The following is a 55309-nucleotide window of genomic DNA, read 5'->3' on the forward strand; positions in this document are numbered from 1 at the left end:
GGCGCCGTGCGCCTCGTCCAGGACGACCTTGAGGCCGTCGAGCCGGTTGGGCAGGACGCCGATGAGGTGGGCGACGTAACGGTCGAAGCCCTCCGAGTAGTCGGTGACCCGGCCCACGCCGGCGCCGGTCGGGCGGTTCCACGGCGCACCGGTGCGGTGCTGCTCGTAGACCGTCTCGATCCGGTCCTCCAGCTCGTCGGCGAGCTTGTGGCCGCCGCGCGCGAAGAACTTGACGCCGTTGTCGGGCATCGCGTTGTGACTGGCGGAGAGCATCACGCCGATGTCCGCGCCGAGCGAGCCGGTCAGATACGCGACGGCGGGCGTCGGCAGCACGCCGACGCGCAGCACGTTCACACCGGCGCTGGCCAGGCCCGCCACGACGGCGGCCTCCAGGAACTCTCCGGATGCCCGCGGATCACGTCCGACCACGGCGGTCGGGCGATGGCCCGCGGAGGTGCCCGCCTCGGCGATGACGTGCGCCGCCGCGACCGAGAGGCCGAGCGCGAGCTCGGCCGTCAGATCGGCGTTGGCGACACCGCGTACTCCGTCCGTACCGAAGAGTCGTCCCACTGGTGTCCTCCGAAGTGCTCCGAAACCACAAACCACTGCACAGCAAACGAACTGCAACCACACAACAAAAGCGACGAAAAACCGCAAAAAGGCACGTCGGGCGGCATGGCGCGCCCGACCTGCGGGATGCGCGACAGCGCTCACCGGGTCGCGGTCCCGTGCGGGCCGATGAACGTCTTATGCCGTTATACGCCCGCGAGCGCTGATAAACGAACGCCCCAGCAGCACAGAGCGTGCCGCCGGGGCGAACGTGACAGTCGAGCAGGCGATATTTAGCGCTTGCTGTACTGCGGGGCCTTACGGGCCTTCTTGAGACCGGCCTTCTTGCGCTCGACCGCACGGTCGTCGCGGGAGAGGAAGCCGGCCTTCTTCAGCGTGGCGCGGTTGTTGTCCACGTCCGCCTCGTTCAGCGAGCGGGCCACACCGAGACGCAGGGCGCCGGCCTGACCGGAGACGCCACCACCCGAGATGCGGGCCACGACGTCGTAGCGACCGTCGAGCTCGAGAACCTTGAAGGGCTCGTTGACTTCCTGCTGGTGCACCTTGTTGGGGAAGTAGTCCTCAAGGGTGCGACCGTTGATCTTCCACTTGCCGGTGCCCGGGATGATCCGGACGCGGGCGATGGCGTTCTTGCGACGGCCAAGGCCGGCCGCGGGCTGCGGGTCGCCGAAGCGGCCCGCGAGCGACTCGGAGGTGTACTCACCCTCGACGGGGACCTCGGACTCGAAGGTGGTCACCTCGGCGAAGGTCTCCTCGCCCTCGGTGCCCTCGACGGGGGTCTCAACAGTGGTCTCGGCCACGATTCTCCTCAGATCTTTCTGTATGTCTTAGGGGGTGGCCGGAACTACTGCGCGACCTGGGTGATCTCGAACGGGACCGGCTGCTGAGCAGCGTGCGGGTGCTGGTCGCCCGCGTAGACCTTGAGCTTCGAGAGCATCTGACGGCCCAGGGTGTTCTTGGGGATCATGCCCTTGATGGCCTTCTCGACGGCCTTCTCGGGGTTCTTCGAGAGGAGCTCGTCGTAGCGCACCGAACGGAGACCGCCCGGGAAGCCCGAGTGGCGGTAAGCCATCTTCTGGGTCTTCTTGTTGCCGGACAGGTGAACCTTGTCGGCGTTGATGATGATGACGAAGTCGCCCATGTCCATGTGGGGGGCGTAGATCGCCTTGTGCTTGCCTCGGAGGAGGTTCGCAGCCGTGGTGGCCAGACGGCCCAGGACGATGTCCTGAGCGTCAATGATGTGCCACTGGCGCGTGACATCGCCGGGCTTGGGGCTGTACGTACGCACTTCGCAGCCTTCGCTTCTTCAGTGGATGGGATCCAGACACACGGCACCTCTGAAGCGATCATGCAGCTGGGGCTCACAATGCCGGGGACGCTGCCCGTATGCGAGCCACTGGTAACTGCTCCAGGGAACCTACGTAAGGCCCTTCGCGTGAGAACGACGAAGCCAATACGTATAACAAACCTGAACCCTACCGGGGAGCCCCCGGCCGGGTCAAAACGACCCCGCCCTTCCAGCCCGGGGGCCGAAGTACGCGCCACCTTCCAGCCCCGCCGCACCCACCCAGCCCCGCCGGCGTTTGAGGCGACCGTTCTCAGCCCCGCCGGCGTTTGAGGCGCGGGGCCCGGGGGCAGCGCCCCCGCAACGGCGCCGCACGGCACCCCGCACCCGCACCACGCCCACACCCACCCGCACCCCACCCCGCCGACCACCAAGCTCACCGCACCCGCTGAACCCTCCGCTCATCCCACACCGGCTCCACCGTCTCCCGCACGACCCCGTCCGACCCGAACACCAGATACCGGTCGAAGCTCTTCGCGAACCACCGGTCGTGCGTGACGGCCAGCACCGTCCCGTCGTACACCTCCAGCCCGTCCTGCAGCGCCTCCGCCGACTCCAGGTCCAGGTTGTCCGTCGGCTCGTCCAGCAGCAGCGCCGTCGTACCGGCCAGCTCCAGCAGCAGGATCTGGAACCGCGCCTGCTGCCCACCCGACAGCCGCTCGAAGTCCTGGTCCCCCTGCCGCTCCAGCTCATAGCGCCGCAGCACCGACATCGCCCCGCCCCGGTCCTTGGCGTGCTCGGACCAGAGGATCTCCACCAGCGTCTTGCCGAGCAGCTCCGGATGCGCGTGCGTCTGGGCGAAGTGCCCCGGCACCACCCGCGCCCCGAGCTTCCACTCCCCCGTGTGCGCCACCGGCTCCCCCGCCAGCAGCCGCAGGAAGTGCGACTTGCCCGACCCGTTGGAGCCGAGGACCGCGACCCGCTCCCCGTAATAGATCTCCAGGTCGAACGGCTTCATCAGCCCGGTCAGCTCCAGGCCCTTGCAGGTCACCGCCCGCACCCCGGTCCGCCCGCCGCGCAGCCGCATCTTGATGTCCTGCTCACGCGGCGGCTCCGGCGGCGGGCCCGCCTCCTCGAACTTCTTGAAGCGGGTCTGCATCGCGTGGTAGCGGTTCGCCATGTCGGGGCTGTTCGCCGCCTGCTGCCGCATCCGCAGGACGAGCGCCTTCAGCCGGGCGTGCTCCTCCTGCCAGCGCCGCAGCAACTCCTCGAAGCGGGCGAACCGCTCCTTGCGCGCGTCGTGGTACGTGGCGAAGCCGCCGCCGTGCACCCACACATCACTGCCCGCCGGGCTCGGCTCGACGCTGACGATCTTCTCGGCGGCCCGGGAGAGCAGCTCCCGGTCGTGGGAGACGAAGAGGACCGTCTTACGGGTCTCCTTCAGCTTCTCCTCCAGCCACCGCTTGCCCGGCACGTCCAGATAGTTGTCCGGCTCGTCGAGCAGCAGGACCTCGTCGGGCCCGCGCAGCAGCGCCTCCAGCACCAGCCGCTTCTGCTCACCGCCGCTGAGCGTGCGCACCTCGCGCCACTGCGCCTTCTCGTACGGGACGCCCAGCGCGGCCATGGTGCACATGTCCCAGACGGTCTCGGCCTCGTACCCGCGCGCCTCCGCCCAGTCGCTGAGCGCCTGCGCGTACGCCATCTGCGCGGCCTCGTCGTCGACGGTGAGAATGCGTTCCTCAGCCGCGTCGACGGCCTTCGCGGCCTCCCTGATCCTCGGCTGCGACACCGACACCAGCAGGTCGCGCACGGTCCGCTCGTCCCGCACCGAGCCCACGAACTGCGGCATCACGCCGAGCCCACCGCTCACCGACACCGTGCCGCCGTGCGGCTGGAGCTCACCGGCCAGCAGGCGCAGCAGGGTCGTCTTGCCGGCGCCGTTCGCCCCGACGAGCGCGACGACGGCCCCGTCGGCCACCCGGAACGAGGCGTCACCGAGCAGCACCCGCCCGTCCGGTAGGTAGTACTCCAGGTGGCCCGCTTCGAGATGTCCCATACAGAGCATTGTCACGGTCCGCGAAGCTCTGACCCAACCGGTTTACCGATAGCCCTAAACTGCGCGCATGAGCTTTGGGCAAGGGGGGGCCTCCTGGGGGCCCGGGGGCGACGGGACTCCGGACTGGGCGGCGCTGGCGGACGAGTCCGCCGCGCGCGCCCGCCGGAAGAAACTGCTGATGATCGGCGGTGGCGTGCTGGCCACCGTGGCGATCGGCGCGATCGTGACCACGGCCGTGGTCACATCGAACGGCGGCGGCAACGGCAAGGCGGACAAGAACGCGAGCCAACTGCCCGCACCCGCCGAACTCCCCGAGGACACCTCGGCGCCCGAGCCCTCCTTCTCCTCGGTCGCACCGCCGCCCCCGCCGGACCCCAAGGACTTCATATCGAGCGCCAAGAAGGACAAGGCGCCGGTCACCGTCGACGGGTTCTTCCCCGGCAAGAAGCTCACGATGGGCGACCGCGTCCACCTCAAGGGCGCGACGAGCAGCGCCGCGAACTGCGCGACGGGCACCCAGGGCGCCCTCGGCTCGATCCTCACGAACAACGGCTGCACCCAGCTCATCCGGGCCACCTACCGCAAGGACGGGGTGGCCGTCACGGTCGGCATCGCCGTCTTCGAGACGGAGGCCCGCGCGAAGAAGACCGCCGACCAGGCCTCGGGCGGCCTCGCCTCCCTCAGCGGCGGAGGCGTCGACACCTTCTGCCGGGGCGGCACGGTCTGCCTGCGCACCGCCAACTCCTACGGCCGCTACGCCTACTTCAGCGTCGGCGGCTTCCTGAACGGCAAGCGGGTCACCACCGCCGACAAGGACGTCTACGCGGTCAGCAAGGACCTGACGAACTTCGCCTTCCGCCAGATCCACCGCCGCGGCCAGCTCCAGGCCTCCCAGGCCGTCGCAGAGCCCAACGACTGACGGAACACACCGGACTCCCGGGCCCCGCCCGGGAGTTCACCGCACACCAGCGGTCAGCAGCAGCCCGCCCCCGGCAACGTCCGTACGTTCCGGGCCTCTTCGGCCCGGGCCGCCAGCAAGTCGTCCGCCGGATACGCCACTTCCTCCAGCGTCAGCCCATGCGGCCGCACCACGTGCACCCCGGGGTCGCGCACCTTCGCGGCGAGCACCTCGGCGGGCCAGGAGGCAGGCCGCCGCCCGTCGCCGACGAACAACGCCGCCCCGATCAGGGCCCGCACCATGTTGTGGCAGAACGCGTCCGCCTGCACGGTCGCCGTGAGGACGCCCGACGCCGGGTCCCGTACCCAGCTCAGCTTCTGCAGCGTACGGATGGTCGTCGCGCCCTCGCGCTTCTTGCAGTACGCGGCGAAGTCGTGCTCGCCGACCATCAGCGCGGCCGCCTCGTTCATCGCGTCCACGTCCAACGGCCGGTCGTGCCACAGCACATGACCGCGCGTCAGCGGATCGACGCCACCGGGCCGGTCGCCGACGCGGTACGCGTACCGCCGCCACAGCGCGGAGAAACGGGCGTTGAACCCCGCCGGAGCGGAAGCCGCGCGCCAGATCCGTACATCCAGCGGCAGCCGCCCCGCCAGCCGCCTCAGCAGCTTCTCTTCATGCTCGCCCCAGACCGCCTCCGGCAGATCCACATGGGCCACCTGGCCGCGCGCGTGCACCCCGGCGTCCGTGCGGCCCGCCACCGTCAGGTCGTACGTCACCGCCGATCGGGTCACGGTCCGCAGCGCGTCCTCGATCTCGCCCTGCACCGTGCGCCGGCTGGTCTGCTTCGCCCAGCCGGAGAAGTCCTTGCCGTCGTAGGACAGGTCGAGTCGTACCCGTACGAACCCGGGCTCAGCCTCGTCACTCACCGCGTCTCCCTCTCCACACCCTGGTCAGCGAAACGGGCCCGCACCGCCCCGAAGGGTGATGCGGGCCCGTCCCGTGGTCGCTAGAACGCTCAGGCGTCCTTGGACTCCGCGTCGTCGGCCGGCTTGGCGTCCTCGACGGACTCGGCCGCGGGGGCCTCGTCCTTCTTGAGGGCGTCTTCCTTGACCGCACGCTTCGTCGCGGCCTCGGCCTCACCGGTGGCCTGCTGGGCCACGGTCAGCGCCTCGACCAGCTCGATGACCGCCATCGGGGCGTTGTCGCCACGACGGTTGCCGATCTTGGTGATACGGGTGTAACCACCGGGGCGGTTCTCGTACCGGGGAGCGATCTCGGTGAAGAGCGTGTGGACGATGCTCTTGTCCGTGATCGTCTGGAGCACCAGGCGACGGTTGTGGATGTCGCCCTTCTTCGCCTTGGTGACGAGGCGCTCGGCGACCGGACGCAGGCGACGGGCCTTGGCCTCGGTCGTCGTGATGCGGCCGTGCTCGAACAGCGACTTCGCCAGGTTGGCGAGAAGCAGACGCTCGTGCGCGGCGCTGCCGCCCAGACGGGCACCCTTTGCGGGACGCGGCATGGTGATTCTCCTTGTGTGCTGCACCGGCCGTATCAGGTACCGATGTCAGTTCCCGCGAGGCGGACGCCTCACGGAAGTCATACGTGCCGGGCGGCGTACAAGCCTGCCCGACGTTCGCGCCGGACATCAGCCAAATTCAGCCCGCCCGACCGTTCACGCCGGACATCAGCCAAATTCAAGCCCATCCGACGTTCACGCCGGACATCAGCCAAATTCAAGCCCATCCGACGTTCACGCCGGACATCAGCCAAATTCAAGCCCATCCGACGTTCACGCCGGACATCAGCCAAATTCAAGCCCGTCCGGCGATTGAGGACAAAGCCTCAGCCCCGGCCCGGGGGCACCCTCAAATCCAGGCACCCCCAGCCGGGAGGCGACTCAGTACTGCTCGGTCTCCACGAAACCCGCATCCGCGTCGTCGTCCGCCCCGAAGGCGTCCGCCGCGGCGGTCGGGTCGAAGCCGGGAGGCGAGTCCTTGAGCGCGAGGCCCATACCGGCCAGCTTCGCCTTGACCTCGTCGATCGACTTCGCACCGAAGTTGCGGATGTCGAGCAGGTCCGCCTCGGAACGGGCCACGAGCTCACCCACGGAGTGGATGCCCTCGCGCTTGAGGCAGTTGTACGACCGAACGGTGAGCTCCAGCTCCTCGATCGGCAGGGCGAGATCGGCGGCGAGCGCGGCGTCCGTCGGGGACGGGCCCATGTCGATGCCCTCGGCGTCGATGTTGAGCTCGCGCGCCAGACCGAACAGCTCGACCAGGGTCTTACCGGCCGACGCCATGGCGTCACGGGGACGCATGGCCTGCTTGGTCTCGACGTCGACGATCAGCTTGTCGAAGTCGGTGCGCTGCTCGACACGGGTCGCCTCGACCTTGTACGTGACCTTGAGCACCGGCGAGTAGATGGAGTCGACCGGGATACGGCCGATCTCCTGGCCGACCTGCTTGTTCTGGACGGCGGAGACGTAGCCGCGACCGCGCTCGACGGTCAGCTCCATCTCCAGCTTGCCCTTGCCGTTGAGCGTGGCGAGAACGAGGTCGGGGTTGTGCACCTCGACACCGGCCGGGGGCGCGATGTCGGCGGCGGTGACCAGACCCGGGCCCTGCTTGCGCAGGTACATCACGACGGGCTCGTCGTGCTCCGAGGAGACGACCAGCTGCTTGATGTTGAGGATGAGGTCGGTCACGTCCTCCTTGACGCCCGGCACGGTGGTGAACTCGTGCAGGACACCGTCGATCCGGATGCTGGTGACAGCGGCACCGGGGATCGAGGAGAGGAGGGTGCGGCGGAGGGAGTTGCCGAGGGTGTAACCGAAGCCCGGCTCCAGCGGCTCGATCACGAACCGGGAGCGGAACTCGTCGACGACCTCTTCGGTCAGCGACGGACGCTGAGCGATAAGCATGCGGTGATCCTTCAGTCGTGGGCACCCACTATTTGATGCCCGACAGATGTAACAAGGGTACGGGCGGTACGCCCCGTAAGAGGTGTACCGCCCGGACCCGGCGCTACTGACGCACGGCCGTCACCGGCCGTAGCGGGTCAGACGCGACGACGCTTCGGCGGACGGCAGCCGTTGTGCGGCGTCGGGGTGACGTCCTGGATCGAACCGACCTCCAGGCCGGTGGCCTGGAGCGAGCGGATCGCGGTCTCACGGCCGGAGCCGGGACCCTTGACGAAGACGTCGACCTTGCGCATGCCGTGCTCCTGCGCGCGGCGGGCGGCCGACTCGGCGGCCATCTGCGCGGCGAAGGGGGTGGACTTGCGCGAGCCCTTGAAGCCGACGTGGCCGGCGGAGGCCCAGGAGATCACGTTGCCCGAGGGGTCCGTGATCGAGACGATGGTGTTGTTGAACGTGCTCTTGATGTGCGCGTGGCCGTGAGCGACGTTCTTCTTTTCCTTGCGACGCACCTTCTTGGCTGCGCCCTGACGACCCTTGGGGGGCATGTCTTGACTCCAGATGGAGAGGGGAGGTGATCGGTCCTACAGCGAAGACCGCTGGTTGCTGCGGGTTCCGGAGAGCCGGAGGTCCGCAGTGCGTCCGCTGAGGACTACTTCTTGCCCGGCTTCTTCTTACCGGCGATGGCGCGACGCGGGCCCTTGCGGGTACGCGCGTTCGTGCTGGTGCGCTGACCGTGGACGGGCAGGCCACGACGGTGGCGGATGCCCTGGTAGCAGCCGATCTCGACCTTGCGGCGGATGTTCGCCTGGACCTCACGGCGGAGGTCACCCTCGGTGCGAAGGTTGGCGTCCACGTGCTCGCGGATCTTGACGAGGTCTTCCTCGGCCAGGTCGCGAACGCGGGTGTTCGGGTTCACGCCGGTGGAGGCGAGGATCTCCTTGGACCGGGTGCGCCCGATACCGAAGACGTAGGTGAGGGCAACCTCCACGCGCTTTTCGCGCGGGATGTCAACACCTGAAACGCGTGCCATTCAATGGCTCCAGTTGTTAGATCGGGGGTCTTCCGCAGTGCCACTCCCGACCGCCGACCGCTCCTGAGGAGCAGTGGTACGTCCGGGTCCCCGGCCCCCGCCGGAGGTGTCGTCAGCCGTGGCTTGGACGGGCTCTGCGTATGTACGTATTACGTGCGTCGCGCGAAGAACTGCGAGATGCAGGCGGTCGTGCGTCAGCCCTGGCGCTGCTTGTGGCGCAGGTTGTCGCAGATGACCATGACCCGACCGTGACGGCGGATCACCTTGCACTTGTCGCAGATCTTCTTGACGCTCGGCTTGACCTTCATGGGATGTCAGGTTCTCCGGGTCAGTGCCATCACCCGCCGAAACGGGGTGCGGGCAAGATCTACTTGTAGCGGTAGACGATCCGGCCACGCGTCAGGTCGTACGGAGAGAGCTCCACCACGACCCGGTCATCCGGGAGGATACGGATGTAGTGCATCCGCATCTTGCCGCTGATGTGCGCCAGGACCTTGTGACCGTTCTGGAGCTCCACCTTGAACATTGCGTTCGGGAGGGACTCGATCACGGTGCCCTCAATCTCGATGGCACCTTGCTTCTTGGCCACGCTTCGCCTTTCGAATCGGCTACCTTGATCGGCTCTTGCTTCATCCGTGCGCCATATGCGGACACACTGATGCACGAGAGCCGACGAGTCAGTCTACGTCAGCGGACTCCAAAAGACGAATCCGTCAAGTTTGCCCACTGCCGGTGATCCTTAGACCTGCCGGAAGGGTTGCATCACCCGAGGGGGTCGGGCGCCGCTTCCACGCCGTACTCCGCGAGCTTCGCCCGGCCGCAGTCCGGGGCGGTCAAGACCAGCGGCCCCTGCTCGGTCAGCGCGATGGAGTGCTCCCAGTGCGAGGACCAGGTGCCGTCCGTCGTGATGACCGTCCAGTCGTCGCTCAGGGTCTCCGTGTGCGCCGTGCCCAGCGAGACCATGGGCTCGATCGCCAGGCAGACGCCCGGGACCAGCTTGATGCCCTTGCCGCGCTTGCGGGAGACGTAGTTCAGCAGGTGCGGGTCCATGTGCATCTCGGTGCCGATGCCGTGGCCGCCGAAGTCCTCGATGATTCCGTACTTGCCGGTCGCCGGGCGGGGCTGGCGGCGGATGTAGGACTCGATCGCCTTGGAGATGTCGACGAGGCGGTTGTTCACCTTCATCGCGGCGATCCCGGCCCACATCGACTCCTCGGTCACCCGGGAGAGCTCGATCAGCTCCGGAGCGTGACCGGTGCCCACGAAGGCCGTGTAGGCCGCGTCACCGTGCCAGCCGTCCACGATCGCGCCGGCGTCGATCGAGATGATGTCGCCGTCCTTGAGGACGGTCTTCTCGTCCGGGATGCCGTGGACGACGACCTCGTTGACCGAGGTGCAGATGGTCGCGGGGAACCCGCCGTACCCGAGGAAGTTCGACTTCGCCCCGTGGTCGGCGATCACCTTGCGCGCGACCTGGTCCAGGTCCCGCGTGGTGGCCCCGGGCACGGCCGCCTCCCGGGTGGCGGCGTGAATGGCAGCGACCACCAGGCCCGCCTCGCGCATCTTCGCGATCTGCTCGGGGGTCTTGATCTGCACCATTGCTCGGCGCCTCTCTGCATCGACGGTGACGGATACGGCTCGGCGTGTTCAACGATACGGGCGCAAGCAGTCGGCCGCGGCGCCCTGAGGCGCCGCGGCCGGCTTGCACTACGCGTGTGGTACGGGGGTGAGGCTCAGGCCTTGTCGGAGGCCTTGAGCGCCTCCATGGCGCGGGCGGTCACATCCGCGACCTTGCCCAGCGCGGAGATGGTCACCACGAGGCCCTGGGCCCGGTAGTAGTCGATGATCGGCTCGGTCTGCGTGTGGTAGACCTCCAGCCGAGTGCGGACCGTCTCCTCGCTGTCGTCGTCCCGCTGGTACAGCTCGCCGCCGCAGACGTCGCAGACGCCCTCGGTCTTCGGCCGGTTGTACGTCAGGTGGAAGACGTGCGCGCTGTCGTTGCGGCAGACACGGCGACCCGCGATCCGCTTCACGACCTCGTCCTCGGGGACCTCCAGATCGAGGACCGCGTCCAGCTTCACGCCCTCGTCCTTGAGCATCACGTCAAGGGCTTCGGCCTGGCCCACGTTCCGCGGGAAGCCGTCCAGCAGGAAGCCGTTCGCGGCGTCCGGCTGGGCCATGCGGTCCTTGGCCATCCCGATGGTGACCTCGTCCGGCACCAGCTGCCCTGCGTCCATGTAGGCGCGGGCCTGCTTGCCAAGGTCGGTGCCCTGGCTGATGTTGGCGCGGAAGAGGTCGCCCGTGGCGATGTGCGGAATCGACAGGTTGTCGGCAAGGTACGCAGCCTGCGTTCCCTTGCCGGCGCCCGGAGGCCCGACGAGGACGATTCGCATCAGCGGAGGAACCCTTCGTAATTGCGCTGCTGGAGCTGACTCTCGATCTGCTTCACGGTTTCCAGACCCACACCCACGATGATGAGGATGCTCGTCCCGCCGAACGGGAAGTTCTGGTTCGCACCGCCGAAGCCTGCCAACGCCATCGTCGGCACCAGAGCGATCAGGCCCAGGTACAGCGAGCCCGGCCAAGTGATCCTGTTGAGCACGTAGCTCAGATACTCGGCAGTAGGTCGACCTGCCCGGATACCCGGGATGAAGCCACCATACTTCTTCATGTTGTCGGCGACTTCGTCGGGGTTGAACGAAATGGCCACGTAGAAGAAGGCGAAGAACACGATGAGTACGAAGTACGTCGCGATGTAGTACGGGTGGTCACCGGTCACGAAGTTGTCCGTGATCCAGGTCGCCCAGCCCGCCTGGGAGTTGGAGAACTGGACGATCAGCGCCGGGATGTAGAGCAGCGACGAGGCGAAGATGACCGGAATCACACCGGCCTGGTTCACCTTCAGCGGGATGTACGTGGACGTACCGCCGTAGGACCGGCGTCCGATCATGCGCTTCGCGTACTGCACCGGGATACGGCGCTGGGCCTGCTCGACGAAGACAACGAGGCCGACCATCACGAAGCCGATGAGGATGACGGTGCCGAACTCGATCCATCCGTCGGCCAGCTTGCCGCTCTCCTTGATGGCCCACAGGGCGCCGGGGAACGTGGCGGCGATCGAGATGAACATGAGGATCGACATGCCGTTGCCGATGCCGCGGTCGGTGATGAGCTCACCGAGCCACATCACGGCGGCCGTACCGGCGGTCATCGTGAGAACCATGATGACCGTGGTGAAGATCGACTTGTTCGCGACGATCTGGTCGCCCACGGAGCAGTTCTGGAAGAGCGCACCGCTACGGGCGGTGGCGACGAGGCCGGTGCCCTGGAGGATGGCCAGCGCGACCGTCAGATAACGCGTGTACTGCGTGATCTTCGCCGTGCCGGACTGCCCCTCCTTCTTCAGGGCTTCCAGGCGCGGGATCACGACGGTCAGCAGCTGGAGAATGATGCTGGCCGTGATGTACGGCATGATGCCGAGCGCGAAGATGGTGATCTGCAACAGGGCGCCACCGCTGAACATCTGCATCAGACCGAGGAGGCCACCCGAGTCGGCCTGGTCGATGCACTGCTGCACCTTCGCGTAGTCGACTCCGGGGGCCGGGACATGCGCCCCGAGCCGGTAGATCACGATGATGCCGAGCGTGAAGAGCAGCTTCTTGCGCAGGTCGGGCGTCTTGAACGCTCGGGCGAACGCGGTGAACACGGTGCCTCCTGCGACCCCCGCGCTATGCGTCAGAGGCGACGGGTCTGGATGGGACTGGATGGGATCGGATACAAGGCAGCCCTACATCGTAAGGAGGCCACAAAAGATTAACGGCGCCACCCTACCCGGCCCGGGACTGAGCAGGAAACACGCGCCGCACACCGGTGCAACGCCCGCTCCCCGCCCCGGGCCGTGAAAGACCGGCCAAGCCACACCATTTGGGACGTGAACGACCTCGGGCTCCCCCACCGCCGGTGCGGTGGACACCCGTTCAACCTTTCCCGAGCCTTTACGGTTCCCGTACAGCGCCGTAAAAGCGGAAAAGCCTGGCCGGCCACCTCCGAAGAGGCGGCCGGCCAGGCCCAGTTCTGTCCCGCGGCTCAGACGAGCTCGGTGACCGTACCGCCGGCGGCGGTGATCTTCTCCTTGGCGGAGCCGGAGACGGCGTCAACCGAAACCTGCAGCGCCACGGAGATCTCGCCCTGTCCGAGGACCTTGACGAGGTGGTTGTTGCGCACAGCGCCCTTGGCGACCAGGTCGGCCACCGTGACCTCTCCACCCTCGGGGTAGAGCGTCGCGAGCTTGTCCAGGTTCACGACCTGGTACTCCGTGCGGAACGGGTTCTTGAAGCCCTTGAGCTTCGGGAGACGCATGTGGAGGGGCATCTGGCCACCCTCGAAGCGCTCCGGAACCTGGTAACGGGCCTTCGTACCCTTGGTACCACGGCCTGCGGTCTTACCCTTGGACGCCTCACCACGACCCACACGGGTCTTGGCGGTCTTGGCGCCCGGGGCAGGCCGGAGGTTGTGGGCCTTCAGCGGGCTGTTCTCCGCCATGTCAGTCAACCTCCTCAACCGTCACGAGGTGGCGGACGGTGTGCACCATTCCGCGGAACTCGGGGCGGTCCTCCTTGACAACCGAGTCGTTCAGGCGCTTGAGCCCGAGCGAACGCAGGGTGTCGCGGTGGTTCTGCTTGCTGCCGATGTACGACTTCGTCTGCGTGATCTTGAGGCGAGCCATTACGCACCCGCTCCCGCACGTGCACGAAGCAGAGCCGCGGGGGCGACGTCCTCGAGGGGCAGACCGCGGCGGGCCGCGATCTCCTCGGGACGCTGCAGGCCCTGGAGGGCCGCCACGGTCGCGTGCACGATGTTGATCGCGTTGGACGAGCCAAGCGACTTCGACAGGATGTCGTGAACGCCGGCGCACTCGAGCACGGCACGCACCGGGCCACCGGCGATAACACCGGTACCGGGGGAAGCCGGCTTGAGCAGGACGACGCCCGCAGCCTTCTCGCCCGTGATCGGGTGAGGGATGGTGCCCTGGATGCGCGGGACCTTGAAGAAGTTCTTCTTGGCCTCTTCGACACCCTTGGCGATGGCCGCGGGAACTTCCTTGGCCTTGCCGTATCCGACACCGACGGTGCCGTCACCATCGCCCACCACGACCAGCGCGGTGAAGCTGAAGCGACGACCACCCTTCACAACCTTGGCGACGCGGTTGATCGCGACGACGCGCTCGACGTACGCGGTCTTCTCGGCGGCGCTGGCGCCACCGTCACGGCCCTTCCGGTCCCGCCGCTCGCCGCCACCGGCACCGCTTCCGCGGCGCTGGGGTCCAGCCATTGGATTTACCTCTCTCTGTTACGTCCGCTGTGCGTAGGAACCGGGGCTTAGAACTTCAGCCCGGCTTCACGGGCGGCGTCAGCCAGAGCGGCAATCCGCCCGGCGTACTGGTTACCACCGCGGTCAAACACGACGGCCTCGACGCCTGCGGCCTTGGCGCGCTCGGCGACCAGGGCGCCGACCTGCTGGGCCTGGGCGCTCTTGTCACCCTCGCCACCACGGATCGAGGTGTCCAGGGTCGACGCCGACGCGAGCGTGTGGCCCGCGATGTCGTCGATGACCTGGGCCACGATGTGGCGGTTGGAACGCGTCACGACCAAGCGAGGACGCTCCGGCGAACCGGAGATGTGCTTGCGGACGCGGATGTGGCGGCGCTTGAGGGCGGCACGCTTGTATGCGTCGCCCTTGGCGATCTTCACACCGTATGCCATGGCTACTTACCAGCCTTTCCGACCTTGCGGCGGATGACCTCGCCCGCGTACTTGACGCCCTTGGCCTTGTACGGGTCGGGCTTCCGCAGCTTGCGGATGTTGGCGGCTACCTCGCCGACCTTCTGCTTGTCGATGCCCTCGACGCTGAGCTTCGTGGGCGACTCGACCTTGAAGGTGATGCCTTCCGGAGCCTCGATGAGGATCGGGTGGCTGTAGCCCAGGGCGAACTCCAGGTTGGAGCCCTTCGCCTGGACGCGGTAACCGACACCGCTGATCTCGAGCGCCTTGGAGTAACCCGCGGTCACGCCGGTGATCATGTTCGCCACCAGCGTGCGGGACAGGCCGTGGAGGGCCTTGTTCTGACGCTCGTCGTTCGGGCGGGAGACGTTGAGCACGCCGTCCTCACCCTTGGAGACCTCGATCGGCGCGGCAACGGTGTGCGTGAGGGAACCCTTGGGGCCCTTCACGGCGACCGTACGGCCATCGATGGTGACGTCCACACCGGCGGGAACCTGGATGGGGAGCTTGCCGATTCGCGACATGAGCTTTCCTTCCTTTCCCGACTACCAGACGTAGGCGAGGACTTCCCCACCTACGCCCTTCTTGCCTGCCTGCTGGCCGGTCAGGAGACCGTGGGACGTGGAGATGATCGCCACGCCCAGGCCGCCGAGGACCTTCGGCAGGTTGGTGGACTTTGCGTATACACGCAGACCCGGCTTCGAAATCCGCTTGATGCCGGCGATCGAGCGCTCGCGGTTCGGGCCGAACTTCAGCTCGAGGACGAGGTTCTTGCCGACCTCGGCGTCCTCGACCTTCCAGCCGGTGATGAAGCCCTCCTGCTGGAGGATCTCCGCGATGTGCGACTTGATCTTGCTGTGCGGCATCGAGACATCGTCGTGATATGCCGAGTTCGCGTTACGCAGACGCGTGAGCATGTCTGCGATGGGATCAGTCATGGTCATGAGTTGGCCTTCGGCCTCTCTCGCCGGGGTTTCCTGTATGCGCCATCCCTCTCCCCACTCAGTGGCGGGACGGGTGCGGTGCGGGGACCTACGGCGTAGTAAGTCGGTCTTGGGCGGCAGGCGCCCAACCCTTCAAGCCTACGGCATGAAAGGACGGGCTCCTGCCGACCCAGATGCTTACCGAGAGTCTCCGGAACTTCCCTTGCCCGAGGGCAGAGGGGAGTTACCAGGAGCTCTTGGTCACGCCCGGCAGCTCGCCACGGTGAGCCATCTCACGAAGGCACACGCGGCACAGGCCGAACTTGCGGTAGACGGAGTGGGGCCGGCCGCAGCGCTGGCAGCGGGTGTACCCGCGAACGCCGAACTTCGGCTTACGGGCGGCCTTAGCGATCAGAGCCTTCTTCGCCACGGTCAGTTCTCCTTGAACGGGAAGCCGAGGTGACGAAGGAGGGCACGACCCTCGTCGTCGTTGGTCGCCGTGGTGACCACGGTGATGTCCATGCCCCGGACCCGGTCGATCTTGTCCTGGTCGATCTCGTGGAACATGACCTGCTCCGTGAGACCGAAGGTGTAGTTGCCACGGCCGTCGAACTGCTTCGGCGACAGGCCACGGAAGTCACGGATACGCGGAAGCGCGAGCGACAGCGTACGGTCCAGGAACTCCCACATCCGGTCACCGCGGAGGGTGACGTGGCAGCCGATCGGCTGGCCCTCGCGCAGCTTGAACTGCGCGATGGACTTGCGGGCCTTCGTGACGGCCGGCTTCTGGCCGGTGATCGTGGTGAGGTCCTTGACGGCACCGTCGATCAGCTTGGAGTCGCGGGCGGCGTCGCCCACACCCATGTTGACCACGATCTTGACCAGACCGGGAACCTGCATGACGTTCTCGTACGAGAACTCCTCACGCAGCTTGCCGGCGATTTCCTCGCGGTAGCGCGTCTTGAGACGCGGCGCAGTGGTGGCAGTCATCAGATGTCCTCACCGGTCCGCTTGGCAACGCGGATCTTGTTGCCCTCGTCGTCAAAGCGGTAGCCGACGCGGGTGACAACCTTGTTGCCGTCCTTCTCCACAACCAGCTGAACGTTGCTGACGTGGATCGGGGCCTCGGTGGTGACAATGCCACCCGTCTGCGAACCGCGAGCCGTCTGACCGGCCTTGGTGTGCTTCTTGACCCGGTTGACACCCTCGACGAGGACGCGGTCCTGAGCGGGGTAGGCCACGATGACCTTGCCCTGCTTGCCCTTGTCCTTACCGGTGATGACCTGAACCAGGTCGCCCTTCTTGATCTTCATGCTTACAGCACCTCCGGCGCGAGCGAGATGATCTTCATGAACTTCTTCTCGCGCAGCTCCCGGCCCACCGGGCCGAAGATGCGGGTGCCGCGGGGGTCGCCGTCGTTCTTCAGAATGACGGCGGCGTTCTCGTCGAAGCGGATGTACGAGCCATCCTGACGACGACGCTCCTTGACGGTGCGAACGATGACGGCCTTGACGACGTCACCCTTCTTCACGTTGCCACCGGGGATCGCGTCCTTGACGGTGGCGACGATGACGTCACCGATACCCGCGTAGCGGCGACCCGAGCCACCGAGAACACGAATGGTGAGAATTTCCTTCGCACCCGTGTTGTCGGCGACGCGCAGTCGCGACTCCTGCTGGATCACGTCTATCTCCTGATCGTCTGCCGGTTCCCGGCGGGTGCCTCTCCGTTACCGGGGAGGCACCCCACCGAGCCTGGCGGAACTGACCTGAGGGGAGAATCCCTCAGGAATTACTTGGCCTTCTCGAGGATCTCGACGATGCGCCAGCGCTTCGAGGCCGACAGCGGACGCGTCTCCATGATGATGACGCGGTCGCCGACGCCCGCAGAGTTCTGCTCGTCGTGGGCCTTGAGCTTGTTGGTACGGCGGATGACCTTGCCGTACAGCGCGTGCTTGACGCGGTCCTCGACAGCGACGACGACGGTCTTGTCCATCTTGTCGCTGACGACCAGACCCTCACGGGTCTTGCGGAAACCGCGGTCGGTGTTCGTCTCAGTCACAGTCTTCTCGCTCATCAGGCGCTCTCCACCGTCTCGATGCCCAGCTCGCGCTCACGCATCAGGGTGTAGATCCGGGCGATGTCCTTACGGACGGACTTGAGCCGGCCGTGGTTCTCGAGCTGGCCCGTCGCCGCCTGGAAGCGGAGGTTGAACAGCTCTTCCTTGGCTTCGCGGAGCTTGTTGAGGAGCTCCTCGTCGCCCAGCTCGCGCAGCTCGGACGCCTTGGTACCGGCCGACATCACGACTCACCTGCCTCGCGCCGAACGATCCGGCACTTCATCGGAAGCTTGTGAGCAGCGCGGGTGAGCGCCTCACGAGCAATCTTCTCGTTCGGGTAGGACAGCTCGAACATCACCCGACCCGGCTTGACGTTCGCGATCCACCACTCGGGAGAACCCTTACCGGAACCCATGCGGGTCTCGGCGGGCTTCTTCGTCAGGGGACGGTCCGGGTAGATGTTGATCCAGACCTTGCCGCCACGCTTGATGTGACGGGTCATCGCGATACGAGCGGACTCGATCTGACGGTTCGTCACGTACGCCGGGGTCAGCGCCTGGATGCCGTACTCGCCGAACGCAACCTGCGTGCCACCCTTGGACATACCGCTGCGCTTCGGGTGGTGCTGCTTGCGGTGCTTGACCCTACGGGGGATCAGCATTTCGGTCAGGCCTCCGTTCCGGTGCTCTCAGCAGCCGGAGCAGCGGCGGCGGGAGCGTCGGCCTTGGGGGCCTCGGCTGCCGGCGACTGCTGCGGCTTACGGCCGCGACCGCCACGCTCGCCACCACGGCCACCGCGGCCGGCCGGGCGGTCAGCGCCGCCACGAGCCGGACGGTTGCCGGCGCGGGCCGCGGCGTTCTCGGCGCGAACCTCGGCGATGTTCTTGACGTCGCCCTTGTAGATCCAGACCTTCACGCCGATGCGGCCGAAGGTCGTCTTGGCCTCGAAGAAGCCGTAGTCCACGTTCGCACGGAGGGTGTGCAGGGGCACGCGGCCCTCGCGGTAGAACTCCGAGCGGGACATCTCGGCGCCGCCGAGGCGACCGCCGCACTGGATCTTGATGCCCTTGGCGCCGGCCTTCATCGAGCTCTGCATGCTCTTACGCATGGCACGACGGAAGGAGACGCGGGAGGAGAGCTGCTCGGCGACGGCCTGGGCCACCAGCTGAGCGTCCACCTCGGGGTTCTTGACCTCGAGGATGTTCAGCTGGACCTGCTTGCCGGTCAGCTTCTCCAGCTCGCCGCGGATGCGATCGGCCTCGGCGCCACGGCGACCGATGACGATGCCCGGACGGGCGGTGTGGATGTCAACGCGGACGCGGTCGCGGGTGCGCTCGATCTCGACCTTCGAGATGCCGGCCCGCTCCATGCCCTTCGTCATCATGCGACGAATGGCGACGTCTTCCTTGACGTAGTCCTTGTACAGCTTGTCGGCGTACCAGCGGGACTTGAAGTCCGTGGTGATGCCGAGCCGGAACCCGTGCGGGTTTACCTTCTGGCCCATTACCGGGTTCCTTCCTTGCTGCTGACGACCACGGTGATGTGGCTGGTCCGCTTACGGATCCGGTAGGCACGGCCCTGAGCACGCGGACGGAACCGCTTCAGGGTCGGGCCCTCGTCCACGTACGCCTCGCTGATGACCAGCGAAGAGGCGTCGGTGTGGTCGTAGTTGTGTGCAGCGTTGGCGATGGCGCTGTCCAGCACCTTGCCAACCGGCACGCTCGCGGCCTGCGGGGCGAAACGCAGGACCGCCTGAGCCTCCGTGGCATCCATGCCACGGATGAGGTCCACCACTCGGCGGGCCTTCATGGGCGTGACGCGGATGTACCGCGCCTGGGCCCTGGCTTCCATGGTTGTCCCTTCGGTGTAAGTCATAGTCGTTTCCACCCCGCGCTAGCGGCGCTTCGACTTCCGGTCGTCCTTGACGTGGCCGCGGAAGGTGCGAGTCGGCGAGAACTCGCCGAGCTTGTGGCCGACCATCGACTCGGTGACGAACACCGGGACGTGGATCTTGCCGTTGTGCACCGCGATGGTGTGACCCAGCATGGCCGGGACGATCATCGAGCGACGGGACCAGGTCTTGATGACGTTCTTGGTGCCTGCCTCGTTCTGTACGTCCACCTTCTTGATGAGGTGGCCGTCGACGAAGGGCCCCTTCTTGAGACTGCGCGGCATCTAAACCCGCTCCTAGCGCTTCTTGTTCGTCTTGCGGCGGCGGACGATGTACTTGTTGCTCGCCTTCTTGGGAGAACGAGTACGACCCTCCTTCTGACCCCACGGCGAGACCGGGTGGCGTCCACCGGAGGTCTTGCCTTCACCACCACCGTGCGGGTGGTCAACCGGGTTCATCGCGACACCGCGGACGGTCGGGCGTACGCCCTTCCAGCGCATACGGCCGGCCTTGCCCCAGTTGATGTTCGACTGCTCGGCGTTGCCGACCTCACCGATCGTCGCGCGGCAGCGCGCGTCGACCAGGCGGATCTCACCCGACGGCATACGAAGGTGGGCCATGGTGCCCTCCTTCGCCAGCAGCTGCACGGAGGCACCCGCGGAACGGGCGAACTTCGCGCCGCCGCCGGGCCGCAGCTCGATGGCGTGGATGGTCGTACCGACCGGGATGTTGCGCAGCGCCAGGTTGTTGCCGGGCTTGATGTCGGCGGTCGGACCGTTCTCGACACGGTCACCCTGCGACAGGCCACGGGGAGCGACGATGTAACGCTTCTCGCCGTCCGCGTAGTGCAGCAGCGCGATGCGCGCGGTGCGGTTCGGGTCGTACTCGATGTGCGCGACCTTGGCCGGCACGCCGTCCTTGTCGTGACGACGGAAGTCGATCACGCGGTAGGCGCGCTTGTGGCCACCACCCTGGTGGCGAACGGTCACACGACCGGCGTTGTTACGGCCGCCCTTGCTGTGCAGGGGGCGGACCAGCGACTTCTCCGGCGTGGACCGCGTGATCTCGACAAAGTCGGCGACGCTGGAGCCACGACGGCCCGGGGTCGTCGGCTTGTACTTGCGGATACCCATTTCTCAGTCCTCGTCCGATTCCGGACGACTCGACCTCACTAGGAGGTCGGGCCGCCGAAGATGTCGATACGGTCGCCCTCGGCGAGGGTCACGATGGCGCGCTTCGTGTCGGCGCGCTTGCCGAAGCCGGTCTTGGTGCGCTTGCGCTTACCCTGCCGGTTGATCGTGTTGACCCCGGTGACCTTGACCGAGAAGACCGCTTCCACGGCCTGCTTGATCTGGGTCTTGTTGGAGCCGGGCGCGACGATGAACGTGTACTTGTTCTCGTCGAGCAGCGCGTAGCTCTTCTCGGAGACCACGGGCTTGACGAGAACGTCACGCGGGTCCGAGTACGTCTTGCTGGTAACGGTCGCCTCGCTCATCAGGCGTCGCTCCCTTCGGTCTCAGCGGTCTGGGGGCCAGACACGAAGGACTCGAAAGCGGCCTGGGTGAAGACCACGTCGTCAGAGACGATCACGTCGTACGTGTTGAGCTGGCCCGGCTCCAGGATGTGCACCTGGGGCAGGTTGCGCGCGGACAGCCACGCGGCCTCGTCGGCGCGGTCGACGACCAGGAGCAGGTTCTGGCGCTCCGAGATCTTGCCGAGCAGCGTCTTGGCGGCCTTCGTGGAGGCGGCACCCTCGACCACGCCGGTGACGACGTGGATACGGGAGTGACGGGCCCGGTCCGAGAGGGCACCGCGCAGGGCGGCGGCCTTCATCTTCTTCGGGGTCCGCTGCGAGTAGTCACGCGGCTGCGGGCCGTGGACGACGCCACCGCCGGCGAACTGCGGGGCGCGGGTCGAACCCTGACGGGCGCGGCCGGTGCCCTTCTGGCGGTAAGGCTTCTTGCCACCACCGCGGACTTCGCCGCGGCGCTTGGTCTTGTGCGTGCCCTGACGGGCAGCCGCCAGCTGAGCGACAACGACCTGGTGGATCAGCGGAACGCTGGTCTTCGCGTCGAAGATCTCCGCGGGGAGGTCGACGGTACCGGCCTTGTCGCCTGCCGGCGAAAGGATGTCAATGGTGCTCATTACCTCAAGCCCCCTTGGCCGCGGTACGGACCAGGACGAGGCCGCCGTTCGGACCGGGGACCGCGCCCTTGATGAGGAGCAGACCCTTCTCCGCGTCAACCGCGTGGATGGTCAGGTTCTGGGTGGTGACGCGCTCGTTACCCATGCGGCCCGCCATGCGCATGCCCTTGAAGACACGCCCAGGGGTGGCGCAGCCACCGATGGAACCGGGGGAACGGTGCTTGCGCTGGGTGCCGTGCCCGGCGCCGAGGCCCTTGAAGTTGTGACGCTTCATGACACCGGCGAAGCCCTTGCCCTTGCTCTTGCCCGTGACGTCGACCTTGACGCCGGACTCGAACACCTCGGCAGTGACCTCCTGGCCCAGCGTGTACTCGCTGGCGTCAGGGGTGCGGAGCTCCACCAGGTGGCGGCGCGGGGTGACGTCGGCCTTGGCGAAGTGACCCTTGAGGGGCTTGTTCACCTTGCGCGGGTCGATCTCGCCGAAGGCGATCTGGACCGCTTCGTAGCCGTCGCTGTCGTTGGTGCGAACCTGCGTCACGACGCACGGACCGGCCTTGACGACGGTCACCGGGACAACCCGGTTGTTCTCGTCCCAGACCTGGGTCATGCCGAGCTTCTCGCCCAGGACGCCCTTGATGTTCTTGCTCATCTCGGCCCGTCCCCTCAGAGCTTGATCTCGATGTCGACGCCAGCCGGCAGGTCGAGGCGCATCAGCGAGTCAACCGTCTTCGGCGTGGGGTCGAGAATGTCGATGAGGCGCTTGTGCGTGCGCATCTCGAAGTGCTCGCGAGAGTCCTTGTACTTGTGCGGCGACTTGATGACGCAGTACACGTTCTTCTCAGTGGGCAGCGGCACCGGGCCCGCGACCGACGCACCAGTGCGGGTCACCGTCTCGACGATCTTCTTCGCCGAGGAGTCGATGACCTCGTGGTCGTAGGCCTTGAGCCGGATGCGGATCTTCTGTCCCGCCATGGCTACTAGTAGTCCTGTCTCTCGTAACGCTCTGGAACCCGGGGGTTCTCTGGACTCCTCCTCCGACCCACGCGGTCGGGCGTGTCGCATCCCCTCTACGAAAATCTCCCGAAGGAGATCCCAACCAAGGGGGTGCGGACCCTGAGACCGCGGAACCGGGGGTGGAACACCCACCGGGTGCCTGGCCGGCGCCCTGCATTGCTTCCCGGAAGATTCCCGTACGTCCGGCCCTGGGGGCCGACGAGTACTGTGGGACTCGCTTCCGGTCCTCCCGGCGGGAGGCGCGCAGCATTGACACTCAACCGAGCAACCTGGTCAGTGTGCCATACGGGGCGCGGGCCTGGCCAATCGAGTCGGGAATCCTACCCCGAGCCGACGCGGACTCAAACGCGGGCGCGCATCCGGCGGCGTCCGGCCCACCTCGATCCCGGCGCCTGACGCCCGCCGACAGGACGCCGAGGTGGCACACGGCTCACCTCCGACCACGCAACCTGTCGGCCCCGCCCACCGTCTATCCCCTCGCAGGCGCGGCCCGACCGGCCGCTGACCTGCGCGGAGAGTCAGGGAGTACGCAGGACAGGGCGGCCGTTCGCCCGCTGCGGGGGAAGCGGGACGGACGGGGTGCGTGGCGTGGTGGATCGATCTGTGCTGTCCCGGATACGGATGCCCCGGCGCACCCTCCTCCTCGCGGCCACCGCGGCCGCCGCCACCGCCGGATGCACCGTACCGGCCCCCAGGCGTCGGGGCCCGGTGCCGGACCCGGCCCCCGGTCTGGCCATAGCGAGCAGTCGGCGGGCGCTGCTGATGCAGGTCCTGGCCCACCCCGACGACGACCTCTACCTCATGAACCCGGATACCCGCGAGGCCCTCGACGCCGGGACCTCCGTGGTCTGCGTCTACCTCACCGCAGGCGACGCCGACGGCCTCAACAAGGTCCCGGGAGCCCCGAAGCCGAAGCCCGACCATGCCGCGTACGTCTCGGCCCGTCAGCAGGGCCTGCGCCAGGCGTACGCCGAGTTGCTCGGGCTCGACCGGTTCACGCCCTGGCAGAAGACCGTGCTCGCCCTGCACGGCGGCCACCGGGCCGAGTTGAACATCCTGGCCGACGGGGTGCGCCGGGTCGAGCTGGTCTTCCTCAACACCTCGATGCACACCGCGCGCCACCGGCTCGGGCTGCCCAGTCTCTGGCAGGACCGCCGGCTCGTGCTGCGTACCGTCGTCGCCGACGGCTCACCGCTGGACCGGGCCGGTTCGTATACGTACGAGTCGATGATCGACGTCCTCGTCGGGCTGCTGGACCGCTACCGGCCGACCGTCGTGCACACCCTCGACCCGGACCCCGACCTGCGGTTCAGCAGCGAGTACGAACGCCTCCGGGACAGCGAGCAGCCCGGGTATTCCGACCACGCCGACCACACCCCGGCCGGGTGCTTCGCCTGGGCGGCCCTCATCCGCTGGGTGGCGGCCACGACCGGGCGCGGTGAGCCCGTGCCCGGGTTCGTCGTCGCATCGTTCCGGGGCTACTACAACCAGCACTGGCCCAAGAACCTGCCGCCCGCGGTGCTGGAGCGGAAGGCCGCCCACCTCGTCCCGTACGGCGGCGCGCCCGACTGGGAGTGCGGCAACCCCTCGGGCTGCGGCGACTACAACATCGGCGGCGACCGGCCGCTGACCAGCCGGAAGGGCTGGGTCCGCTCCACCCAGCACCGCTACCCGGGCCCCCGGGCCGTCGTCGCCGCCGACCCGGACGGGCGGCTGACCGTGTACGGGGTGCTGGGGCTGCGGGCCGTGCGGTGGAGCGAGAGCGCGCCCGGCAGCGGGCTCCGGGACGCGCCGGACGACCTCGGCGGCGGCCCGCTCGCCCCGGTGCTGGGCTCCGCGACGACGGCGGACGGGCGGCGGTTGCTGTTCGGCCTGCGGTTCGCGGCGCTCGGCGGGCAGGGCACGCCCAACGAGCGCGAGATCGTGCTCCTGGAACAGCGCTCCCCCGGCGGCCCCTTCCTGGCCTGGCGGGGGCTCGGCAACCCCGCGGCGGACCGCGACCACGGCCGACGCATAGGGATACCGGTCGCCGTCACCGCGCCGGACGGCCGCGTCCACCTCTTCGTACGCAACGCGGAGAAGGGGCTCAGCACCCGGGTGCGCGACGCCGTCAGCGGTCGCTGGAGCGCCTGGCGCGATATGGGCGGCGGCGAGGTGCAGGACGGGGTGACCGCGGTCGTGGACGCGGCGGGGCGCGTCCACGCGTACGCGGCCGGGCACCATGCCGTGCACCACTGGACCCAGGACGCCCCGGGGACCGATGTCACCGCCCGTACCCAGCTCACGGACTACCCCGTGCCCGCGCACGCGCCCGGCGCACTCCCGGCGCCCGACGGGTCCGTGGAGCTGTACTACCGGCCGGCCGCGCGGGAACGACTCGCCGTCGTCCGGGCCGACCCGACCCCCGCACCCCGCTTCGGCGGGTACGGTCCGGTGACCGCCGCCGCCGCGCCGAGCGGCGGCCCGGTCCTGCTCGGCCGGTCCGCGGAGGGCCGGATGCAGCTGCGTACCGCCGAGGGCACCGCCGTACGGTCGCAGGGCCCGGTCGCCCTGGACGGCGCCGCCCTCCACCTCGGGGCGGGCGGGCGGCCCGTCGTCGTGGGGTTCGGGCCGGACGGCGCGCCTTGGACGTGGCGGCCGTAGAAGCGCCCGCGCTCGGCCCAACCGCCGCCCCATAACGCCGTGTTATGCCCAAACGTTAGTACCCCGGCCTCGTCGCGCTCCGGCACCCTGTTGCCCACCATCCCCCACGGACACGCCCACCCAGCGTGTCGCGCGAAACGAGGAATCATGCGTATATCCAGACTCGTGCCCGCTGCCGCCGCCGCAGCGGCCTGCGTCCTCGCCCTCTTCGCACCGTCCGCCTCGGCCGCCCCCGAGGCCCCTCTGCGGGACGCCCCGCCCCCGACCACCCAGATCATCGGCGGCGGCCAGGCGACCAACGCCCCCTGGGCCGCGCGCCTCTTCTCGAACGGCCGGGAGACCTGTTCGGCGACGATCATCGCGCCGACCTGGATCCTCACCGCCAAGCACTGCGTCACCGGCGGCGGGCTGTCGTTCCGTATCGGCAGCCTCGACCAGCACAGCGGCGGTGTGGTCGCCAACGGCGCCCAGACGTACACCCACAGCTCGGACCTGGCCCTCGTCCGGCTCGACCGCTCGGTGCAGGCCACCTACTCCCGCCTCGGCCAGCCGGGCTCGGTCAGCGTCGGGCAGAGCGTGCAGGTCTGGGGCTGGGGCGCGACCTCGCAGTGCGGCTCGGAGGCGAACTGCCAGTCGCGCTACCTGAAGGTGGCCAACGTGACGGTCACCGGCGGCTGCGGTGACGCGTACGGCGGCTCTGCGATCTGCGCCCGCCGGGGCAACGGCATCACCGCCGGCGGCGACTCCGGCGGCCCGATGACGGCCAACGGCATCCAGGTCGGCGTCGCGTCCACCAGCGACCGCCAGACCACGACGGCGTACACCAACGTCACCGCCTACCGCTCCTGGATCCAGTCGATCGCGGGCGTCTGACCGGACGCCCCACCCGGGACGGCGGGCACCTGACCGGTCCGCCGTCCCCCTGAACCGTAGGGCCCCCGTACCTCTCCGCCCTGAGGTACCGGGGCCCTACAACCATGTCCGGCGCGCCGACCCCGTACGTACGCGAAGGGCCCCGCACCTCTTTCGAGGTGCGGGGCCCTTCTGTGCGACTCGATGAGCCACCAGGTCCAAGGACCAAGCAGAAACTACTTGATGATCTTGGTGACCTGGCCGGCGCCCACGGTCCGGCCACCCTCACGGATGGCGAACTTCAGGCCCTCTTCCATGGCGACCGGCTGGATCAGCGCGACGTCCATGAGGGTGTTGTCGCCCGGCATGACCATCTCGGTGCCCTCGGGAAGGGTCACAACGCCCGTCACGTCCGTGGTACGGAAGTAGAACTGCGGGCGGTAGTTGTTGAAGAACGGGGTGTGACGGCCACCCTCGTCCTTCGACAGGATGTAGGACTGCGCCTGGAACTCGGTGTGCGGCGTGACCGAGCCGGGCTTGATGATGACCTGGCCGCGCTCGACGTCCTCGCGCTTGATGCCACGGAGGAGCAGACCGACGTTCTCACCGGCCTGGCCCTCGTCGAGCAGCTTGCGGAACATCTCGATGCCGGTGACCGTGGTGGTGGTCTTCTCGGTCTTGATACCGACGATGTCGACGGTCTCGTTGACCTTCAGGACACCACGCTCGATGCGGCCGGTGACGACCGTACCGCGACCGGTGATCGTGAAGACGTCCTCGATGGGCATGAGGAACGGCTTCTCGACGTCACGCTCGGGCTGCGGGATGGACTCGTCGACAGCCTTCATCAGGTTGAGGACGGACTCACCCCACTCCTTGTCGCCCTCGAGCGCCTTGAGCGCCGAGACCTTGACGACCGGAACGTCGTCGCCCGGGAACTCGTACTCGGAGAGGAGCTCACGGACCTCGAGCTCGACGAGCTCCAGGATCTCCTCGTCGTCCACCATGTCGGCCTTGTTCAGGGCGACGACGATGTAGGGGACGCCGACCTGGCGGGCCAGGAGCACGTGCTCCTTGGTCTGCGGCATCGGGCCGTCGGTGGCGGCGACCACGAGGATGGCGCCGTCCATCTGCGCCGCACCCGTGATCATGTTCTTGATGTAGTCCGCGTGACCGGGGCAGTCGACGTGCGCGTAGTGACGCGACTCCGTCTGGTACTCGACGTGCGCGATGGAGATGGTGATACCGCGCTGGCGCTCTTCGGGAGCCTTGTCGATCTGGTCGAAGGCCGAGGCCTCGTTCAGGTCCGGGTACGCGTCGTGCAGCACCTTGGTAATGGCGGCCGTGAGGGTCGTCTTACCGTGGTCGATGTGACCGATGGTGCCGATGTTGACGTGCGGCTTAGTCCGCTCGAACTTTGCCTTCGCCACTGGGGTCCTCCTGAGTGGATCTGTACGCCTTGCTTCATCGGCGCCAGGTGATCTTTGCTGGGGTGCCGGCGCCGGGGGCATTCCGCACAGTGCTGACGCGCTGTGCGGAATGCCCGCCCGGCTCCGGTGACAAGCCTAAAGCGTGAGCTCGGGAGAGTTACTCGCCCTTGGCCTTCGCGATGATCTCCTCGGCGACGTTCCGCGGAACCTCGGCGTAGGAGTCGAACTGCATCGAGTAGCTTGCGCGACCCGAGGTCTTGCTGCGGAGGTCTCCGACGTAGCCGAACATCTCCGAGAGGGGCACGAGGCCCTTCACGACGCGAGCGCCGCTGCGCTCCTCCATGGCCTGGATCTGGCCACGGCGGGAGTTGAGGTCGCCGATGACATCGCCCATGTAGTCCTCGGGCGTGGTGACCTCGACGGCCATCATCGGCTCCAGGAGCACGGGAGAGGCCTTGCGGGCACCCTCCTTGAACGCCTGCGAACCGGCGATCTTGAAGGCGAGCTCCGAGGAGTCGACCTCGTGGTAACCACCGTCGAGAAGGGTGACGCGGACGCCGACCATCTCGTAACCGGCCAGGATGCCGAACTGCATGGCTTCCTGAGCACCCGCGTCCACCGAGGGAATGTACTCACGGGGGATGCGGCCACCGGTGACCTTGTTGACGAACTCGTAGGAGGCGTCGCCACCCTCGATGGGCTCGAGGGCGATCTGCACCTTCGCGAACTGGCCGGTACCACCAGTCTGCTTCTTGTGCGTGAAGTCGATGCGCTCGACGGCCTTGCGGATCGTCTCGCGGTACGCGACCTGCGGCTTGCCGACGTTCGCCTCGACGCGGAACTCGCGCTTCATGCGGTCGACGAGCACCTCGAGGTGAAGCTCGCCCATACCACCGATGATGGTCTGGCCGGTCTCCTCGTCGGAGTGCACCTGGAAGGAGGGGTCCTCCTCCGAGAGGCGCTGGATGGCGACACCCAGCTTCTCCTGGTCGCCCTTGGACTTCGGCTCGATGGCGACCTGAATGACCGGCGCCGGGAAGTCCATGGACTCCAGGATGACCGGGTTCTTGTCGTCGCACAGCGTCTCACCGGTGGTGGTCTGCTTGAGACCCATGACGGCGATGATGTCGCCGGCGCCCACCGATGCGATCTCCTCACGCTTGTTCGCGTGCATGCGGTAGATCTTGCCGATGCGCTCCTTCTTGCCCTTGACGGAGTTCAGCACCGCGGTGCCGGCCTCCAGGCGACCGGAGTAGATCCGGACGAAGGTGAGCTTGCCCAGGTGCGGGTCGCTCGCGATCTTGAACGCCAGGCCGGAGAACGGCTCGTCGTCCGAGGGCTTGCGCGCGATGACCTTCTCCGGGTCCTTCACGTCGTGGCCCTCGATGGCCTCGACGTCCAGGGGGGAAGGCAGGTAGCGCACGACCGCGTCGAGCAGGGGCTGGACGCCCTTGTTCTTGAACGCGGTGCCACAGAACACCGGGGTGACGGTGACGGAGTCGGCACTGCCCTTAGATGCCAGCGTGATGCGGCGGATCGCCTCGTGCAGCTGCTCCTGGGTGGGCTCGTTGCCCTCCAGGTACAGCTCCATCATGGCGTCGTCGTTCTCGGCCACGGCCTCGAGGAGCTTGCCGCGCCATTCGGCGGCGGACTCCTTGAGGTTGTCCGGGATCTCGACGACGTTGTACATCTCGCCCTTGGCGGCCTCTTCGGGGTACACGAAGGCCTTCATCGACACGAGGTCGACGACACCCGTGAAGTCGGCCTCGGCCCCGATGGGGAGCTGCATGACGATCGGGGTCGCGCCGAGGCGGTCGATGATCATCTGGACGCAACGGAAGAAGTCCGCGCCGGTGCGGTCGAGCTTGTTGACGAAGCAGATACGCGGCACGCCGTAGCGGTCCGCCTGACGCCAAACGGTCTCGGACTGCGGCTCGACGCCGGCGACGCCGTCGAACACGGTGACGGCGCCGTCGAGGACGCGGAGCGAACGCTCCACCTCGACGGTGAAGTCGACGTGACCCGGGGTGTCGATGATGTTGATGGTGTGGTCAACATCGTTGAGCGGCCAGTGACAGGTCGTCGCGGCGGACGTGATCGTGATGCCGCGCTCCTGCTCCTGCTCCATCCAGTCCATCGTGGCAGCGCCGTCGTGGACTTCACCGATCTTGTAGCTCACACCGGTGTAGAAGAGGATCCGCTCAGTGGTGGTCGTCTTCCCCGCGTCGATGTGGGCCATGATCCCAATGTTGCGGACCTTGGCCAGGTCAAGCGAAGTGGTGGCCATAAGGCTCAATCTTCTCTCGGTCTCGATGGGGGTAGCGACTACCAGCGGTAGTGCGCGAAGGCCTTGTTGGACTCGGCCATCTTGTGGGTGTCCTCACGCTTCTTGACCGAAGCGCCGAGGCCGTTGGAGGCGTCGAGCAGTTCGTTCATGAGGCGCTCGGTCATGGTCTTCTCGCGGCGGGCGCGGGAGTAACCGACGAGCCAGCGCAGAGCGAGGGTGGAGGCGCGACCGGGCTTGACCTCGATCGGCACCTGGTAGGTGGCGCCACCGACACGGCGGGACTTGACCTCGAGCGAGGGCTTGACGTTCTCAAGCGCGCGCTTCAGCGTGATGACCGGGTCGTTGCCGGTCTTCTCGCGGAGGCCTTCCATGGCGCCGTACACGATCCGCTCGGCGGTGGAACGCTTGCCGTCGAGGAGGATCTTGTTGATCAGCGAGGTGACAAGAGGAGAGCTGTAGACCGGGTCGATGATGACCGGGCGCTTCGGGGCGGGGCCCTTACGAGGCATTCTTACTTCTCCTTCTTGGCGCCGTAGCGGCTGCGGGCCTGCTTGCGGTTCTTGACACCCTGGGTGTCAAGGGAGCCGCGGATGATCTTGTAACGAACACCCGGCAGGTCCTTCACACGGCCACCACGCACGAGCACGATGGAGTGCTCCTGCAGGTTGTGTCCCTCACCCGGGATGTAGGCCGTGACCTCGATGCCGGAGGTCAGACGCACACGCGCGACCTTACGGAGCGCCGAGTTCGGCTTCTTCGGGGTGGTCGTGAACACACGCGTGCAGACACCGCGACGCTGGGGCGAACCCTCGAGCGCGGGCGTCTTGTTCTTCTCGACCTTGTCCTGCCGGCCCTTCCGGACCAGCTGCTGGATCGTAGGCACTACTTCTCCGGTTTCTGTGTGCCGTTCGTGAAACTAACCTGGAACATCGCCGACCCACGCGGTCGGGTGTGTCGAATACCGCGGACTTCCGCCCTGAGGACGGAGAGGCGCAGATTGCGGTGGCTACTGACGGACTCGCGATGCGGCTGATGACACGCACACGAGCCCAGGCACACCCCAGGCACAAGGCTTGAGCGTACCTACCTCACGGAGCTGGGTCAAAACAAATGCTGTCCACGCCCGGCCGCACAGCTCCCACCCCATGGCATCGGGTTGTTCCACGCCCCGGGCATGGCCGGAATAGAGCTGTTTCCGGACGCCCCTCCGCGCGCCTCAGTACATTGAGCCCCGCGCCGGGAGATCGGGGGATGGCATGCCGGTAGCTGCAGCCTGGTCAGGTGGCGGGGGGGCTGGACGACCGAGTACCCTTCCTTGCCCGATTGGAGAGCCAGGACCGGGCAGCTCTCCTCGGTCTCGGCAGAGAGCTGTCGTTCCCCGCCCGCTCCACGCTCATGCACCAGCACGAACCTTCCTCTCACGTCCTGCTGATTCTCCACGGCTGGACGAAGGTCACCGCGTCCGCCGAGAACGGCTATGAGGCATTACTCGCTCTGCGCGGTCCCGGCGACATCGTCGGCGAGTCCGCGGCATTGACCGGGCGGCCTCGTTCGGCGACGGTGACCGCTCTGGCACCGGTTCGGGCCTCAGTGATCGAGCGCGGCAGTTTCCGGGAGTTCGTCGCCCACTCCCCCGCTGTCTCCCTCAAACTGCTCGGGCTGACGTCCGACCGCACCCGCGCGGCCGACCAGCGCCGGCTGGAGTTCGCGTCCATGAGCGTCCGGGAGCGGTTCGCAGTCCTGTTGCTCGACCTCCTGCACACTCACGGACGCCGCACCGAAGCCGGCATCGAGATCGACGTGCCGCTCAGCAAGCAGGAACTGGCCGGTGCGGTCGGGGCTTCCCGGGAGATGGTGCAACGCCTGCTCAAAGACCTGAGGGCGCGCGGCATTGTGGTCACCGGGCGCAGGACGCTGATCATCGTGCGGCCGGGGATCCTCCGCCGCATCGCCGGCACCACGTTCCCGGAGCCGTTCGACCCCCGGGTCGAACCGGCGGCGCCCACCTCCCCGCGGGGCACATCAGCACTCTGAAGTCTGTGCACGTGGTCACAGTAGGACTGCGTCTTTCGCACTCACCGCCGCCGGCCGGCCGGCGGCACCCTCTCGTCAGTACCCGCCCCCTGACGAGAGGCAGCCATGTCCGACCCTGTGAACAGCACGATCCTCCTGCTCGACATCGAGAAGTACAGCGCCCGCGACGATGTCGAGCAGTCCTACCTGCGCCGCATGCTGTTCGGACTCACCGACCGCGTGCTGCTGGCCGCCGGTGTCGAGGAGACCCTGCGCCGCCGCGCCGACCGCGGCGACAGCGTCATGGAACTGATCGACGCCAATGCGTCACTGACCGCCCTCCTTCGATCGCTCCTCACCGTGGTACCCGCGGAGCTGTATGCGATCAACCGCCTGGCTTCGAGCTCCGCGAGGATGCGGCTCCGCTGTGTGGTCGCGTCCGGCTATGTGGCCGTCGACCCCGACGGCGGCTGGGTGGGTTCCGACCTCAACCACGCCTGCCGGCTGCTCGACGCGGATGTGCTGCGGAACGAGCTGAAGAAGAGCCCCGGAGACTTCTCCCTCTGCGTCTCCGAGCCGGTGTACCGCGGCGTCGTGCGGCACAACCACCTCGGTGTCGTGGCGGAGGAATTCCACGCCGTCACGGTGGAGAGCAAGAACGGCGACCTCCCGGCCCGAGTGCACCGCCCGTACGCCCGGGCCGAACCGTCCGGGCCGATGACCGAACCCAGGGCCGCCGACCACCCCGCCGGTCCCGTTCCCCCGGGAGCCGCCGACTTCCCGGGCGCCACCGTCCAGGGCGGCGTCTTCGGCGGCACCAACCACGGCATCGGCGGGGGCGTCTTCCACGGCAACGTCCAGGTGGGCGGCGCACCCGGAGACCGCGCATGAGCCCCGACGCGAAGGAACGGTCCGGGGAAGGCAGCGCCGGCGCAGCGGACACGGACGCCGCGGCGCCCTCCGATGCCGACGATCTTCATCGGCCGGACCAGGCTGCGGCCGAGGGAGCCGGGGACCGCCCACAGGACGCCTGGGCGGCCCGGCGCGACCTCTGGGACCACACTCCTCGCGCGATGGGGTTCGGCAACGGGTCACGCATCGACGGTGGCGTGCTGGGTGGTATCAACCACGGCATCGGTGGCGGCATCTTCCACGGTGCCGTTCACGTCGGCGCGACCCACGTCCACTACCGGCTCGGAGGCCGTGCGAATGCTCCGTCCGGTGAGATCCCGGCAGCAACACTGAACGCGATGGCGGAGAGCTTCGCCGATCCCGGCCACGCCTTCTCCGCACTTCTCGATCGGCTGCGCGAGGAGAGAGTCATCGTCCTGGAGGGACCGCGATCCGCAGGTCGACGCACCGCCGCCCTCATGTTGTTGCACCGGCTCGGTGCGGCCCCGGTGCACGTCATCGCCCGGGACACCTCATTCGGCGAGCTCGTTCCGGAGCCTGAGGGTGATCGGCCCGGGGAGGGCCGGGGCTATCTGCTGTGCGATCCGGTGACTCGAGCGGACCGGCCGCTGCGTGAAGCGGAGTTGCTGGCCCTGCGGGACCGGCTCACCGACCAGGACGCGTACGCCGTGATCACCGTCGGGCTGAAAGCGCACATGGAGGACGTGGAAGCCTGCGGCTGGCTGCCTCCCCCGCCGTCGGAGGTCCTGCACGCCCATCTACGGGCGCTGCTCGGGCGCCCTGACACCGCAGAGGTGCTGGCCCTCCCTCTGGTCACGGAGTTCCTCTCCCGCGAACATCAACCCCGGGAGACCGCGGAGTTCGCCGCCATCCTCGTGCAGTACCTGGCCGGCGAGACCGAACACCGGCAGGTGCAGGGGTTCTCCCTGCTCAAGCTGGAGGAGCAGGTTCGCGAGTGGTTCGAGGAGGACGATGCGGCGCTGCATCTGCGGGAGAAGGCCTTCCTCATCGCGCTGGCCGTGTTCGACGAGGGACCGTACGCGCTGACAGCCGAGGTGAGCGACGGCCTCTACGCCCACCTCCAACGGACCGCCGATTCCAAACTCCAGGCGGCCGTGCCGGTCTTCGGCACGCACATCGAAAAGCGCATCCGGCTGGCCCGTGCACATCGCTACGAGGACGAGGAACCCACCGAATGGGGGCCGGTGCTGCAGTCCAAGGCGGCCTACCGGGACAAGCGGGCGGCATTCGTCCTCCTGCGCGAGGTGTGGACCGGCCATCCGTCCGCGCGCCCCGCGTTGGTTCGGTGGCTGCAAGACCTGTCGAAGGACGGCCGGCCCCTGGTACGGACCCGTGCGGCATCCTCCGCCGCCGTGTTCGCCCTCACCGACCTGCCCTCGGCCATGGCCCTGGTCATCGAGCCCTGGGCCTCGTCCGTCCTCTTCGGCCCGCGTAACGTCGCGGTGAGCGCACTCGCGCTCGCACACTCCATCGGAACACCGAACGTCCCGCGCATCCTGGATTCCTGGTGTGACACCGCCACACCGCATCTGCGGTGGGTGGCGATCCGTACGCACGGGCTGATCGGGCCGGAGCGACCGGTGGAGACGCTGGCCGCGCTGCGAGCGGCAGCCCGCCACGAAGAACACGGCGCCGCGTCCGTACCGGACGACCGGCCGGAGGAGGACGACGCCGGGCTGGCCACGGTGCTGGCGGAGTCCGTCGAGCTCCTGCTGCTCTCATCGGCCCAGGACCAGGTTCTCGCGGAACTGCTGCGCACCCTGCACCACGGTCGCTACGCGTTCGATCTGGCCGTCGGAGGCTTCCTCGGGGCCTGCCGGCGGACCGGGAGCGACGAACCGGACGGGCGGCCGCTCCTCCTCGACCGATACGGACAGCCCGCCCACCTCGGCAACGCCGCCGCCCACATGACAGAGCTCTGGCGCCGGGCCCTCGGCGACCGTTTCCATCGCGCCAAGGCGCTGGAGACCCTGCGCAGGTGGGTGCTGTCGGCAGATCGCGACGCACAGGCCGAACGCTGTCTTGCCCTGCTGCTGCCCGCTCTCGCCGAAGGCGCACAGGAGTGGCGGCGCATCGACCATCTGCTGCGAACAGTGCCCGGCGAGGACCCCACATCACCGCCCGCGGTGGCAGGGCGACTGCGCGCCGCTCTGGCACATCCCTGACGCTTCGGCTCAACCCACCCAGGAGATCTGCGCCATGACTCACTTCCGCCGCTCACCCGATTGGGACCAACAAGCCAACCGGCACTCGACGTTGAAGGATCCGGTGCTGACCGTACGGCAGCTTCCCCGCCTCGGCTTCGTCCCGCGTCGGCTCACCCGTATCGACCACGCTCTGGTCTTCTCCACACCCTCCGGCTCGTACGTCACCTGCCTGCCCCCGCTGCGGCCGTCGCGCAGGGAGGTCATCAGCAGGCGCTACACCTCGGTCTACGAGGTGGACATGGGCCTTCATCCTCTTCGCCTGAAGCTCTCCCTGCCGAGCTCCAACGATGCCCTGCAGTTCGAAGCGATGGTGGACCTGACCTGGCAGGTGAGCGACCCGGCGGTGTTCGTCGCCTCCGGTCTCCGCGACGTGCCACGTCTGTTGCTGAGTGAGCTGGAACGGACGGCACGATCGCTGACACGCTCCTTCCTGGTGACAGAGAGCTCGAAGGCCGAAGCCGAAGTGGGCCGGTCCCTACGAGCCCGCTTGCGGCTCGGTGCCTCTGTGGGCCTCCTCGTGACCTGGACGCTCAAGCTGAACCGGGATCAGGCCGGCATCGAGCATCAGCGTCGTCTGCAGACCATCGAGCACACGGCCACCGAGCGCATCCGAGGTCATCTGCGCGGCATGGCCGAGGATGAAGAGATCGACCGCCGCGAGAGGCGGCGCGACGAGCTGGCGATCGAGCGTGAACTGGCCTACGCCCAGCGTCGGCATGAACTCCTCCTGCGCCAGCAGCAGTGGCAGACAGAGCTCCGCGACGGGGACCTGGCGAAAGTCGAGTTCTACCGGCGGCAGCTGGAGCAGGGCGGGGTCCGCGCGTGGGCCTTGCACCTGGCCGAGCATCCGGAGGACTCACGCCTGGTCGTGCAAAGCCTGCGAGAGGACCAGGTGAACATGATCCGCGCCAAGGCGGACATGGTGGCCAAGTTGCTGGAGGGGGACGAGGCCGAGGGCCACGAACTGGAGGGGCCGAAGGAACTGGCGCTCCGGGCCCTGCACGACATCCTCAACCAGCAATTGCCGGGAGCGGCCCCGGAACAGGGGCCCGGGCTGCCGAGGCTGCCCCTGGCGGCCGCGGGGCCCGTCGGAACGGAACACTCCACAGCCCCTGTCGGTGAAGGTGCGGCACTGGATGTCAACGATGCCTACGAAGAGACAGTGCCGGTCGAGTCCCCCAGCATGTTCCCCGGCTGGCAGCCTCCCCGCGGTCGCACGTCCGGCAGCGGGTGGCCCTCCCTCCCGAAGGAGGATCCCCACACACCACCGCCCCGCGGGGCCCCGAAGCCCGAACCGGTCGGCGACGAGACGGTACGGAGGGACGACGGACGATGAACTCCTCATCCCCGCCCTCGTTCCCGCCGGAGCTGGGGCCCGCCCCAGGGCTCGAAACCGCGACCCGTCTTCTGGCCGACCTTCGGGCGGAGATCGCCCGCGCCGACAGCAAAGCGGCCGTCGTGGTCGCCGCCCTGGGCATGAGCGGCGGCGTCCTCAGCGGTGTCCTGGTCGGCCGCGACTGGACGCCGGACCATCTGTCACGCACCGGCACATGCCTGTGGTGGGTCGGCACAGCCGTCCTCACCGTCGCTCTGCTGTTCCTGCTGATGGCGGTGCTGCCCCGCTATCGCGTGAGCACCTGGACTCCGGGTTCGCCGCTCACGTACTTCGGCGATATCCAACGAGCCGTACGTCAGGGCCGGTTGCCGGAGGCGCTGGCAGTCACGGAGCGTCTGCCGATGGCCTCGCTCCTGACCGCGCTCACGGAGACGAGCCGGATCGCGACACGCAAGCACCAGTGGATACGGGCGGGGCTCCTGGCCTTCTGCTTGGGCGCCCTGCTGCTTCCCGCCTCCGTGGTCATCGGCTGACCTCCCCACACCCGAGGATGGACATGTACGAGCAGCCTCGCGAACCGTCGCACCACGAAGAACGGCCATCGTGCGCACCCGACTTCGGCCTGCCACACCACGAATCCGACGACCTCGACTACCGCCACACCGCCGGCGACCGGTTGCACTTCTCCGCACGGCAACGACGGATGGACGCCGCCGCACTGGGGCAGCTGGCCCTGTACCTGCCGAGCTTTCTCCTCAGCTTCGTGACCGTGACCCTGACGGCCTGGCTCCTGGAGTTCGGGTGGGGAGTCCCTCTGTGGGCCCTCGTTCTCCTGTGGCTCGCCTCAGGAGCTCTGGTGTTCCACGGCCCCTCGGAGAGTCTCTTCGCCCGGCGGGTGCTGAGACTGCGCTACCCGCTTCCTGGCGAACTCCTGCGCCTTGAACCGGTCTGGCGTGAAGTGACCGGGCGGGCGGGTGTCGACGGGACGCGCTACCGCCTGTGGGTCGAGGACAGCCACGAACTCAACGCCTACGCAGCGGCGGGCCACATCGTCGGAGTCACCAAGCACGCGGTGGATCATCTGCCGAGTGGCCAGCTCGCTGCCGTCCTGGCCCACGAACTCGGTCACCACACGGGGGGCCACAGCTGGGCCGGACTGCTGGGGTATTGGTACGCCCTGCCCGGCCGGGCCGTGTGCCGCGCGGTGCGGTCGATGCTCGTGCGTGCCGCCGCCACCCGACGGGCCGCCTTCCTGATCACGCTCGCCCTCACCGCTGCATTCGCGGTCATGATGTTCGGCTCCGCCACCGCCCTGCTTGCCGCCCCTCTGTCGCTCCTCGCTCTGCCCTACGCCATGGCGGCCGTGGGCCGACGCGCAGAGCTGCGGGCGGATCGGCATGCGGCGTCGCTGGGCTTCGCCCCGATGTTGATAGAAGCCTTGCAGTCAGGCGAGGACCTCGGAACGTCCCGCCCTGACGTACCTGTTCGAGCGGCCTCGGTGCCCAAGCGTGCTCGAAGGGGGAGGCGGACACATCTGCTGGACTCCCACCCCGATCTCGCGACTCGTCTCCACCATCTTCAGCGCTTTCTGGAGCCGCCACGCTGATCCGCCCGGCTCCCCCGCACACGCCGGAGGGCGGCCACCCCGTTACGTACGGGGTGACCGCCCTCCGGTCGTTCAAGCGACTCGCTTACTGGTTGTACGGACCGTAGTCGTAGTCCTCCAGCGGAACGGCCTGGCCGGAGCCGGTGCCGAACGGCGAGTAGTCGATGTCGTCGTAGCCGACGGCCGAGTACATCGCGGCCTTGGCTTCCTCGGTCGGCTCGACCCGGATGTTGCGGTAGCGGGACAGACCCGTACCGGCCGGGATGAGCTTACCGATGATGACGTTCTCCTTGAGGCCGATCAGGGAGTCCGACTTGGCGTTGATCGCCGCGTCGGTCAGGACCCTGGTCGTCTCCTGGAAGGACGCCGCCGACAGCCACGACTCGGTGGCGAGCGAGGCCTTGGTGATACCCATCAGCTGCGGACGGCCGGAGGCGGGGTGACCGCCCTCGGTGACCACACGACGGTTCTCGGTCTCGAACTTCGACCGCTCGACCAGCTCGCCCGGAAGCAGCTCCGCGTCGCCGGACTCGATGATCGTCACGCGGCGGAGCATCTGCCGGATGATGATCTCGATGTGCTTGTCGTGGATCGACACGCCCTGCGAGTTGTAGACCTTCTGGACTTCGCCGACCAGGTGGACCTGGACCGCACGCTGGCCGAGGATGCGCAGCACGTCGTGCGGGTTGGTCGCACCGACGGTGAGCTTCTGGCCCACCTCGACCGGGTCGCCCTCGCCCACGAGCAGACGGGCACGCTTCGAGATCGGGAACGCCGTCTCGTCGCTGCCGTCGTCCGGGGTGACGACGAGCTTCTTGGTCTTCTCGGTCTCCTCGATCCGCACGCGGCCCTTGGCCTCGGAGATCGGGGCGACACCCTTGGGCGTACGGGCTTCGAAGAGCTCGACGACTCGGGGCAGACCCTGGGTGATGTCGTCACCGGCCACACCACCGGTGTGGAAGGTACGCATCGTCAGCTGGGTACCGGGCTCACCGATGGACTGGGCGGCGATGATGCCGACCGCCTCACCGATGTCGACCAGCTTGCCGGTGGCGAGCGAGCGTCCGTAGCAGAAGGCACAGGTGCCGACCGCGGACTCACAGGTCAGGACCGAGCGGGTCTTGACCTCCTCGACGCCGGCGCCCACCAGGGCGTCGATCAGGACGTCACCGAGGTCGACGTTGGCAGGCGCGATGACCTTGCCGTCCACCACGACGTCCTCGGCGAGCATGCGGGCGTAGACCGAGGTCTCGACGTCCTCCGTCTTGCGGAGCACGCCGTCGGCGCCCTTGACCGCGATCTTCAGCTTGAGGCCGCGGTCGGTGCCGCAGTCCTCCTCGCGAATGATCACGTCCTGCGAGACGTCCACCAGACGACGGGTCAGGTAACCCGAGTCGGCGGTACGCAGAGCGGTGTCCGCCAGACCCTTACGGGCACCGTGCGTGGAGATGAAGTACTCCAGAACGGTGAGGCCCTCGCGGAAGGACGCCTTGATGGGACGAGGAATCGTCTCGTTCTTGGCGTTCGACACCAGACCACGCATACCCGCGATCTGACGCATCTGCATCATGTTTCCTCGGGCGCCCGAGTCGACCATCATGAAGATGGGGTTCGTCTTCGGGAAGTTCGCGTTCATCGCCTCGGCGACCTCGTTGGTCGCCTTGGTCCAGATCGCGATGAGCTCCTGCGTGCGCTCGTCCTTGGTGATCAGACCGCGCTCGTACTGCTTCTGGACCTTCTCGTCCTGGTCCTCGTAGCCCTTGACGATGGCCTTCTTGGCCTCGGGCACGACGACGTCGGAGATGGCCACGGTGACGCCCGAACGGGTCGCCCAGTGGAAGCCCGCCGCCTTCAGGTTGTCGAGCGTCGCCGCCACGATGACCTTGGGGTAGCGCTCGGCCAGGTCGTTGACGATCTCGGAGAGCTGCTTCTTGCCCACCGAGTAGTCGACGAACGGGTAGTCCTCGGGCAGCAGCTCGTTGAAGAGCGCGCGGCCCAGGCTGGTCCGCAGCCGGAAGGTGTCGCCGGGCTGGTACTCCGGCTCGCCCTCCTCGGCGACCGGCGGCACCCAGCCACGCGGCGGCATGGTGCCGACCGGGAAGCGGATGTCGACCTTCGCCTGGAGCGACAGCTCGCGGGCGTCGAAGGCCATGGTGGCCTCGGCCGTGGAGCCGAACGCGCGGTCCGTGCCCTTGACGTTGCGGCCCTCTTCATCCGTGGTGAGGAAGAAGAGACCCAGCACCATGTCCTGGGTCGGCATGGTGACGGGACGACCGTCGGCCGGCTTCAGGATGTTGTTCGAGGACAGCATCAGGATGCGGGCCTCGGCCTGCGCCTCCGCGGAGAGCGGCAGGTGCACGGCCATCTGGTCACCGTCGAAGTCCGCGTTGAACGCGGTGCAGACGAGCGGGTGGATCTGGATGGCCTTGCCCTCGACCAGCTGCGGCTCGAAGGCCTGGATGCCGAGGCGGTGCAGGGTGGGCGCACGGTTCAGCAGCACCGGGTGCTCGGCGATGACCTCTTCGAGGACGTCGTACACGACGGTGCGGCCACGCTCGACCATGCGCTTGGCCGACTTGATGTTCTGCGCGTGGTTCAGGTCCACCAGGCGCTTCATCACGAACGGCTTGAAGAGCTCCAGCGCCATCGCCTTCGGCAGACCGCACTGGTGCAGCTTGAGCTGCGGACCGACGACGATCACGGAACGCGCGGAGTAGTCCACACGCTTGCCGAGGAGGTTCTGACGGAAACGACCCTGCTTGCCCTTGAGCATGTCGCTCAGGGACTTCAGGGGGCGGTTACCGGGACCGGTGACCGGGCGACCGCGGCGGCCGTTGTCGAACAGCGCGTCGACGGCCTCCTGCAGCATCCGCTTCTCGTTGTTCACGATGATCTCGGGGGCGCCGAGGTCGAGGAGACGCTTGAGGCGGTTGTTGCGGTTGATCACACGGCGGTACAGGTCGTTCAGGTCGGAGGTCGCGAAGCGGCCACCGTCCAGCTGCACCATCGGACGCAGGTCCGGCGGGATGACCGGCACGCAGTCGAGCACCATGCCCTTGGGCTTGTTGCTGGTCTGCAGGAACGCGGAGACGACCTTGAGGCGCTTGAGCGCACGGGTCTTCTTCTGGCCCTTGCCGGTACGGATGATCTCGCGGAGGCGCTCGGCCTCCTCGTCGAGGTCGAAGGACTCCAGGCGCTTCTGCAGCGCGGCGGCGCCCATGCAGCCGTCGAAGTACGTGCCGAAGCGGTCACGCAGCTCGCGGTAGAGCAGCTCGTCGCCCTCCAGGTCCTGGACCTTGAGGTTCTTGAAGCGGCTCCACACCTCGTCGAGGCGGTCGATCTCGCGCTGCGCACGGTCGCGCAGCTGCTTCATCTCACGCTCGGCGCCTTCGCGCACCTTGCGGCGTACGTCGGCCTTGGCGCCCTCGGCCTCCAGCTCGGCCAGGTCGGTCTCGAGCTTCTTGGCGCGGGCCTCCAGGTCGGAGTCGCGGCGGTTCTCGGTCTGCTGGCGCTCGACGGAGACGTGGGCCTCCAGGGACGGCAGGTCGCGGGTACGACGCTCCTCGTCCACGAACGTGATCATGTACGCGGCGAAGTAGATGACCTTCTCGAGGTCCTTCGGCGCGAGGTCCAGCAGGTATCCGAGGCGCGAGGGAACGCCCTTGAAGTACCAGATGTGGGTGACGGGAGCGGCAAGCTCGATGTGGCCCATCCGCTCACGACGCACCTTGGCGCGAGTGACCTCGACGCCGCAGCGCTCGCAGATGATGCCCTTGAAGCGGACACGCTTGTACTTGCCGCAGTAGCACTCCCAGTCCCGGGTCGGACCGAAGATCTTCTCGCAGAAGAGTCCGTCCTTTTCGGGCTTGAGCGTGCGGTAGTTGATGGTCTCCGGCTTCTTCACTTCGCCGTGCGACCAGGTCCGGATGTCGTCCGCGGTGGCAAGGCCGATCCGCAGCTCGTCGAAGAAGTTGACGTCGAGCACTTGTCGTCAATCCCTCTTTCGGGGTCTCGTCTCAATCAATGGTCTGAACGGGTCCGGGGAGGGCCGGCCGCCTCGGGATGAGGCGGCCGGCCGGCCCGTCAGACCTCTTCGACGCTGCTCGGCTCGCGCCGGGACAGGTCGATACCGAGTTCCTCCGCCGCGCGGAAGACGTCCTCGTCCGTGTCGCGCATCTCGATGGACATGCCGTCCGAGGACAGCACCTCCACGTTGAGGCAGAGCGACTGCATTTCCTTGATGAGCACCTTGAAGGACTCGGGAATGCCGGGCTCGGGGATGTTCTCGCCCTTGACGATGGCCTCGTAGACCTTCACGCGGCCGGTCACGTCGTCGGACTTGATCGTCAGGAGCTCCTGGAGGGCGTATGCGGCGCCGTAAGCCTCAAGGGCCCACACCTCCATCTCACCGAAGCGCTGACCACCGAACTGTGCCTTACCACCCAGCGGCTGCTGGGTGATCATGGAGTACGGGCCGGTCGAACGCGCGTGCAGCTTGTCGTCGACCAGGTGGTGCAGCTTGAGGATGTACATGAACCCGACCGAGACCGGGTCCGGGAACGGCTCGCCGGAGCGGCCGTCGTAGAGCTGGGCCTTGCCGGAGGGCTGGACCAGCCGGTCGCCGTCGCGGTTGGGGATCGTGGCCTGGAAGAGGCCGGTGATCTCGTCCTCGCGCGCACCGTCGAAGACGGGCGTGGCGACGTTGGTGCCGGGGGCGACCTGGTCGGCGCCGATGGCCTGCAGGCGCTGGGCCCACTCGTCACCGAGGCCGGAGACGTCCCAGCCGCGGCTGGCGAGCCAGCCGAGGTGGATCTCCAGGACCTGTCCCGGGTTCATTCGGGACGGGACACCCAGCGGGTTGAGGATGATGTCGACCGGGGTGCCGTCCTCCAGGAACGGCATGTCCTCGATCGGCAGGATCTTGGAGATGACGCCCTTGTTGCCGTGACGGCCGGCGAGCTTGTCACCATCGGTGATCTTGCGCTTCTGCGCGACGTAGACGCGGACCAGCTGGTTCACGCCCGGCGGCAGCTCGTCGCCCTCTTCGCGGTCGAAGACGCGGACGCCGATGACCTTGCCGATCTCACCGTGCGGCACCTTCAGCGAGGTGTCGCGCACCTCGCGCGCCTTCTCACCGAAGATCGCGCGGAGCAGGCGCTCCTCGGGGGTCAGCTCGGTCTCGCCCTTGGGCGTGACCTTGCCGACGAGGATGTCGCCGGCGACGACCTCGGCGCCGATCCGGATGATGCCGCGCTCGTCGAGGTCGGCGAGGACCTCTTCGGAGACGTTCGGGATGTCCCGGGTGATCTCCTCCGGGCCGAGCTTGGTGTCACGGGCGTCGACCTCGTGCTCCTCGATGTGGATCGAGGAGAGGACGTCGTCCTGCACGAGGCGCTGCGACAGGATGATCGCGTCCTCGTAGTTGTGACCCTCCCACGGCATGAACGCCACGAGTAGGTTCTTGCCGAGGGCCATCTCACCGTTCTCGGTGGCCGGTCCGTCGGCGAGCACCTGGTCGGCGATGATCCGGTCGCCTTCGGAGACGACGACCTTCTGGTTGACCGAGGTGCCCTGGTTGGAGCGCATGAACTTGGCGATGCGGTACGTGGTGTACGTGCCGTCGTCGTTCGTGACGGTGATGTAGTCCGCGGAGACCTCCTGGACCACACCGTCCTTCTCCGCCTTGAGGACGTCACCGGCGTCGGTGGCGCAGCGGTACTCCATGCCGGTGCCGACCAGCGGGGCCTCCGACTTAATCAGCGGCACCGCCTGACGCATCATGTTCGCGCCCATGAGGGCACGGTTGGCGTCGTCGTGCTCCAGGAAGGGGATCATCGCGGTCGCGACGGACACCATCTGGCGCGGCGAGACGTCCATGTAGTCGACGTCCGTGCCGGGCACGTAGTCGACCTCTCCGCCACGACGGCGGACCAGGACGCGGGGCTCGGTGAAGCGCAGCTCGTCGGAGAGCGTCGCGTTCGCCTGGGCGATGACGAAGCGGTCCTCCTCGTCGGCCGTGATGTAGTCGACGTCGTCGGTGACCTGACCGTCGACGACCTTGCGGTACGGCGTCTCGATGAAGCCGAACGCGTTGACGCGACCGTACGAGGCGAGCGAACCGATCAGACCGATGTTCGGGCCTTCGGGGGTCTCGATCGGGCACATGCGTCCGTAGTGGGACGGGTGCACGTCTCGGACCTCGAAGCCGGCCCGCTCACGGGAGAGACCACCCGGGCCAAGAGCCGACAGACGGCGCTTGTGGGTGAGACCCGACAGCGGGTTGTTCTGGTCCATGAACTGCGACAGCTGGCTGGTGCCGAAGAACTCCTTGATGGAGGCGACGACCGGCCGGATGTTGATCAGGGTCTGCGGCGTGATCGCCTCGACGTCCTGCGTGGTCATGCGCTCACGCACGACGCGCTCCATCCGCGCCAGGCCCGTACGGACCTGGTTCTGGATGAGCTCGCCGACGTTACGCAGACGACGGTTGCCGAAGTGGTCGATGTCGTCGGTCTCGACGACGATCTCCCGGCCCGACTCGCCGGTCGTCTCGGTCTCGCCGGCGTGCAGCTTGACCAGGTACTTGATGGTCGCGATGACGTCGTCGGTGGTGAGCACCCCGGCGTCCAGCGGCTCATCGGCGCCGAGCTTCTTGTTCACCTTGTAGCGGCCGACCTTCGCGAGGTCGTAGCGCTTCGGGTTGAAGTAGAGGTTCTCGAGCAGCGTCTGAGCGGCCTCGCGGGTCGGCGGCTCGCCCGGACGCAGCTTGCGGTAGATGTCGAGCAGTGCGTCGTCCTGGCCCTGGGTGTGGTCCTTCTCCAGGGTGGCGCGCATCGACTCGTACTCGCCGAACTCCTCCAGGATCTGCTCGGTGCTCCAGCCGAGCGCCTTGAGGAGGACGGTGACCGACTGCTTGCGCTTGCGGTCGATGCGGACACCGACCATGTCGCGCTTGTCGATCTCCATCTCCAGCCAGGCACCCCGGGAGGGGATGATCTTGGCGGAGAAGATGTCCTTGTCGGACGTCTTGTCGATGGAGGAGTCGAAGTAGACACCCGGCGAGCGGACCAGCTGCGACACGACGACACGCTCGGTGCCGTTGATGACGAAGGTGCCCTTGTTGGTCATGAGCGGGAAATCGCCCATGAAGACCGTCTGGGACTTGATCTCGCCGGTCTCGTTGTTGGTGAACTCGGCCGTGACGAAGAGCGGCGCGGCGAACGTGAAGTCGCGCTCCTTGCACTCGTCGATCGAGTTCTTGGGGGGCTCGAAGCGGTGGTCGCGGAACGTAAGCGACATCGACCCGGAGAAGTCCTCGATCGGTGAGATCTCCTCGAAGATCTCCTCCAGGCCGGACTTGGTGGGGACGTCTTGTCCACTGTCCAGAGCAGCCTCGACGCGAGCCTTCCAGGCGGCGTTGCCGAGGAGCCAGTCAAAGCTCTCGGTCTGCAGCGCGAGGAGGTTCGGAACCTCGAGGGGCTCCTTGATCTTTGCAAAAGAGATGCGCAGCGGGGCGGTGCTGGCACCGTTGTTCGTATTCGCGGTCGAGGCGTTGCGCGAGGCGGCCAAGAGGGGGTCCTTCCGAGGGCTCGGACTCACTACGCGCGTACCGGTCCCACCCTGGACACATAGACAGGCCGTTCCGAATCGGTCGCAATACGACCAGGTCGGAGGGGGTCGGTCATCGGTGCTTCAGCGTGGGCATGCCCCTGGTGACGGGCAGGAGGCAGCTAACAGGCAGCGCAAAGGGTCAGTGTAGCCAAGCGGCACACTGATGTCCAGTCGGGGTTCTCAGAGACCCACGTTGCTCTCAACAGCTGTTCTCAACACCTATGTCTAGCCCTAGCCCTCGCGCGGGGTGCGCTCTTCTTTACTGCCCTCTTCACTCTCGATCCATGCCTCGGATACGGATCGAAGTGATGACGCGTCCTGAGAATTGCGCGCCGCGTCCGGTTCGTCAAGGCCCGCCGGTCCGATCGGACCTCCAGGAGCCTTCACCGGCCACCCCCGGGATACCCGCAGGACGCCCCTGAGGGCCCCGCGAGAGGCGCACGGCGAAGATCACCCTACTCGTCGTCGGCGGAAGAGCAAGGCACCCGCCACGGGCACGCCGAAGGGCGACCACCCGAATGGGTGATCGCCCTTGGCTCGGGCGCCTGACGGCGCCCAGGGAGTCCGGAGGACTCCCGAGGTGTTACTTGACCTCGACGGAAGCGCCGGCGGCCTTGAGGGACTCGGCAGCCTTCTCGGCGGCCTCCTTGGCGACCTTCTCGAGGACCGGCTTCGGGGTGCCGTCGACGAGGTCCTTGGCCTCCTTCAGACCCAGCGAGGTCAGCTCACGCACGACCTTGATGACCTGGATCTTCTTCTCGCCGGCACCGGTGAGGATGACGTCGAACTCGTCCTGCTCGGCCTCGGCCTCGGCCGGGGCGCCGCCCGCGGCGGGACCGGCGACGGCGACGGCCGCAGCGGCGGTGACGTCGAACTTCTCCTCGAAGGCCTTCACGAACTCGGAGAGCTCGATGAGGGTCATCTCTTCGAACTGCGCGAGCAGGTCGTCCTGGGACAGCTTCGCCATGATAGGCGTCCTTCCACTATTCGGCAGGTGCCGGATGTATATGTCGGCGGGCGTACGTGGAGCCCGCTGGACCGCTGAGCGAAATTACTCGGCGGCCTCGGCGGGAGCCGGAGTACCGGCACCGCCCTGCTCTTCCTTCTTGGCGCGAAGAGCTTCCGCGGTGCGGACGAACTTGGAGGGCAGGGCCTGGAAGACCTGCGCCGCCTGCGTCTGCTTGCCCTTGAAAGCACCGGCCAGCTTGGAGAGCAGAACCTCGCGGGACTCGAGGTCCGCGAGCTTCTTGATCTCATCGGCGGACAGCGCCTTACCGTCAAGGACACCGCCCTTGATGATGAGGTTGGGGTTGTCCTTGGCGAAGTCACGAAGACCCTTCGCCGACTCCACCGGGTCACCGGTGACGAAGGCAACCGCCGTCGGACCCGAGAACAGGTCGTCCAGCGTGTCGATCCCGGCCTCGTTGGCCGCAATCTTGGTCAGCGTGTTCTTCACCACGGCGTACTGGGCGTTCTCACCGAGCGAACGGCGCAGCTCCTTGAGCTGTGCCACGGTGAGACCCCGGTACTCGGTCAGCACGGCGGCGTTCGAGCTGCGGAACTGGTCCGTCAGCTCGGCTACCGCGGCAGCCTTGTCGGGCCTTGCCATGAGCGTCGGCCTCCTTCCGGGTGATGAGGACCGCTCAGAAGGGGCCGGGAAAGACGAAACGCCCCAGCACAAGTGCCAGGGCGCGGCTCGACCGAACAGAGTCCGGGAGCGTTCCACAGTCACCTGCGCAGGTCGTCCGATCTAGCGGAACCTTCGGTCACCGTCCCTCTGACGAGGCACAGCGACGACCAGCGGTCTTTGGCTTCTTGGTGAGAGTACGCGACCGGATGCGGGAGGAGCAAATCCGTCCCCGTTCGTCCCTTGCGGGAGGTGTCAGGAGGCGCCGCCCGGGGTACCGCCCTGCTTCAGCATCTCCTTGAAGTCCACGGTGTCCGAGGTCGCCGGCTTCTCGGAGGGGACCTCGGTGCCGTAGTCGCTGTAGAAGAGCGTCGAGTTGAACGAGCCGGTCTTCATCTCACCGCGCTCGGTCTTCTTCACCAGCAGATCGTTCTTGTCGACCCAGATGTCGACGGTCTGCGTGGTCACCCCGGCCAGCGCCAGCTGCTCCTTGAACGCGGCCAGCTGCTTCGCGTCCAGGTCGCTGTTCTTCGCGGTCAGGTCGGCCACGTCGACCGTGCCGGAGTAGTGCGTCGCGGAGACCCCGCGGACGTCCTCCTGGCCGACCTTCTTGACGTCCCCGGAGGCCAGGAGCGCCTTCACGCCCTGCTCGGGCGTGCTGTTCTGGATCTGGTCCTTCATGACGTCGCCGGAGGCGCCGCCCAGCTCGGCGAGGTCCTCGTAGGAATACCGGATCCAGTGCTTCCCGCCGAGGTTGGCCGCCATGGCGTCGCCCATGTTGGCGTAGTACTCGTCCTTGAAGTAGCGGGCCTCTACCGATCCGTCGCCGCCGGCCTGCTTCAGGGCGTCGCCCATGGTGCCGCCGGTGTACGTGATGGTCAGCGCGCCCGAGAGGCCGTCGGACCAGCCGATGGCCCCGGACTGCTTCATGGACATGGTGTCGCCCATCTCGGTGGTGCCCTCGACCTTCGCGGACTGGGCGCCGCCGGTCTTCTGCTGCACCTGCTTCAGCGCGGCCACGGGGCTCGCCTTGGAGACGGCGCCCGCCTTGTCCGAACCGGAACCGCCGGAGCCGCCCGAGCTGTCGGAGCCGCTGCAGGCCGCTATCGACGTCAGGGCCGCCGCGGCGGCCAGAGCCGTGCCCATGCGTCGTGCCGTGCTCGTCCTCATGTACCCGTCCACCCCTCGTATCGTCCTTCGCCCCCCGCACAACAGTGTCATAGGGCACTGACAGGCATGGGGCCTTACGGATACGAGGACGGGCCCCGCACCTCGAAAGGTTGCGGGGCCCGTCCACACAGTGCACGCGTGTGACGCGGCTACCAGGTGAGCACGGTGGCTCAGACGGCGGCCGGGTCCTCCTCGACGAGGAGGTTGCGGGTGCGGTTGGCGTCCAGCGGGATGCCGGGGCCCATCGTGGTGGCCAGGGTGGCCTTCTTGATGTAGCGGCCCTTGGCGGCGGACGGCTTCAGACGGAGGATCTCGTCCAGCGCCGCTGCGTAGTTCTCCACCAGCTTGGTCTCGTCGAACGAGGTCTTGCCGATGATGAAGTGCAGGTTCGAGTGCTTGTCGACGCGGAACTCGATCTTGCCGCCCTTGATGTCGTTGACAGCCTTCACGACATCGGGGGTGACGGTGCCGGTCTTCGGGTTCGGCATCAGACCACGCGGACCGAGCACGCGGCCCAGGCGGCCGACCTTGCCCATGAGGTCCGGGGTCGCGACGACGGCGTCGAAGTCCAGACGGCCCTTCGCCACCTCGTCGATGAGCTCGTCGGCGCCGACGATGTCGGCTCCGGCGGCTTCCGCGGCCGCTGCACGGTCACCGGTCGCGAAGACCAGGACCCGGGCGGTCTTGCCGGTGCCGTGCGGGAGGTTCACGGTGCCGCGGACCATCTGGTCGGCCTTGCGCGGGTCGACACCCAGGGCAAAGGCGACCTCGACGGTGCTGTCGAACTTCGTGGAGGCGGTGTCCTTGGCGAGACGGACGGCCTCGAGCGGGGCGTAGTTGCGCTCCCGGTCGATCTTGGCGTCCGCAGCGCGGAGGTTCTTGCTGCGCTTCACTTCTACTCCTGTGGTTTCAGAGTGTGGAGTCGTGGTGCGGACCAGCGCTTGGTCCTACCACTGGGGGTTACGGGGCTGAATCAGCCTTCGACCGTGATGCCCATGGAGCGGGCGGTGCCCGCAATGATCTTCGACGCGGCGTCGAGGTCATTGGCGTTCAGGTCGGGGAGCTTCGTCGTGGCGATCTCGCGGACCTGGGCAGCCGTCAGCTTGGCGACCTTGGTCTTGTGCGGCTCGCCGGAGCCCTTGTCCACACCCGCGGCCTTGAGGATCAGCTTGGCGGCCGGCGGAGTCTTCGTGATGAAGGTGAAGGAGCGGTCCTCGTAGACCGTGATCTCCACCGGCACGACCATGCCACGCTGCGACTCGGTCGCGGCGTTGTAGGCCTTGCAGAACTCCATGATGTTGACGCCGTGCTGACCGAGCGCGGGGCCGACCGGCGGGGCCGGGTTCGCCGCACCGGCGTTGATCTGGAGCTTGATAAGCCCCGTGACCTTCTTCTTCTTGGGAGGCATTGCTCTCTCCGGGTCCTAGTGAGAGTGTTTCGCCGCCAATTCCGGTCATCCGGATGGAGGCATACCGCACAACGATAACGGGTATAGCTGTGCGACCAAAAACCCAGCAGGTCAGAGCGGCCGCGAAGCCCCTCTGACCTGCTGGGTAGGCATGTGTCCAGAAACCGGCGGGAAGCGCTAGTTCTTCTGGATCTGGTCGAAGCTGAGCTCGACCGGGGTCTCGCGGCCGAAGATCTCGACGAGGCCCTTGACCTTCTTCGAGTCGGCGTTGATCTCGTTGATCGTGGCCTGCAGCGTGGCGAACGGGCCGTCGGTGACGGTGACCGAGTCGCCGACCTCGAAGTCCAGCACCTGGACCTCGACCTTGCGGGACGGAGCCGGCTTGCCCTCGGCCTCGGCGGCCTCGCGGGCGGCCTTCTCCTCGGCCTCCGGGGCGAGCATCTTGACGATCTCGTCCAGGGTCAGCGGGTACGGGTCGTAGGCGTTGCCCACGAAGCCGGTGACGCCCGGCGTGTTCCGCACGACGCCCCAGGACTCGTTCGTCAGGTCCATGCGCACCAGCACATAGCCGGGGAGCTTGTTCTGCCGGACGTTCTTGCGCTCGCCGTTCTTGATCTGGACGATTTCCTCTTCAGGCACCTCGGCCTGATAGATGAACTCCTCCACGTTCAGCGAGACGGCGCGCTGCTCCAGGTTGGCCTTCACGCGCTTCTCGTAACCGGCGTACGTGTGGATGACGTACCACTCGCCGGGGAGACCGCGGAGCTCCTCGCGCAGGGCGGTGACGGGGTCGACGGGGGCGGCCGGCTCGGCCTCTTCCTCGTCGGCGCTCTCGTCGTCGGCCTCGGCCTCGACCGCCTCGGCGGCCTCTTCCTCGACGGCTTCGGCGACCGCTGCGTCTTCGTCGACCTCGTCGGCCTCGACGTTCACAGCGGCCTGCTCGGCGGGCTCGCCCGCGGCGAGGTCGGCGGCCTCGGCCTGGTCCGGGTCCACGGAGTCAGCAGCCTCAACGATGTCGAGCTCGTCCTTGGCGGACTCGAAGGCGCCAGCCTCGGGCTCGACGGCGTCGTTCAGGTTCGGGTCAGACACGATGGCTGCTTCTTCCTGGATACAAAGGGTGGAACGTGCGAAAGGGGCGCCGGGTCGGACGCCTTCCGCGAGATCAGCCGAAGACGTACTTGATGACCCGGGCGAAGCCCATGTCGAGAACGGTAACAAGACCGATCATGACGACGACGAACACGATCACCACGGAGGTGTACGTCGTCAGCTGGCTGCGCGTCGGCCAGACAACCTTACGGAGTTCGGCGACGATCTGGCGGTAGAACAGCGCGAGCCGACCCAGAGGGCCCTTCTTGCCGCGCTTACCGCCCTTCCGAGTCTTCTTCTTCGACTCGGGAGCTTCATCCTCAGCATCAGGCATGTCGATGGAGCCCACGGCGTCCGTCACGCTACTCACCTGATTCCGGGTCGTGGCCGTGCCGCGCCCGGTGGAGCCGCACGGCTGTGCAATGAAGTACGTACATGCGCACACATCCTGGCGAAGGAGTGTGTAGCAGGGCCGGAGGGACTTGAACCCCCAACCGCTGGTTTTGGAGACCAGTGCTCTACCAATTGAGCTACGACCCTTTGTGGTTTCCACCAACCTACCGCATCTTTCCCGGTGACCGGGTGCAGGAACGGTGCGGCTGGTGAAGGCCAACGACAGGTGAGTGTACGTGTTCAGGGCCGCCGCGTCGAACAGACAACTACCGACCGGTCCTGTCCGGATGCTGTCCGGGTCCTGTCCGGTCCCTGAAACCCCTGTGCCGACGGCTTTTGCGGTCTGGGAGCATGGGGCCATGAGCGCTGCAACTTCACCGTCCGAGCGCCGGGTTTCCGCCCGCATCGGTGCGATCTCCGAGTCCGCGACCCTCGCCGTCGACGCCAAGGCCAAGGCCCTCAAGGCCGCCGGGCGTCCGGTGATCGGCTTCGGGGCCGGCGAGCCCGACTTCCCGACGCCCGACTACATCGTCGACGCCGCGGTCGAGGCGTGCCGCAACCCGAAGTACCACCGCTACACCCCGGCCGGCGGGCTCCCCGAGCTCAAGGCCGCCATCGCAGAGAAGACGCTGCGCGACTCCGGCTACGAGGTCGACGCCAGCCAGATCCTGGTCACCAACGGCGGCAAGCAGGCCATCTACGAGGCCTTCGCCGCGATCCTCGACCCGGGCGACGAGGTCATCGTCCCCGCCCCGTACTGGACCACCTACCCCGAGTCGATCCGGCTCGCGGGCGGTGTCCCGGTCGAGGTCGTCGCCGACGAGACCACCGGCTACCGGGTCTCCGTCGAGCAGCTGGAGGCTGCGCGCACCGAGAAGACCAAGGTCGTCCTCTTCGTCTCGCCGTCCAACCCGACCGGCGCCGTCTACAGCGAGGCCGACGCCGAGGCCATCGGCCGCTGGGCCGTCGAGCACGGTCTGTGGGTGCTCACCGACGAGATCTACGAGCACCTCGTCTACGGCGACGCCACGTTCACCTCGCTCCCGGCGATCGTCCCCGAGCTGCGCGACAAGTGCATCGTCGTCAACGGCGTCGCCAAGACGTACGCGATGACCGGCTGGCGGGTGGGCTGGATCATCGGCCCGAAGGACGTCGTGAAGGCCGCGACCAACCTCCAGTCGCACGCCACCTCCAACGTCTCCAACGTCGCCCAGGTCGCCGCGCTCGCCGCGGTCTCCGGCCCGCTGGACGCCGTCGCCGAGATGCGCACCGCCTTCGACCGCCGCCGCAAGCTCATCGTGCGGATGCTCAACGAGATCGACGGCGTGTTCTGCCCGGAGCCCGAGGGCGCGTTCTACGCCTACCCGACGGTGAAGGACCTGCTCGGCAAGGAGATCCGCGGCAAGCGCCCGGCCACCACGGTCGAGCTGGCCGCCCTGATCCTGGACGAGGCCGAGGTCGCCGTCGTACCCGGCGAGGCCTTCGGCACCCCGGGCTACCTGCGCCTTTCCTACGCCCTGGGCGACGACGACCTTATCGAGGGCGTCTCGCGGATCCAGAAGCTGCTGGGCGAGGCCAAGGCCTGACAGCCCGCGCAATTGTGCCCCCGGCCGCCTCGGCCGGGGGCACTTTTCGTCCCAGCCCCACTCCAAAGAGGAATGCGGCTACCGCTCCGGCCCGCCCGTGCGGCAGGATCTTCCAATGGAGCGTGATGTACGTCTGTTGCCCAAGGCCCACCTGCACCTGCACTTCACCGGGTCGATGCGGCCCACCACCCTGCTCGAACTCGCCGACAAGTACGGGGTCCATCTCCCGGACGCCCTGACCGGTGGAGAACCGCCGAAGCTGCGGGCGACCGACGAGCGCGGCTGGTTCCGTTTCCAGCGGCTCTACGACATCGCCCGGTCGTGCCTGCGGTCCCCGGAGGACATCCACCGCCTGGTGCGCGAGAGCGCCCAGGAGGACGTGGCGGACGGCTCCGGCTGGCTGGAGATCCAGGTCGACCCCACCTCGTACGCCCCGCTGCTCGGCGGGCTGATCCCGGCCATCGAGATCATCCTCGACGCCGTGGACAGCGCCGCCCGGGACACCGGCCTGGGCATGCGCGTGGTGATCGCCGCCAACCGGATGAAGCACCCGCTGGACGCCCGCACCCTGGCCCGGCTCGCCGTGCGGTACGCGGACCGGGGCGTCGTCGGCTTCGGGCTCTCCAACGACGAGCGGCGCGGGATGGCGCGCGACTTCGACCGGGCCTTCGCCATCGCCCGCGAGGGCGGTCTGCTGGCGGCTCCGCACGGCGGGGAGCTGTCGGGGCCCTCCAGCGTGCGCGACTGTCTCGACGACCTGGACGCCTCGCGCATCGGCCACGGCGTCCGGGCCGCCGAGGACCCCCGGCTGCTGCGCAAGCTCGCCGAGCGCGGAGTCACCTGCGAGGTCTGCCCGTCGTCCAATGTGGCGCTCGGCGTCTACGAGAAGCCCGCCGACGTCCCCCTGCGCACTCTGTTCGACGCGGGGGTGCCGATGGCGCTGGGGGCGGACGACCCGCTGCTGTTCGGTTCGCGGCTGGCCGCCCAGTACGAGCTGGTGCGCCGGCACCACGACTTCACCGACGAGGAGCTGGCCGAGCTGGCCCGCCAGTCGGTGCGCGGCTCGGCGGCCCCCGTGGACGTACGGGAGAAGCTGCTGTCCGGGATCGACGACTGGCTGGCTAGCTGATTCCGCCCAGCAGGGTGCGGGCGATGGAGGCGGCGAAGTCGTCCAGGGACTGCGGGGGCGTACCGCCGGGAAGCGAGGCGTAGGCGAAGGCGCGTTGGGCGCAGGCGCCCATCAGCAGGGAGGCGGCGGCGTAGGTGTCCGCGTCGGCCCGGATGCGGCCCGCGTCCTGTTCGGCGCGCAGATAGCCGTCGAGTTGGCGGATCGGCAGGTGGGGCCCGGCTTCCAGCCCGCCCACGCCCTGCTCGTGGCGGCGCTTGAGCCGGGGTTCGGCGTAGAGGGACGCGGCCATGGGGAAGGTCTGCTCGTAGAACAGGGCGGCCACCCGGGCGATCTCGGTGAGGTTGCCCTCGACGGTGCCCTCGCCCGCGTTCAGTTCGCCGAGCAGGTTTCCGAGCCGGGGCAGCCGCTCCGCGAGGACGGTGACGAACAGGTCCTCCTTGCCGGAGAAGTACTTGTAGAGCGCCGCTTCCGAGCAGCCGGCCGCCTTGGCGATCTCCTTGGTGGTGGTCCGGGCGAGGCCGATGGAGAGCATCAGCTCGTGCGCCGCGTCGACGATCCGGACGCGGGCGGGCTTCTGGTCCATGGGTGCTCCAACCGGCGGTGACCCGGAGATCTTGACGCCCGGGCGGGAAGCCACCCATTCTAGAGGTTAGTGAACACTCACCCACCAGGGGGCGCGCTATGAGGATCACCGTGTTCGGGGCGACCGGCGGCATCGGTCGGGAGGTCGTGGGGCAGGCGCTGGCGGCGGGCCACGAGGTGACGGCCGTGGTCCGTGACCCGGACCGGCTCCCGGAGTCGCTGGACCGCGCGGCGCTGCACGCCGTCGTGCGGCTGGACGATCCGGCGGCGGTGCGGGCGGCGGTGGCGGGGCGGGACGCGGTGCTCTCGGGGCTGGGCGCGCGCGGCCGGAAGGCGAACGGCGTCGCCGAGCGGTTGACCGGGCAGATCGTGTCGGCGATGGAGGCCGAGGGCGTCCGGCGGCTGCTCGTGGTGAGCGCGGCGCCGGTCGGGCCGGAGCCGGCGGACGATCCACTGGTCGACCGGCTGATGCGGCGGGCGATCGGGGCGATCCTGGCGGAGCTGTACGCCGATCTCGCCCGGATGGAGGCGGCGTTGGCCCGCAGTGCCACGGACTGGACGTCGGTGCGGCCGCCGAAGCTGACGGACGGGCCGTGCACGGGCGTCTACCGGAAGGTCGTGGGCGGTACGCCGCGCAGCGGCCGGTCCATCTCCCGGGCGGACGTGGCGCACGCGATGCTCGCGCTGATCGACGACCCGGCGGCCGTGCAGCAGGGCGTGGGCGTCGCGTACTGACCGCGTACGTACGTTCCCGGAGGCCGGCCGCGTACGTCCTAGAGGCTGACGCCGACCGTCACCGGCTCGTTGACCAGGGTGACGCCGAAGGCCTCGTGCACCC

The 55309-nt window shown here is 67.7% G+C and carries 62 protein-coding genes and 1 tRNA gene (2 of these 63 only partly in view); 12 read left to right on the top strand and 51 right to left on the bottom strand.

Annotation, left to right across the window (positions count from 1 at the left end; translation table 11 throughout):
• The 4 genes from glmM to G3I54_RS17130 all read right to left on the bottom strand — a co-directional run.
• Window positions 1–570 carry the 5' end (the start) of a phosphoglucosamine mutase gene (gene glmM, locus G3I54_RS17115; RefSeq protein WP_164615683.1) on the bottom strand. 789 nt of this gene lie to the left of the window's left edge, so only the first 570 of its 1359 coding nucleotides appear in the window; the start codon lies at window positions 568–570; the stop codon falls past the left edge of the window.
• A gap of 272 nt (window positions 571–842) precedes the next feature.
• Window positions 843–1370 carry a 30S ribosomal protein S9 gene (gene rpsI, locus G3I54_RS17120; protein ID WP_007453146.1) on the bottom strand — a complete coding sequence of 176 codons (528 nt, stop codon included), beginning with the start codon at window positions 1368–1370 and terminating at the stop codon, window positions 843–845.
• Between the two features lie 44 nt (window positions 1371–1414).
• The gene (gene rplM / locus G3I54_RS17125) at window positions 1415–1858 is read right to left on the bottom strand and encodes a 50S ribosomal protein L13 (RefSeq protein ID WP_018960214.1); all 444 of its coding nucleotides are present in this window, start codon (window positions 1856–1858) and stop codon (window positions 1415–1417) included.
• A gap of 433 nt (window positions 1859–2291) precedes the next feature.
• Window positions 2292–3911, bottom strand: a complete 1620-nt coding sequence (locus G3I54_RS17130; RefSeq protein WP_164615684.1) for an ATP-binding cassette domain-containing protein — start codon at window positions 3909–3911, stop codon at window positions 2292–2294.
• 67 nt (window positions 3912–3978) lie between these two features.
• On the opposite strand from G3I54_RS17130, the gene G3I54_RS17135 reads away from it, so the two are divergent.
• Window positions 3979–4830, top strand: a complete 852-nt coding sequence (locus tag G3I54_RS17135) for a hypothetical protein (RefSeq protein ID WP_164615686.1) — start codon at window positions 3979–3981, stop codon at window positions 4828–4830.
• A 53-nt stretch (window positions 4831–4883) separates the two neighbouring features.
• On the opposite strand, the gene truA is transcribed toward G3I54_RS17135, so the two are convergent.
• The 31 genes from truA to rpsJ all read right to left on the bottom strand — a co-directional run bounded on the left by truA (window position 4884) and on the right by rpsJ (window position 22527).
• Window positions 4884–5738: a tRNA pseudouridine(38-40) synthase TruA gene (gene truA, locus G3I54_RS17140; RefSeq protein WP_164615688.1), complete on the bottom strand. Its 855-nt coding sequence runs from the start codon at window positions 5736–5738 to the stop codon at window positions 4884–4886.
• A gap of 89 nt (window positions 5739–5827) precedes the next feature.
• On the bottom strand, window positions 5828–6331 hold the full coding sequence (gene rplQ, locus G3I54_RS17145; protein ID WP_018960210.1) for a 50S ribosomal protein L17: 504 nt from the start codon (window positions 6329–6331) through the stop codon (window positions 5828–5830).
• 378 nt (window positions 6332–6709) lie between these two features.
• On the bottom strand, window positions 6710–7732 hold the full coding sequence (locus tag G3I54_RS17150; protein WP_003966937.1) for a DNA-directed RNA polymerase subunit alpha: 1023 nt from the start codon (window positions 7730–7732) through the stop codon (window positions 6710–6712).
• 137 nt (window positions 7733–7869) lie between these two features.
• Window positions 7870–8274 carry a 30S ribosomal protein S11 gene (gene rpsK, locus G3I54_RS17155; protein ID WP_003956432.1) on the bottom strand — a complete coding sequence of 135 codons (405 nt, stop codon included), beginning with the start codon at window positions 8272–8274 and terminating at the stop codon, window positions 7870–7872.
• Between the two features lie 104 nt (window positions 8275–8378).
• Window positions 8379–8759 carry a 30S ribosomal protein S13 gene (gene rpsM / locus G3I54_RS17160; protein ID WP_003966938.1) on the bottom strand — a complete coding sequence of 127 codons (381 nt, stop codon included), beginning with the start codon at window positions 8757–8759 and terminating at the stop codon, window positions 8379–8381.
• A gap of 194 nt (window positions 8760–8953) precedes the next feature.
• Window positions 8954–9067 carry a 50S ribosomal protein L36 gene (gene rpmJ / locus G3I54_RS17165; RefSeq protein ID WP_003956441.1) on the bottom strand — a complete coding sequence of 38 codons (114 nt, stop codon included), beginning with the start codon at window positions 9065–9067 and terminating at the stop codon, window positions 8954–8956.
• Window positions 9068–9126: 59 nt separating this feature from the next.
• Entirely contained in the window at window positions 9127–9348 is a 222-nt protein-coding gene (infA, locus tag G3I54_RS17170; RefSeq protein WP_003956442.1) for a translation initiation factor IF-1, read from the bottom strand.
• Window positions 9349–9521: 173 nt separating this feature from the next.
• A complete protein-coding gene (gene map / locus G3I54_RS17175) occupies window positions 9522–10358 on the bottom strand; it encodes a type I methionyl aminopeptidase (RefSeq protein ID WP_164615690.1) in 837 nt (278 codons plus the stop codon).
• 134 nt (window positions 10359–10492) lie between these two features.
• Entirely contained in the window at window positions 10493–11152 is a 660-nt protein-coding gene (locus G3I54_RS17180) for an adenylate kinase (protein WP_164615692.1), read from the bottom strand.
• Window positions 11152–12465 (bottom strand): preprotein translocase subunit SecY, encoded by a 1314-nt coding sequence (secY, locus tag G3I54_RS17185; protein WP_164615694.1) that lies wholly within the window; start codon window positions 12463–12465, stop codon window positions 11152–11154. Before secY ends, G3I54_RS17180 begins: the two co-directional genes overlap by 1 nt.
• 380 nt (window positions 12466–12845) lie before the next feature.
• Window positions 12846–13301, bottom strand: coding sequence for a 50S ribosomal protein L15 (gene rplO, locus G3I54_RS17190; protein ID WP_003966942.1), 456 nt, complete (start codon window positions 13299–13301; stop codon window positions 12846–12848).
• A gap of 1 nt (window position 13302) precedes the next feature.
• Window positions 13303–13485 carry a 50S ribosomal protein L30 gene (rpmD, locus tag G3I54_RS17195; protein WP_003966943.1) on the bottom strand — a complete coding sequence of 61 codons (183 nt, stop codon included), beginning with the start codon at window positions 13483–13485 and terminating at the stop codon, window positions 13303–13305.
• Complete coding sequence (gene rpsE, locus G3I54_RS17200; RefSeq protein WP_003966944.1) at window positions 13485–14090, bottom strand: 30S ribosomal protein S5; 606 nt, start codon at window positions 14088–14090, stop codon at window positions 13485–13487. The genes rpmD and rpsE overlap by 1 nt, the downstream gene beginning before the upstream one ends.
• Before the next feature lie 47 nt (window positions 14091–14137).
• Window positions 14138–14521, bottom strand: a complete 384-nt coding sequence (gene rplR, locus G3I54_RS17205) for a 50S ribosomal protein L18 (protein ID WP_015610732.1) — start codon at window positions 14519–14521, stop codon at window positions 14138–14140.
• A 2-nt stretch (window positions 14522–14523) separates the two neighbouring features.
• Window positions 14524–15063 carry a 50S ribosomal protein L6 gene (rplF, locus tag G3I54_RS17210; protein WP_007446727.1) on the bottom strand — a complete coding sequence of 180 codons (540 nt, stop codon included), beginning with the start codon at window positions 15061–15063 and terminating at the stop codon, window positions 14524–14526.
• A 21-nt stretch (window positions 15064–15084) separates the two neighbouring features.
• Entirely contained in the window at window positions 15085–15483 is a 399-nt protein-coding gene (rpsH, locus tag G3I54_RS17215) for a 30S ribosomal protein S8 (RefSeq protein WP_007446728.1), read from the bottom strand.
• Window positions 15484–15706: 223 nt separating this feature from the next.
• Window positions 15707–15892 (bottom strand): type Z 30S ribosomal protein S14, encoded by a 186-nt coding sequence (locus tag G3I54_RS17225; RefSeq protein ID WP_003948630.1) that lies wholly within the window; start codon window positions 15890–15892, stop codon window positions 15707–15709.
• Between the two features lie 2 nt (window positions 15893–15894).
• Complete coding sequence (gene rplE, locus G3I54_RS17230) at window positions 15895–16452, bottom strand: 50S ribosomal protein L5 (protein ID WP_003966948.1); 558 nt, start codon at window positions 16450–16452, stop codon at window positions 15895–15897.
• Window positions 16452–16775 carry a 50S ribosomal protein L24 gene (gene rplX, locus G3I54_RS17235; RefSeq protein WP_003966949.1) on the bottom strand — a complete coding sequence of 108 codons (324 nt, stop codon included), beginning with the start codon at window positions 16773–16775 and terminating at the stop codon, window positions 16452–16454. The genes rplE and rplX overlap by 1 nt, the downstream gene beginning before the upstream one ends.
• Before the next feature lie 2 nt (window positions 16776–16777).
• Window positions 16778–17146 (bottom strand): 50S ribosomal protein L14, encoded by a 369-nt coding sequence (gene rplN, locus G3I54_RS17240; RefSeq protein WP_003966950.1) that lies wholly within the window; start codon window positions 17144–17146, stop codon window positions 16778–16780.
• Between the two features lie 107 nt (window positions 17147–17253).
• Window positions 17254–17538 (bottom strand): 30S ribosomal protein S17, encoded by a 285-nt coding sequence (rpsQ, locus tag G3I54_RS17245; RefSeq protein WP_018960204.1) that lies wholly within the window; start codon window positions 17536–17538, stop codon window positions 17254–17256.
• Window positions 17538–17762, bottom strand: a complete 225-nt coding sequence (gene rpmC / locus G3I54_RS17250; protein WP_003966952.1) for a 50S ribosomal protein L29 — start codon at window positions 17760–17762, stop codon at window positions 17538–17540. Before rpmC ends, rpsQ begins: the two co-directional genes overlap by 1 nt.
• Window positions 17762–18181, bottom strand: a complete 420-nt coding sequence (rplP, locus tag G3I54_RS17255) for a 50S ribosomal protein L16 (protein ID WP_003966953.1) — start codon at window positions 18179–18181, stop codon at window positions 17762–17764. Before rplP ends, rpmC begins: the two co-directional genes overlap by 1 nt.
• Before the next feature lie 5 nt (window positions 18182–18186).
• Complete coding sequence (rpsC, locus tag G3I54_RS17260) at window positions 18187–19023, bottom strand: 30S ribosomal protein S3 (protein ID WP_007446736.1); 837 nt, start codon at window positions 19021–19023, stop codon at window positions 18187–18189.
• Window positions 19023–19370 carry a 50S ribosomal protein L22 gene (gene rplV / locus G3I54_RS17265; protein WP_004571827.1) on the bottom strand — a complete coding sequence of 116 codons (348 nt, stop codon included), beginning with the start codon at window positions 19368–19370 and terminating at the stop codon, window positions 19023–19025. Before rplV ends, rpsC begins: the two co-directional genes overlap by 1 nt.
• A 42-nt stretch (window positions 19371–19412) precedes the next feature.
• Complete coding sequence (gene rpsS, locus G3I54_RS17270) at window positions 19413–19694, bottom strand: 30S ribosomal protein S19 (protein WP_003966956.1); 282 nt, start codon at window positions 19692–19694, stop codon at window positions 19413–19415.
• Window positions 19695–19706: 12 nt separating this feature from the next.
• On the bottom strand, window positions 19707–20543 hold the full coding sequence (gene rplB, locus G3I54_RS17275) for a 50S ribosomal protein L2 (RefSeq protein WP_003966957.1): 837 nt from the start codon (window positions 20541–20543) through the stop codon (window positions 19707–19709).
• Between the two features lie 38 nt (window positions 20544–20581).
• Window positions 20582–20905, bottom strand: coding sequence for a 50S ribosomal protein L23 (gene rplW / locus G3I54_RS17280; protein ID WP_014154589.1), 324 nt, complete (start codon window positions 20903–20905; stop codon window positions 20582–20584).
• Window positions 20905–21555, bottom strand: coding sequence for a 50S ribosomal protein L4 (rplD, locus tag G3I54_RS17285; protein ID WP_003966959.1), 651 nt, complete (start codon window positions 21553–21555; stop codon window positions 20905–20907). Before rplD ends, rplW begins: the two co-directional genes overlap by 1 nt.
• A gap of 4 nt (window positions 21556–21559) precedes the next feature.
• The gene (gene rplC, locus G3I54_RS17290; protein WP_003966960.1) at window positions 21560–22204 is read right to left on the bottom strand and encodes a 50S ribosomal protein L3; all 645 of its coding nucleotides are present in this window, start codon (window positions 22202–22204) and stop codon (window positions 21560–21562) included.
• A 14-nt stretch (window positions 22205–22218) separates the two neighbouring features.
• Window positions 22219–22527 carry a 30S ribosomal protein S10 gene (rpsJ, locus tag G3I54_RS17295; protein ID WP_003948644.1) on the bottom strand — a complete coding sequence of 103 codons (309 nt, stop codon included), beginning with the start codon at window positions 22525–22527 and terminating at the stop codon, window positions 22219–22221.
• 663 nt (window positions 22528–23190) lie between these two features.
• Here rpsJ and G3I54_RS17300 point away from each other — a divergent pair.
• Window positions 23191–25212 carry a PIG-L family deacetylase gene (locus G3I54_RS17300; protein WP_164615822.1) on the top strand — a complete coding sequence of 674 codons (2022 nt, stop codon included), beginning with the start codon at window positions 23191–23193 and terminating at the stop codon, window positions 25210–25212.
• A 147-nt stretch (window positions 25213–25359) separates the two neighbouring features.
• On the top strand, window positions 25360–26085 hold the full coding sequence (locus G3I54_RS17305; RefSeq protein WP_164615696.1) for a trypsin-like serine protease: 726 nt from the start codon (window positions 25360–25362) through the stop codon (window positions 26083–26085).
• Window positions 26086–26300: 215 nt separating this feature from the next.
• On the opposite strand, the gene tuf is transcribed toward G3I54_RS17305, so the two are convergent.
• The 4 genes from tuf to rpsL form a co-directional block, all read right to left on the bottom strand.
• Complete coding sequence (gene tuf / locus G3I54_RS17310) at window positions 26301–27494, bottom strand: elongation factor Tu (RefSeq protein WP_010058805.1); 1194 nt, start codon at window positions 27492–27494, stop codon at window positions 26301–26303.
• A 157-nt stretch (window positions 27495–27651) separates the two neighbouring features.
• Window positions 27652–29781: an elongation factor G gene (fusA, locus tag G3I54_RS17315; RefSeq protein ID WP_164615698.1), complete on the bottom strand. Its 2130-nt coding sequence runs from the start codon at window positions 29779–29781 to the stop codon at window positions 27652–27654.
• A gap of 38 nt (window positions 29782–29819) precedes the next feature.
• The gene (rpsG, locus tag G3I54_RS17320) at window positions 29820–30290 is read right to left on the bottom strand and encodes a 30S ribosomal protein S7 (RefSeq protein ID WP_003966970.1); all 471 of its coding nucleotides are present in this window, start codon (window positions 30288–30290) and stop codon (window positions 29820–29822) included.
• A 2-nt stretch (window positions 30291–30292) separates the two neighbouring features.
• Window positions 30293–30664 carry a 30S ribosomal protein S12 gene (gene rpsL, locus G3I54_RS17325; RefSeq protein ID WP_003948652.1) on the bottom strand — a complete coding sequence of 124 codons (372 nt, stop codon included), beginning with the start codon at window positions 30662–30664 and terminating at the stop codon, window positions 30293–30295.
• A gap of 383 nt (window positions 30665–31047) precedes the next feature.
• Here rpsL and G3I54_RS17330 point away from each other — a divergent pair, with 383 nt between their 5' ends.
• From G3I54_RS17330 to G3I54_RS17355, 6 genes are all read left to right on the top strand, one after another.
• Complete coding sequence (locus G3I54_RS17330) at window positions 31048–31815, top strand: Crp/Fnr family transcriptional regulator (protein ID WP_164615823.1); 768 nt, start codon at window positions 31048–31050, stop codon at window positions 31813–31815.
• A 105-nt stretch (window positions 31816–31920) separates the two neighbouring features.
• The gene (locus tag G3I54_RS17335; RefSeq protein ID WP_164615700.1) at window positions 31921–32685 is read left to right on the top strand and encodes a hypothetical protein; all 765 of its coding nucleotides are present in this window, start codon (window positions 31921–31923) and stop codon (window positions 32683–32685) included.
• Window positions 32682–34892: a hypothetical protein gene (locus G3I54_RS17340; protein WP_164615702.1), complete on the top strand. Its 2211-nt coding sequence runs from the start codon at window positions 32682–32684 to the stop codon at window positions 34890–34892. The genes G3I54_RS17335 and G3I54_RS17340 overlap by 4 nt, the downstream gene beginning before the upstream one ends.
• Before the next feature lie 34 nt (window positions 34893–34926).
• Window positions 34927–36270 (top strand): hypothetical protein, encoded by a 1344-nt coding sequence (locus tag G3I54_RS17345; RefSeq protein ID WP_164615704.1) that lies wholly within the window; start codon window positions 34927–34929, stop codon window positions 36268–36270.
• A complete protein-coding gene (locus G3I54_RS17350) occupies window positions 36267–36803 on the top strand; it encodes a Pycsar system effector family protein (protein WP_164615706.1) in 537 nt (178 codons plus the stop codon). The genes G3I54_RS17345 and G3I54_RS17350 overlap by 4 nt, the downstream gene beginning before the upstream one ends.
• A 23-nt stretch (window positions 36804–36826) precedes the next feature.
• The gene (locus G3I54_RS17355) at window positions 36827–37876 is read left to right on the top strand and encodes a M48 family metalloprotease (RefSeq protein ID WP_164615708.1); all 1050 of its coding nucleotides are present in this window, start codon (window positions 36827–36829) and stop codon (window positions 37874–37876) included.
• An 85-nt stretch (window positions 37877–37961) separates the two neighbouring features.
• Here G3I54_RS17355 and G3I54_RS17360 read toward each other — a convergent pair whose 3' ends face one another.
• The 10 genes from G3I54_RS17360 to G3I54_RS17405 all read right to left on the bottom strand — a co-directional run bounded on the left by G3I54_RS17360 (window position 37962) and on the right by G3I54_RS17405 (window position 51321).
• Window positions 37962–41861, bottom strand: a complete 3900-nt coding sequence (locus G3I54_RS17360) for a DNA-directed RNA polymerase subunit beta' (RefSeq protein WP_164615710.1) — start codon at window positions 41859–41861, stop codon at window positions 37962–37964.
• 98 nt (window positions 41862–41959) lie between these two features.
• The gene (rpoB, locus tag G3I54_RS17365; protein ID WP_164615712.1) at window positions 41960–45445 is read right to left on the bottom strand and encodes a DNA-directed RNA polymerase subunit beta; all 3486 of its coding nucleotides are present in this window, start codon (window positions 45443–45445) and stop codon (window positions 41960–41962) included.
• A 625-nt stretch (window positions 45446–46070) separates the two neighbouring features.
• A complete protein-coding gene (rplL, locus tag G3I54_RS17370) occupies window positions 46071–46454 on the bottom strand; it encodes a 50S ribosomal protein L7/L12 (protein WP_003966996.1) in 384 nt (127 codons plus the stop codon).
• Between the two features lie 84 nt (window positions 46455–46538).
• Entirely contained in the window at window positions 46539–47096 is a 558-nt protein-coding gene (gene rplJ / locus G3I54_RS17375; protein WP_003966997.1) for a 50S ribosomal protein L10, read from the bottom strand.
• Between the two features lie 273 nt (window positions 47097–47369).
• Complete coding sequence (locus tag G3I54_RS17380) at window positions 47370–48284, bottom strand: hypothetical protein (protein ID WP_164615714.1); 915 nt, start codon at window positions 48282–48284, stop codon at window positions 47370–47372.
• Between the two features lie 170 nt (window positions 48285–48454).
• A complete protein-coding gene (gene rplA / locus G3I54_RS17385; RefSeq protein ID WP_164615716.1) occupies window positions 48455–49177 on the bottom strand; it encodes a 50S ribosomal protein L1 in 723 nt (240 codons plus the stop codon).
• An 80-nt stretch (window positions 49178–49257) separates the two neighbouring features.
• Entirely contained in the window at window positions 49258–49692 is a 435-nt protein-coding gene (gene rplK / locus G3I54_RS17390) for a 50S ribosomal protein L11 (protein ID WP_010058817.1), read from the bottom strand.
• Between the two features lie 177 nt (window positions 49693–49869).
• The gene (gene nusG / locus G3I54_RS17395; RefSeq protein ID WP_164615719.1) at window positions 49870–50781 is read right to left on the bottom strand and encodes a transcription termination/antitermination protein NusG; all 912 of its coding nucleotides are present in this window, start codon (window positions 50779–50781) and stop codon (window positions 49870–49872) included.
• A 73-nt stretch (window positions 50782–50854) separates the two neighbouring features.
• The gene (gene secE, locus G3I54_RS17400; RefSeq protein WP_018960177.1) at window positions 50855–51142 is read right to left on the bottom strand and encodes a preprotein translocase subunit SecE; all 288 of its coding nucleotides are present in this window, start codon (window positions 51140–51142) and stop codon (window positions 50855–50857) included.
• A gap of 106 nt (window positions 51143–51248) precedes the next feature.
• A tRNA-Trp gene (locus G3I54_RS17405) sits at window positions 51249–51321 on the bottom strand.
• A 212-nt stretch (window positions 51322–51533) separates the two neighbouring features.
• Between G3I54_RS17405 and G3I54_RS17410 the strand changes: the two genes are divergently transcribed.
• Window positions 51534–52760 (top strand): pyridoxal phosphate-dependent aminotransferase, encoded by a 1227-nt coding sequence (locus G3I54_RS17410; RefSeq protein ID WP_164615721.1) that lies wholly within the window; start codon window positions 51534–51536, stop codon window positions 52758–52760.
• A 115-nt stretch (window positions 52761–52875) separates the two neighbouring features.
• A complete protein-coding gene (locus G3I54_RS17415) occupies window positions 52876–53889 on the top strand; it encodes an adenosine deaminase (RefSeq protein ID WP_103511067.1) in 1014 nt (337 codons plus the stop codon).
• On the opposite strand, the gene G3I54_RS17420 is transcribed toward G3I54_RS17415, so the two are convergent.
• A complete protein-coding gene (locus G3I54_RS17420) occupies window positions 53882–54472 on the bottom strand; it encodes a TetR/AcrR family transcriptional regulator (protein ID WP_164615723.1) in 591 nt (196 codons plus the stop codon). The two genes, G3I54_RS17415 and G3I54_RS17420, sit on opposite strands and share 8 nt — an antisense overlap.
• 98 nt (window positions 54473–54570) lie before the next feature.
• Here G3I54_RS17420 and G3I54_RS17425 point away from each other — a divergent pair, with 98 nt between their 5' ends.
• Entirely contained in the window at window positions 54571–55206 is a 636-nt protein-coding gene (locus G3I54_RS17425) for an NAD(P)H-binding protein (RefSeq protein ID WP_164615725.1), read from the top strand.
• A gap of 38 nt (window positions 55207–55244) precedes the next feature.
• Here the strand turns inward: G3I54_RS17425 and G3I54_RS17430 are convergent, their stop codons facing one another.
• A protein-coding gene (locus G3I54_RS17430; RefSeq protein ID WP_164615727.1) for a UDP-N-acetylmuramate dehydrogenase crosses the window boundary here: on the bottom strand, window positions 55245–55309 show its end. It continues 991 nt past the right edge of the window; the window shows 65 of its 1056 coding nt (coding positions 992–1056); the start codon falls outside the window, past its right edge; its stop codon occupies window positions 55245–55247.

Origin of the sequence: Streptomyces sp. SID14515 (assembly GCF_010548505.1) — a bacterium.
Lineage (GTDB): Bacteria > Actinomycetota > Actinomycetes > Streptomycetales > Streptomycetaceae > Streptomyces > Streptomyces caviscabies.

Coding starts and splice junctions, on each gene's coding strand:
- G3I54_RS17130 (WP_164615684.1), bottom strand. CDS start 3,911: ATGGGACATCTCGAAGCGGGCCACCTGGAGTACTACCTACCGGACGGG.
- G3I54_RS17135 (WP_164615686.1), top strand. CDS start 3,979: ATGAGCTTTGGGCAAGGGGGGGCCTCCTGGGGGCCCGGGGGCGACGGG.
- rplQ (WP_018960210.1), bottom strand. CDS start 6,331: ATGCCGCGTCCCGCAAAGGGTGCCCGTCTGGGCGGCAGCGCCGCGCAC.
- G3I54_RS17150 (WP_003966937.1), bottom strand. CDS start 7,732: ATGCTTATCGCTCAGCGTCCGTCGCTGACCGAAGAGGTCGTCGACGAG.
- rpsK (WP_003956432.1), bottom strand. CDS start 8,274: ATGCCCCCCAAGGGTCGTCAGGGCGCAGCCAAGAAGGTGCGTCGCAAG.
- rpsM (WP_003966938.1), bottom strand. CDS start 8,759: ATGGCACGCGTTTCAGGTGTTGACATCCCGCGCGAAAAGCGCGTGGAG.
- rpmJ (WP_003956441.1), bottom strand. CDS start 9,067: ATGAAGGTCAAGCCGAGCGTCAAGAAGATCTGCGACAAGTGCAAGGTG.
- map (WP_164615690.1), bottom strand. CDS start 10,358: ATGGTGCAGATCAAGACCCCCGAGCAGATCGCGAAGATGCGCGAGGCG.
- G3I54_RS17180 (WP_164615692.1), bottom strand. CDS start 11,152: ATGCGAATCGTCCTCGTCGGGCCTCCGGGCGCCGGCAAGGGAACGCAG.
- rplO (WP_003966942.1), bottom strand. CDS start 13,301: ATGGCGGAGAACAGCCCGCTGAAGGCCCACAACCTCCGGCCTGCCCCG.
- rpmD (WP_003966943.1), bottom strand. CDS start 13,485: ATGGCTCGCCTCAAGATCACGCAGACGAAGTCGTACATCGGCAGCAAG.
- rpsE (WP_003966944.1), bottom strand. CDS start 14,090: ATGGCTGGACCCCAGCGCCGCGGAAGCGGTGCCGGTGGCGGCGAGCGG.
- rplR (WP_015610732.1), bottom strand. CDS start 14,521: ATGGCATACGGTGTGAAGATCGCCAAGGGCGACGCATACAAGCGTGCC.
- rplF (WP_007446727.1), bottom strand. CDS start 15,063: ATGTCGCGAATCGGCAAGCTCCCCATCCAGGTTCCCGCCGGTGTGGAC.
- rpsH (WP_007446728.1), bottom strand. CDS start 15,483: ATGACCATGACTGATCCCATCGCAGACATGCTCACGCGTCTGCGTAAC.
- rplE (WP_003966948.1), bottom strand. CDS start 16,452: ATGACTGCCACCACTGCGCCGCGTCTCAAGACGCGCTACCGCGAGGAA.
- rplX (WP_003966949.1), bottom strand. CDS start 16,775: ATGAAGATCAAGAAGGGCGACCTGGTTCAGGTCATCACCGGTAAGGAC.
- rpsQ (WP_018960204.1), bottom strand. CDS start 17,538: ATGAGCGAGAAGACTGTGACTGAGACGAACACCGACCGCGGTTTCCGC.
- rpmC (WP_003966952.1), bottom strand. CDS start 17,762: ATGTCGGCCGGTACCAAGGCGTCCGAGCTGCGCGAGCTGGGCGACGAG.
- rplP (WP_003966953.1), bottom strand. CDS start 18,181: ATGCTGATCCCCCGTAGGGTCAAGCACCGCAAGCAGCACCACCCGAAG.
- rpsC (WP_007446736.1), bottom strand. CDS start 19,023: ATGGGCCAGAAGGTAAACCCGCACGGGTTCCGGCTCGGCATCACCACG.
- rplV (WP_004571827.1), bottom strand. CDS start 19,370: ATGGAAGCCAGGGCCCAGGCGCGGTACATCCGCGTCACGCCCATGAAG.
- rpsS (WP_003966956.1), bottom strand. CDS start 19,694: ATGCCGCGCAGTCTCAAGAAGGGGCCCTTCGTCGACGGCCACCTCATC.
- rplB (WP_003966957.1), bottom strand. CDS start 20,543: ATGGGTATCCGCAAGTACAAGCCGACGACCCCGGGCCGTCGTGGCTCC.
- rplW (WP_014154589.1), bottom strand. CDS start 20,905: ATGAGCGAGGCGACCGTTACCAGCAAGACGTACTCGGACCCGCGTGAC.
- rplD (WP_003966959.1), bottom strand. CDS start 21,555: ATGAGCACCATTGACATCCTTTCGCCGGCAGGCGACAAGGCCGGTACC.
- rplC (WP_003966960.1), bottom strand. CDS start 22,204: ATGAGCAAGAACATCAAGGGCGTCCTGGGCGAGAAGCTCGGCATGACC.
- rpsJ (WP_003948644.1), bottom strand. CDS start 22,527: ATGGCGGGACAGAAGATCCGCATCCGGCTCAAGGCCTACGACCACGAG.
- G3I54_RS17300 (WP_164615822.1), top strand. CDS start 23,191: ATGCCCCGGCGCACCCTCCTCCTCGCGGCCACCGCGGCCGCCGCCACC.
- G3I54_RS17305 (WP_164615696.1), top strand. CDS start 25,360: ATGCGTATATCCAGACTCGTGCCCGCTGCCGCCGCCGCAGCGGCCTGC.
- fusA (WP_164615698.1), bottom strand. CDS start 29,781: ATGGCCACCACTTCGCTTGACCTGGCCAAGGTCCGCAACATTGGGATC.
- rpsG (WP_003966970.1), bottom strand. CDS start 30,290: ATGCCTCGTAAGGGCCCCGCCCCGAAGCGCCCGGTCATCATCGACCCG.
- G3I54_RS17335 (WP_164615700.1), top strand. CDS start 31,921: ATGTCCGACCCTGTGAACAGCACGATCCTCCTGCTCGACATCGAGAAG.
- G3I54_RS17340 (WP_164615702.1), top strand. CDS start 32,682: ATGAGCCCCGACGCGAAGGAACGGTCCGGGGAAGGCAGCGCCGGCGCA.
- G3I54_RS17345 (WP_164615704.1), top strand. CDS start 34,927: ATGACTCACTTCCGCCGCTCACCCGATTGGGACCAACAAGCCAACCGG.
- G3I54_RS17350 (WP_164615706.1), top strand. CDS start 36,267: ATGAACTCCTCATCCCCGCCCTCGTTCCCGCCGGAGCTGGGGCCCGCC.
- G3I54_RS17355 (WP_164615708.1), top strand. CDS start 36,827: ATGTACGAGCAGCCTCGCGAACCGTCGCACCACGAAGAACGGCCATCG.
- rplL (WP_003966996.1), bottom strand. CDS start 46,454: ATGGCGAAGCTGTCCCAGGACGACCTGCTCGCGCAGTTCGAAGAGATG.
- rplJ (WP_003966997.1), bottom strand. CDS start 47,096: ATGGCAAGGCCCGACAAGGCTGCCGCGGTAGCCGAGCTGACGGACCAG.
- G3I54_RS17380 (WP_164615714.1), bottom strand. CDS start 48,284: ATGAGGACGAGCACGGCACGACGCATGGGCACGGCTCTGGCCGCCGCG.
- rplK (WP_010058817.1), bottom strand. CDS start 49,692: ATGCCTCCCAAGAAGAAGAAGGTCACGGGGCTTATCAAGCTCCAGATC.
- G3I54_RS17410 (WP_164615721.1), top strand. CDS start 51,534: ATGAGCGCTGCAACTTCACCGTCCGAGCGCCGGGTTTCCGCCCGCATC.
- G3I54_RS17415 (WP_103511067.1), top strand. CDS start 52,876: ATGGAGCGTGATGTACGTCTGTTGCCCAAGGCCCACCTGCACCTGCAC.
- G3I54_RS17420 (WP_164615723.1), bottom strand. CDS start 54,472: ATGGACCAGAAGCCCGCCCGCGTCCGGATCGTCGACGCGGCGCACGAG.
- G3I54_RS17425 (WP_164615725.1), top strand. CDS start 54,571: ATGAGGATCACCGTGTTCGGGGCGACCGGCGGCATCGGTCGGGAGGTC.